At 57.2% G+C, this 57,671-nt stretch carries 50 protein-coding genes and 1 pseudogene (2 of these 51 cut by a window edge); 38 read left to right on the top strand and 13 right to left on the bottom strand.

All coding sequences use genetic code 11. The features are described from left to right. Nucleotides 1-145, bottom strand: the 5' end (the start) of a protein-coding gene (gene gshB, locus ACZZZU_RS13585; RefSeq protein WP_463550902.1) for a glutathione synthase. 809 nt of this gene lie to the left of the window's left edge; 145 of the gene's 954 nt are visible here — the first part of the coding sequence; its start codon is at nt 143-145; its stop codon lies beyond the left edge, outside the window. Between the two features lie 245 nt (nt 146-390). Here gshB and pilG point away from each other — a divergent pair, with 245 nt between their 5' ends. From pilG to ACZZZU_RS13540, 9 genes are all read left to right on the top strand, one after another. Next, nucleotides 391-798, top strand: coding sequence for a twitching motility response regulator PilG (pilG, locus tag ACZZZU_RS13580; protein ID WP_108094981.1), 408 nt, complete (start codon nt 391-393; stop codon nt 796-798). A gap of 46 nt (nt 799-844) precedes the next feature. Continuing rightward, complete coding sequence (pilH, locus tag ACZZZU_RS13575) at nt 845-1,210, top strand: twitching motility response regulator PilH (protein ID WP_108094980.1); 366 nt, start codon at nt 845-847, stop codon at nt 1,208-1,210. A 42-nt stretch (nt 1,211-1,252) separates the two neighbouring features. Continuing rightward, entirely contained in the window at nt 1,253-1,789 is a 537-nt protein-coding gene (locus ACZZZU_RS13570) for a chemotaxis protein CheW (RefSeq protein ID WP_122492097.1), read from the top strand. Nucleotides 1,790-1,874: 85 nt separating this feature from the next. After that, the gene (locus tag ACZZZU_RS13565) at nt 1,875-3,923 is read left to right on the top strand and encodes a methyl-accepting chemotaxis protein (RefSeq protein WP_122452945.1); all 2,049 of its coding nucleotides are present in this window, start codon (nt 1,875-1,877) and stop codon (nt 3,921-3,923) included. Between the two features lie 44 nt (nt 3,924-3,967). Next, nucleotides 3,968-4,876, top strand: a complete 909-nt coding sequence (locus ACZZZU_RS13560) for a CheR family methyltransferase (protein WP_463384174.1) — start codon at nt 3,968-3,970, stop codon at nt 4,874-4,876. 25 nt (nt 4,877-4,901) lie between these two features. Continuing rightward, nucleotides 4,902-12,644, top strand: coding sequence for an Hpt domain-containing protein (locus ACZZZU_RS13555; RefSeq protein WP_463552138.1), 7,743 nt, complete (start codon nt 4,902-4,904; stop codon nt 12,642-12,644). Continuing rightward, the gene (locus ACZZZU_RS13550; protein ID WP_463550901.1) at nt 12,641-13,660 is read left to right on the top strand and encodes a chemotaxis protein CheB; all 1,020 of its coding nucleotides are present in this window, start codon (nt 12,641-12,643) and stop codon (nt 13,658-13,660) included. The genes ACZZZU_RS13555 and ACZZZU_RS13550 overlap by 4 nt, the downstream gene beginning before the upstream one ends. 21 nt (nt 13,661-13,681) lie before the next feature. Continuing rightward, nucleotides 13,682-14,158 (top strand): chemotaxis protein CheW, encoded by a 477-nt coding sequence (locus ACZZZU_RS13545; RefSeq protein ID WP_122492093.1) that lies wholly within the window; start codon nt 13,682-13,684, stop codon nt 14,156-14,158. 153 nt (nt 14,159-14,311) lie between these two features. After that, nucleotides 14,312-14,842, top strand: a complete 531-nt coding sequence (locus ACZZZU_RS13540; RefSeq protein WP_122492092.1) for a ferritin-like domain-containing protein — start codon at nt 14,312-14,314, stop codon at nt 14,840-14,842. Between the two features lie 135 nt (nt 14,843-14,977). Here the strand turns inward: ACZZZU_RS13540 and ACZZZU_RS13535 are convergent, their stop codons facing one another. Beyond that, nucleotides 14,978-15,697, bottom strand: coding sequence for a 16S rRNA (uracil(1498)-N(3))-methyltransferase (locus ACZZZU_RS13535; RefSeq protein ID WP_463550900.1), 720 nt, complete (start codon nt 15,695-15,697; stop codon nt 14,978-14,980). A gap of 572 nt (nt 15,698-16,269) precedes the next feature. Here ACZZZU_RS13535 and ACZZZU_RS13530 point away from each other — a divergent pair. Further along, entirely contained in the window at nt 16,270-17,574 is a 1,305-nt protein-coding gene (locus ACZZZU_RS13530; protein ID WP_463550899.1) for an OprD family porin, read from the top strand. A gap of 93 nt (nt 17,575-17,667) precedes the next feature. Here ACZZZU_RS13530 and ACZZZU_RS13525 read toward each other — a convergent pair whose 3' ends face one another. Together ACZZZU_RS13525 and algB are read right to left on the bottom strand one after the other, a co-directional pair. Next, the gene (locus ACZZZU_RS13525; protein WP_463550898.1) at nt 17,668-19,452 is read right to left on the bottom strand and encodes a KinB sensor domain-containing domain; all 1,785 of its coding nucleotides are present in this window, start codon (nt 19,450-19,452) and stop codon (nt 17,668-17,670) included. Further along, nucleotides 19,449-20,795 carry a sigma-54-dependent response regulator transcription factor AlgB gene (gene algB, locus ACZZZU_RS13520; RefSeq protein ID WP_122492088.1) on the bottom strand — a complete coding sequence of 449 codons (1,347 nt, stop codon included), beginning with the start codon at nt 20,793-20,795 and terminating at the stop codon, nt 19,449-19,451. The genes ACZZZU_RS13525 and algB overlap by 4 nt, the downstream gene beginning before the upstream one ends. Before the next feature lie 232 nt (nt 20,796-21,027). Between algB and ACZZZU_RS13515 the strand changes: the two genes are divergently transcribed. Further along, on the top strand, nt 21,028-21,462 hold the full coding sequence (locus tag ACZZZU_RS13515; RefSeq protein ID WP_463384170.1) for a PA2169 family four-helix-bundle protein: 435 nt from the start codon (nt 21,028-21,030) through the stop codon (nt 21,460-21,462). A 254-nt stretch (nt 21,463-21,716) separates the two neighbouring features. Next, nucleotides 21,717-21,881 carry a DUF1328 family protein gene (locus ACZZZU_RS13510; protein ID WP_110615871.1) on the top strand — a complete coding sequence of 55 codons (165 nt, stop codon included), beginning with the start codon at nt 21,717-21,719 and terminating at the stop codon, nt 21,879-21,881. A gap of 77 nt (nt 21,882-21,958) precedes the next feature. Here the strand turns inward: ACZZZU_RS13510 and ACZZZU_RS13505 are convergent, their stop codons facing one another. Then, nucleotides 21,959-22,615, bottom strand: a complete 657-nt coding sequence (locus tag ACZZZU_RS13505; protein ID WP_463550897.1) for a DUF3313 domain-containing protein — start codon at nt 22,613-22,615, stop codon at nt 21,959-21,961. 157 nt (nt 22,616-22,772) lie between these two features. On the opposite strand from ACZZZU_RS13505, the gene ACZZZU_RS13500 reads away from it, so the two are divergent. Together ACZZZU_RS13500 and ACZZZU_RS13495 are read left to right on the top strand one after the other, a co-directional pair. Further along, nucleotides 22,773-24,005 (top strand): nucleoside recognition domain-containing protein, encoded by a 1,233-nt coding sequence (locus tag ACZZZU_RS13500; protein WP_463550896.1) that lies wholly within the window; start codon nt 22,773-22,775, stop codon nt 24,003-24,005. A gap of 81 nt (nt 24,006-24,086) precedes the next feature. Then, nucleotides 24,087-25,697: a HAMP domain-containing methyl-accepting chemotaxis protein gene (locus tag ACZZZU_RS13495; protein WP_122691094.1), complete on the top strand. Its 1,611-nt coding sequence runs from the start codon at nt 24,087-24,089 to the stop codon at nt 25,695-25,697. Here ACZZZU_RS13495 and ACZZZU_RS13490 read toward each other — a convergent pair whose 3' ends face one another. Together ACZZZU_RS13490 and ACZZZU_RS13485 are read right to left on the bottom strand one after the other, a co-directional pair. Next, entirely contained in the window at nt 25,698-25,991 is a 294-nt protein-coding gene (locus ACZZZU_RS13490) for a GIY-YIG nuclease family protein (protein ID WP_463550895.1), read from the bottom strand. Nucleotides 25,992-26,527: 536 nt separating this feature from the next. Further along, nucleotides 26,528-27,541, bottom strand: a complete 1,014-nt coding sequence (locus tag ACZZZU_RS13485; protein ID WP_463552137.1) for a DUF5924 family protein — start codon at nt 27,539-27,541, stop codon at nt 26,528-26,530. A 233-nt stretch (nt 27,542-27,774) separates the two neighbouring features. Between ACZZZU_RS13485 and ACZZZU_RS13480 the strand changes: the two genes are divergently transcribed. Beyond that, nucleotides 27,775-28,701 carry a bile acid:sodium symporter family protein gene (locus ACZZZU_RS13480; RefSeq protein ID WP_463550894.1) on the top strand — a complete coding sequence of 309 codons (927 nt, stop codon included), beginning with the start codon at nt 27,775-27,777 and terminating at the stop codon, nt 28,699-28,701. After that, complete coding sequence (locus ACZZZU_RS13475) at nt 28,689-29,639, top strand: SDR family oxidoreductase (RefSeq protein WP_463550893.1); 951 nt, start codon at nt 28,689-28,691, stop codon at nt 29,637-29,639. The genes ACZZZU_RS13480 and ACZZZU_RS13475 overlap by 13 nt, the downstream gene beginning before the upstream one ends. Before the next feature lie 17 nt (nt 29,640-29,656). Here the strand turns inward: ACZZZU_RS13475 and rpiA are convergent, their stop codons facing one another. Next, entirely contained in the window at nt 29,657-30,331 is a 675-nt protein-coding gene (gene rpiA / locus ACZZZU_RS13470) for a ribose-5-phosphate isomerase RpiA (RefSeq protein ID WP_122492081.1), read from the bottom strand. Between the two features lie 162 nt (nt 30,332-30,493). On the opposite strand from rpiA, the gene ilvA reads away from it, so the two are divergent. Together ilvA and ACZZZU_RS13460 are read left to right on the top strand one after the other, a co-directional pair. Then, nucleotides 30,494-32,008 (top strand): threonine ammonia-lyase, biosynthetic, encoded by a 1,515-nt coding sequence (gene ilvA, locus ACZZZU_RS13465; RefSeq protein ID WP_463550892.1) that lies wholly within the window; start codon nt 30,494-30,496, stop codon nt 32,006-32,008. A gap of 60 nt (nt 32,009-32,068) precedes the next feature. Then, on the top strand, nt 32,069-32,509 hold the full coding sequence (locus ACZZZU_RS13460) for a DUF2269 family protein (protein WP_463550891.1): 441 nt from the start codon (nt 32,069-32,071) through the stop codon (nt 32,507-32,509). A gap of 85 nt (nt 32,510-32,594) precedes the next feature. On the opposite strand, the gene ACZZZU_RS13455 is transcribed toward ACZZZU_RS13460, so the two are convergent. Further along, nucleotides 32,595-33,251 carry a histidinol-phosphatase gene (locus ACZZZU_RS13455; RefSeq protein WP_463550890.1) on the bottom strand — a complete coding sequence of 219 codons (657 nt, stop codon included), beginning with the start codon at nt 33,249-33,251 and terminating at the stop codon, nt 32,595-32,597. A 188-nt stretch (nt 33,252-33,439) separates the two neighbouring features. On the opposite strand from ACZZZU_RS13455, the gene ACZZZU_RS13450 reads away from it, so the two are divergent. Both ACZZZU_RS13450 and ptsP read left to right on the top strand, forming a co-directional pair. Beyond that, entirely contained in the window at nt 33,440-33,919 is a 480-nt protein-coding gene (locus ACZZZU_RS13450; protein ID WP_122492078.1) for an RNA pyrophosphohydrolase, read from the top strand. Between the two features lie 42 nt (nt 33,920-33,961). Further along, nucleotides 33,962-36,241 carry a phosphoenolpyruvate--protein phosphotransferase gene (gene ptsP / locus ACZZZU_RS13445; RefSeq protein ID WP_122492077.1) on the top strand — a complete coding sequence of 760 codons (2,280 nt, stop codon included), beginning with the start codon at nt 33,962-33,964 and terminating at the stop codon, nt 36,239-36,241. A gap of 32 nt (nt 36,242-36,273) precedes the next feature. Here ptsP and ACZZZU_RS13440 read toward each other — a convergent pair whose 3' ends face one another. Beyond that, nucleotides 36,274-37,020: an NRDE family protein gene (locus ACZZZU_RS13440; protein WP_463384160.1), complete on the bottom strand. Its 747-nt coding sequence runs from the start codon at nt 37,018-37,020 to the stop codon at nt 36,274-36,276. Nucleotides 37,021-37,216: 196 nt separating this feature from the next. On the opposite strand from ACZZZU_RS13440, the gene ACZZZU_RS13435 reads away from it, so the two are divergent. The 11 genes and pseudogenes from ACZZZU_RS13435 to ACZZZU_RS13385 all read left to right on the top strand — a co-directional run bounded on the left by ACZZZU_RS13435 (nt 37,217) and on the right by ACZZZU_RS13385 (nt 50,659). Beyond that, nucleotides 37,217-37,999 (top strand): sulfite exporter TauE/SafE family protein, encoded by a 783-nt coding sequence (locus ACZZZU_RS13435; RefSeq protein ID WP_463550889.1) that lies wholly within the window; start codon nt 37,217-37,219, stop codon nt 37,997-37,999. Nucleotides 38,000-38,008: 9 nt separating this feature from the next. Beyond that, entirely contained in the window at nt 38,009-38,818 is an 810-nt protein-coding gene (gene lgt / locus ACZZZU_RS13430; protein WP_122492074.1) for a prolipoprotein diacylglyceryl transferase, read from the top strand. Continuing rightward, a pseudogene (locus ACZZZU_RS13425) lies at nt 38,815-39,339 on the top strand (thymidylate synthase); the annotation flags it as partial. The gene lgt and the pseudogene ACZZZU_RS13425, both read left to right, overlap by 4 nt. Nucleotides 39,340-39,462: 123 nt before the next feature. Continuing rightward, nucleotides 39,463-40,695 carry a tyrosine-type recombinase/integrase gene (locus tag ACZZZU_RS13420; protein WP_463550888.1) on the top strand — a complete coding sequence of 411 codons (1,233 nt, stop codon included), beginning with the start codon at nt 39,463-39,465 and terminating at the stop codon, nt 40,693-40,695. Further along, nucleotides 40,692-43,022, top strand: coding sequence for a site-specific integrase (locus tag ACZZZU_RS13415; RefSeq protein WP_463550887.1), 2,331 nt, complete (start codon nt 40,692-40,694; stop codon nt 43,020-43,022). Before ACZZZU_RS13420 ends, ACZZZU_RS13415 begins: the two co-directional genes overlap by 4 nt. Continuing rightward, complete coding sequence (locus tag ACZZZU_RS13410; protein WP_463550886.1) at nt 43,019-45,076, top strand: tyrosine-type recombinase/integrase; 2,058 nt, start codon at nt 43,019-43,021, stop codon at nt 45,074-45,076. Before ACZZZU_RS13415 ends, ACZZZU_RS13410 begins: the two co-directional genes overlap by 4 nt. After that, the gene (locus tag ACZZZU_RS13405; protein ID WP_463550885.1) at nt 45,073-45,582 is read left to right on the top strand and encodes a hypothetical protein; all 510 of its coding nucleotides are present in this window, start codon (nt 45,073-45,075) and stop codon (nt 45,580-45,582) included. Before ACZZZU_RS13410 ends, ACZZZU_RS13405 begins: the two co-directional genes overlap by 4 nt. Further along, nucleotides 45,579-46,412: a thymidylate synthase gene (locus tag ACZZZU_RS13400; protein WP_463550884.1), complete on the top strand. Its 834-nt coding sequence runs from the start codon at nt 45,579-45,581 to the stop codon at nt 46,410-46,412. Before ACZZZU_RS13405 ends, ACZZZU_RS13400 begins: the two co-directional genes overlap by 4 nt. Before the next feature lie 335 nt (nt 46,413-46,747). Then, complete coding sequence (locus tag ACZZZU_RS13395; RefSeq protein WP_463550883.1) at nt 46,748-47,416, top strand: hypothetical protein; 669 nt, start codon at nt 46,748-46,750, stop codon at nt 47,414-47,416. 122 nt (nt 47,417-47,538) lie between these two features. Next, nucleotides 47,539-49,548 carry an AAA family ATPase gene (locus ACZZZU_RS13390; protein ID WP_463550882.1) on the top strand — a complete coding sequence of 670 codons (2,010 nt, stop codon included), beginning with the start codon at nt 47,539-47,541 and terminating at the stop codon, nt 49,546-49,548. A 67-nt stretch (nt 49,549-49,615) separates the two neighbouring features. Further along, nucleotides 49,616-50,659, top strand: coding sequence for a hypothetical protein (locus ACZZZU_RS13385; RefSeq protein WP_463550881.1), 1,044 nt, complete (start codon nt 49,616-49,618; stop codon nt 50,657-50,659). 28 nt (nt 50,660-50,687) lie between these two features. Here ACZZZU_RS13385 and ACZZZU_RS13380 read toward each other — a convergent pair whose 3' ends face one another. The 3 genes from ACZZZU_RS13380 to ACZZZU_RS13370 all read right to left on the bottom strand — a co-directional run bounded on the left by ACZZZU_RS13380 (nt 50,688) and on the right by ACZZZU_RS13370 (nt 53,551). Further along, on the bottom strand, nt 50,688-51,422 hold the full coding sequence (locus ACZZZU_RS13380) for a TIGR02391 family protein (protein WP_463550880.1): 735 nt from the start codon (nt 51,420-51,422) through the stop codon (nt 50,688-50,690). A 478-nt stretch (nt 51,423-51,900) separates the two neighbouring features. Next, entirely contained in the window at nt 51,901-52,929 is a 1,029-nt protein-coding gene (locus ACZZZU_RS13375) for a type II toxin-antitoxin system PemK/MazF family toxin (protein WP_463550879.1), read from the bottom strand. 160 nt (nt 52,930-53,089) lie between these two features. Further along, entirely contained in the window at nt 53,090-53,551 is a 462-nt protein-coding gene (locus ACZZZU_RS13370) for a resolvase (protein ID WP_463550878.1), read from the bottom strand. Nucleotides 53,552-53,778: 227 nt separating this feature from the next. On the opposite strand from ACZZZU_RS13370, the gene ACZZZU_RS13365 reads away from it, so the two are divergent. The 7 genes from ACZZZU_RS13365 to ACZZZU_RS13335 form a co-directional block, all read left to right on the top strand. Then, nucleotides 53,779-54,219, top strand: coding sequence for a hypothetical protein (locus ACZZZU_RS13365; RefSeq protein WP_463550877.1), 441 nt, complete (start codon nt 53,779-53,781; stop codon nt 54,217-54,219). Between the two features lie 391 nt (nt 54,220-54,610). Beyond that, complete coding sequence (locus ACZZZU_RS13360) at nt 54,611-54,964, top strand: hypothetical protein (RefSeq protein WP_463550876.1); 354 nt, start codon at nt 54,611-54,613, stop codon at nt 54,962-54,964. 9 nt (nt 54,965-54,973) lie between these two features. Beyond that, on the top strand, nt 54,974-55,384 hold the full coding sequence (locus tag ACZZZU_RS13355) for a DUF6957 family protein (RefSeq protein ID WP_463550875.1): 411 nt from the start codon (nt 54,974-54,976) through the stop codon (nt 55,382-55,384). 40 nt (nt 55,385-55,424) lie between these two features. Beyond that, nucleotides 55,425-56,156: a metallophosphoesterase gene (locus tag ACZZZU_RS13350; RefSeq protein WP_463550874.1), complete on the top strand. Its 732-nt coding sequence runs from the start codon at nt 55,425-55,427 to the stop codon at nt 56,154-56,156. 29 nt (nt 56,157-56,185) lie between these two features. After that, nucleotides 56,186-56,401 (top strand): AbrB/MazE/SpoVT family DNA-binding domain-containing protein, encoded by a 216-nt coding sequence (locus ACZZZU_RS13345; RefSeq protein ID WP_463550873.1) that lies wholly within the window; start codon nt 56,186-56,188, stop codon nt 56,399-56,401. 421 nt (nt 56,402-56,822) lie between these two features. Beyond that, on the top strand, nt 56,823-57,179 hold the full coding sequence (locus tag ACZZZU_RS13340) for a histone-like nucleoid-structuring protein, MvaT/MvaU family (RefSeq protein ID WP_463550872.1): 357 nt from the start codon (nt 56,823-56,825) through the stop codon (nt 57,177-57,179). 107 nt (nt 57,180-57,286) lie between these two features. After that, nucleotides 57,287-57,671, top strand: the 5' portion of a protein-coding gene (locus ACZZZU_RS13335; protein WP_463550871.1) for a hypothetical protein. Its footprint extends 236 nt past the window's final position; only the first 385 of its 621 coding nucleotides appear in the window; the start codon lies at nt 57,287-57,289; the stop codon falls past the right edge of the window.

Genomic DNA, 57,671 nt, shown 5'->3' with positions numbered 1-57,671 from the left:
CGGCCACCTGATACAGGTCGTGCTGTTCCATATAGAACAATGACCAACCACGGGCCTGAGCGGCCAGTAGCATGGCCAGCGAGCTGTCCTTCTTATAGGAGATGCTCGAAATTGGATCCATGACTATGCCGAGGCGAACGCTCATGGGGTGAATCCTCCGCGAAACGAATGCGACAGTTGAAATGTGTCGCGACTAGACTGTGTGGCGCCAGAGTGGCGATGGCGACCACTTCGGTCAAGGAAAAACCTTACGCTTCTGGGGCTTATAGATTGCTTCTAGAGAGTGTGCTAAAAAGGCCTACGATTGGGTCGCAGCCCGTAGCTGGTAGGCCTCAGGCGCACTGAAAACGTAGAAAAATAACGACTCATCGAGGCGATGGTAGGGCGAACATGGAACAGCATTCCGAAGGATTAAGGGTCATGGTCATCGACGATTCGAAAACGATTCGTCGCACCGCTGAGACCCTGCTGAAAAAAGTGGGTTGTGAGGTGATTACCGCCGTCGATGGTTTCGATGCGTTGGCCAAAATCGCTGACACACACCCCAATATCATTTTTGTCGACATCATGATGCCGCGGTTAGATGGCTATCAGACCTGCGCCCTGATCAAAAATAACAGTGCTTTCAAGTCCACCCCGGTAATCATGTTGTCCTCCAAGGACGGTCTGTTCGATAAGGCTAAAGGCCGAATCGTGGGTTCCGATCAGTACCTCACCAAGCCTTTCAGTAAGGAAGAGTTGCTCGGCGCCATCAAGGCACATGTCCCAGATTTCACCCCGGTGGAACAAGCATCTTGACGTTCGACCGCTAGGGCGGTGACGCAACCTTCCATAGGGAAACACCATGGCTCGAATTCTGATTGTTGATGACTCTCCCACCGAGATGTACAAGCTGACCGCCATGCTTGAAAAGCACGGTCACCAGGTACTCAAGGCGGAAAACGGTGCTGATGGCGTGGCGCTTGCCCGTCAGGAAAAGCCCGACGCCGTGTTGATGGATATCGTGATGCCGGGCCTCAATGGCTTCCAGGCCACCCGTCAACTGACCAAAGATGCTGATACCAATCACATTCCGGTAATTATCGTCACCACCAAAGACCAGGAAACCGATAAGGTCTGGGGCAAGCGCCAAGGCGCGCGTGACTACCTGACCAAACCGGTGGACGAAGACACGCTGCTGAAAACCTTGAATGCGGTGCTGGCGGGCTAACACCGCCACCACACCTATAAAAACTAGAAGGTTAAGGCCGACATGTCGGACGTGCAGACTCCCTTTCAACTTCTCCTCGAAATCGACCAGCGTTGTCGACTGCTGGCTGCCGGCTTGCCGTCGCAGCGGGCCGTGGTGCAGACCTGGAGTGGAATCGGCTTTCGCATGGGCGACCGCCTGTTCGTAGCACCGATGGGCGAAATCGGCGAAGTGCTTCACGAGCCACGGTTCACCTTGTTGCCCGGCGTTAAAAGTTGGGTGAAAGGCGTGGCCAACGTGCGTGGACGCCTGCTGCCGGTAATGGATATGTGTGGCTACTTCGGTACCGAGCTCTCTGCGCTGCGCAAGCAACGCCGGGTGCTGGTCGTAGACCACCAAGATGTTTTCGCTGGCCTGACCGTCGATGAAGTGTTTGGTATGCAGCACTTCCCGGTGGACAGCTTTACCGAGCAGTTGCCAGCGCTCGAAGCGGCTATTGAGCCCTTCATACATGGGGTTTTTCAACGCGAACAGCCATGGCTTGTGTTCAGCCCTCACGCGCTGGCACAGCATCCGGGCTTTCTCGACGTTGCGTATTGAATAAATCAGGTTGGGTCGGCGTTTGCCGGCCCTTTGGCGTTACACGGGAAAACGTAGTGCGGTGGGTCCAGGCGGGGGCCATACAATGAAAAAACTTAACGCAGGCAATCTATTGGCTGGAGTGCGTAGTAGCTCGTTGATCGCGGGACTGTTTATCGTCCTGATCGTGTCGATCGTGCTGCTCTTCGCCAACTTCGCCTACATCAACACCCAGTCGAACTACGACAAGGAATACATCAGCCACTCCGGTGAGCTGCGTGTGCTTTCCCAACGTATCGCGAAAAACGCCACGGAAGCTGCGGCCGGTAAGACAGAGGCGTTCGCCCTGTTGAAAGACGCGCGCAATGACTTCGAAAAGCGTTGGAGCTTCCTGGTTTCCGGTGACAACAACACCGGCCTGCCACCAGCGCCTGCCATCGTGAAGCCAGAGATGGACGCGGTGCAGCAAGACTGGGACAGCCTGCGTAAAAACGCCGACGCCATTCTCGCCAGCGAACAAACCGTACTGTCTCTGCACCAGGTTGCTGCCACCTTGGCCGAAACCATTCCGCAGCTGCAGGTCGAGTACGAAGAAGTGGTCGACATCCTGCTGGAAAGCGGCGCAACCGCTGCCCAGGTATCGGTTGCTCAGCGTCAGTCGCTGTTGGCCGAACGTATCCTCGGTTCGGTGAACAAGGTACTGGCCGGTGACGAAGACTCGGTACAAGCCGCCGACATGTTCGGTCGTGACGCCAGCCTGTTCGGTCGCGTACTCAAGGCGATGATCGAAGGCAACGCCGCCATGAAGATCACCAAGGTCAGCGACCAGGAAGCCCTGGAGCGTCTGTCCGAGATTTCCGAGCTGTTCGAGTTCGTATCCGGTTCGGTAGACGAAATTCTCGAAACCTCGCCCGAACTGTTCCAGGTTCGTGAATCGGCGAGCAGCATCTTTACCGTGTCGCAAACCCTGTTGGACAAGGCCTCGAAACTCGCCGGCGGCTTTGAAAACCTGGTGGGCGCGCGTTCCATGAACACCCTGGCCGGCTACGTGCTGGGTCTGCTGGCTATCGCCTCGATCGTATTGATCGGTCTGGTAATGGTTCAGAGCACCCGAAGCCGACTGGCTGAAACCGCCGAGAAAAACGAACGTAACCAGGCGGCGATTCTGCGACTGCTCGATGAAATTGCCGACCTCGCGGACGGTGACTTGACCGTAGCGGCGACCGTAACCGAAGACTTCACCGGCGCCATCGCGGACTCGATCAACTACTCGATCGACCAGCTGCGCGACCTCGTTGCCACGATCAACCTGACAGCTGTACAGGTGGCCGCCGCCGCCCAGGAAACCCAGGCAACGGCGATGCACCTGGCCGAAGCATCCGAGCACCAAGCGCAAGAAATTGCCGGTGCATCGGCGGCGATCAACGAAATGGCCGTGTCCATTGACCAGGTATCGGCGAACGCCTCGGAATCGTCCGCGGTAGCGGAACGGTCCGTAGCCATCGCCAACAAAGGCAACGAGGTGGTGCATAACACCATCACCGGCATGGATAACATCCGTGAGCAGATCCAGGACACCTCCAAACGTATTAAACGTCTGGGTGAATCGTCCCAGGAGATTGGTGACATCGTTAGCCTGATTAACGACATTGCCGACCAGACCAACATCCTCGCACTGAACGCCGCGATCCAGGCCTCCATGGCCGGTGACGCCGGTCGAGGCTTCGCCGTGGTAGCGGACGAGGTACAACGCCTCGCTGAACGTTCCTCTGCTGCAACCAAGCAGATCGAGGCGCTGGTTAAAACGATTCAGACCGACACCAACGAAGCGGTTATCTCCATGGAGCAAACCACTTCCGAAGTAGTACGCGGTGCGCGTCTGGCGCAAGACGCCGGTGTGGCACTGGAAGAGATTGAAAAGGTATCCAAGACCCTCGCGGCCTTGATCCAAAACATCTCCAACGCCGCCCGTCAGCAAGCGTCCTCTGCGGGCCACATCTCCAACACCATGAACGTGATTCAGGAGATCACCTCGCAGACGTCCTCGGGTACCACCGCTACTGCCAAGAGCATTGGTAACTTGGCCAAAATGGCCAGTGAGATGCGTCGTTCGGTTTCTGGTTTTACCCTGCCAGAAGCAGCGGACCAGGCCTGATCGAGGAAAGCGCGATGACCTGAAAAGGTCATCGTCACTGGGCCATGAGCGAGGGAGACGGCATGCAACCGAGCGGGGCGCCGGGTGGGGCGTCAAGTGGAACCTGGGTTCTCAAACCCCTGGTCGACATGACGCCTGCCGAATTCCACGACTGGCAAGCGCTGCTTGAAGAGCGCACCGGTGTGGTGATCAACGAACAGCGCCAGGCCTTTTTGCAGACCAACCTCAGCGCGCGCATGCGTGAGCTCGATGTGCCGGACTACGCCAGCTACTACCGGCAAGTCACGGCGGGTCCGCGTGGCGCCGTGGAGTGGTCAACCCTGCTGGACCGCCTGACCGTTCAAGAAACCCGTTTTTTCCGCCATCGTCCTTCGTTTGAAGTGCTTGAGCAATACCTGGCGTTGCGCCTGGCGCAGGCCCAGCCGGGGCAACAGCCCTGGGCGTTATGGAGCGTGGGTTGCTCCAGCGGAGAAGAACCGTACTCCATGGCCATAAGTGCCGCGGAAGTGCTGCGTGATAGCGAGCTGCCCGACCACTTTGGCGTAACGGGCACCGATATCAGCATGAACGCCTTGAGCAAGGCGCGTGACGGGGAATACGCCGCGCGTAAGTTCGAGCAGATGGATATAGACCTGTGCGAGCGCTACTTCGACGTGCAGGACGATGGTCGTTTGAAGGTAATACCGAGCCTGGCCGCACGCGTGTGTTGTGCAAGGCTCAACGTTCTGGAGTTGGCGAAAGCGCCGATGACCGGCATGGATGTCATTTTCTGTCAGAACTTGCTGATCTATTTTCGTCGCTGGCGTCGCCGCGAGATCCTCAACCGCCTGGCTGAACGCCTTGCGCCAGGTGGTCTGTTGGTAGTCGGCGTTGGCGAAGTGGTCGGTTGGCAGCACCCGGACCTGGAGCCGGTGGCCGACGAGCGAGTTCTGGCTTTTACCCGAAAGGGGTAACGAGCGGTTTATGAGTGGAGTTGCTATGGGTGATCGGCACGATTATGTCGCCCTGGAGTGGGTTAAAGGCGAGATCGCAGAAACCCTGAAACAGGCACGGCAGGCCCTTGAGGCGTTCGTTGAGAACCCCGAGGACTCGACGCGCATGCGGTTCTGCCTGACCTATGCGCACCAGGTTCACGGCACTCTGCAAATGGTGGAGTTCTACGGCGCAGCCTTGCTCGCCGAAGAGATGGAGCACCTCGCCCAGGCCCTGATGGAAAACCGCGTCAGCAATCAGGGTGAAGCCCTGGAAGTGCTGATGCAGGCCATTCTGCAACTGCCGGTTTACCTGGACCGCATCCAAACCGCTCGCCGCGACCTGCCGATGGTCGTGCTGCCGCTGCTGAACGATTTGCGCTCGGCGCGTGGCGAAAAGCTGCTGTCCGAAACCAGCCTGTTCTCCCCCGACATGACCGCGCGCCAACCGGCGCTCTCGGCAGATTCGCTGGCCCAACTGCGCACCGCCGACTTGCCGGTGTTGCTGCGCAAACTGCGCCAGATGCTGCAAATGGCGCTGATTGGCGTGATCCGCAATCAAGACCTGGGCACCAACCTCGGCTATATGGCCCGCGTGTTCGCCCGCCTCGAAGTGCTGTGCAAAGACGCCCCGCTGGGCCCGCTTTGGCAAATTGCCTCGGGCATCGTCGAAGGCTTGTCCAACGGCAGCGTGCTCAACGGCAGCTCCGTGCGCACCTTGCTGCGGCAGGTCGACAAAGAACTCAAGCGTCTGCTGGAGCAGGGTGCCGACGGCATCAACCAGCCGGCCCCGGACGAGCTGACCAAGAACCTGCTGTTCTACGTCGCCAAGTCCAGCCCGCAATCGCCGCGTATCCGCCAGCTCAAAGAACAGTACCGCCTCGACGAAGCGCTGCCTGACGACGACATCGTCGACGAAGAGCGCGCCCGCCTCGCAGGCCCCGACCGTGACGCCATGCGCTCGGTGGTCGCCGCCCTGTGCGAAGAGCTGGTGCGCGTCAAGGACAGCCTCGACCTGTTCGTGCGCAGCGACCGCAGCAAAGTCGCCGAGCTGGATAGCCAATTGGCGCCGCTCAAGCAAATCGCCGACACCCTGGCCGTGTTGGGTTTTGGCCAGCCGCGCAAAGTCATCCTCGATCAGATTGACGTGGTTCACGGCCTGTCCCTGGGGCAGCGTGAGCCTAGCGATGCGGTGCTGATGGATGTTGCCGGTGCGCTGCTGTACGTCGAAGCGACCCTGGCTGGCATGGTCGGCCCCGCCGAAGACGGCCGCCGCGAAGAAAGCCATCTGCCCACCACCGACGTTGGCCAGATTCACCAGCTGGTGATCAAGGAAGCGCGCAACGGCCTGGAACAGGCGAAAGACGCGATCATCGAATTCATCGCCTCGCAGTGGAACCACGAGCACTTGGCTCGCGTGCCAGAGCTGCTGACCCAGGCCCGTGGCGGCCTGGCCATGATTCCGCTGGAGCGTGCCGCCGCGTTGCTGCAGGCGTGCAACCGTTATATCCAGGAGCAACTGCTGGCGCGCAAAGCCGTGCCGAACTGGCAGAGCCTCGACACCCTGGCCGACGCCATCACCAGCGTCGAGTACTACCTCGAACGCTTAAGCGAAGACCACGCCGCCCAAGGCGATCTGATTCTCGACGTCGCCGAGGAAAGCCTGGAAGCCCTGGGCTATCCGCTTAAAGAAAAGCCGTCGATCCTTGATCGCGTTGAGCCGGAGCCGGAAACATTCGCGCCCCTGGCCGACCCGATGCACGACATCGACGTGCTGGAGCAAGCGCCTGAGTTTGCCGAAGAAGCCGAGCCGGCTCCCGCGCCGTTTGAGGCTGAACCGTCGTCGTTTGAATCGGACTTTGGCGTTATCGAAGAAAGCTTCAGCCTCGAAGACCTGCCGGTTGTCGAGACGGCGAGTGCACCCGCCAGCGGCGACGCCGGCGGAATCGAATTCTCTCTGGAAGATCTGCAAGCGCCGGAGCCGACTGCACAGTTGGCCGACGACGAGCTGAGCCTGGACTTCAGTGAACTGCAAAGTAGCGAACTCGAAAGCACTGATCTGGAAATCGCCGAGCCGGACCTGCTGCCGCTCGAAGACAGCTGGACCCTCGAAGACCTTCCCGCCGCGCCGGGCGAAGTGGTTGAGCTGAGTTCGTTTGAAGCGCTGCCAACGCTGGACCTCAACGACGAACCGCTGACCCTTGGCGAAGTGTCGACCGAATGGAACAGCGACAGCCTTGAGCACCGCGACCTCGAACTCGATGCCCCCGAGGCGCCGGTGTTCTCGTTGGAAGATGGCGGTCTGGAAGAGTTGAGCCTGGACGCGCTGGACGACAATCCGGCCGACTGGAACGAAGCCGAACTGGCTGAACTGGACTTGCCCGAAGTCGAGCTGCCGGTTGCCGAGCCGCAAGCGCCTGTCGCTGCGGCACCGACTGAGAAGCCGATGTCGATGGCCGACGTCATGGCCACCCCGGTGCAGGCGATCAACCCGCCTGCGCAAGACGTACCGCCGAGCCTGCTGCCGCCGCCCGAAGGCGAAGAGCCGATTGATGAAGACTTGCTTGAAGTCTTTATCGAAGAAGTCGGCGAGGTGCTGGAAACCATCGCCGAATACCTGCCGCAGTGGCGTGCTGACACCGACAACAAAACCGCGCTCACCGAAGTGCGCCGCGCCTTCCATACCCTTAAGGGCAGTGGTCGCATGGTGCGTGCGCTGATTATCGGCGAGCTGGGCTGGTCCATCGAAAACCTGCTTAACCGCGTGCTCGACCGCAGCATTCAGCCCGACGAAGACGTGCAGCAAGTGATTGCCGACGTAGTTGCGCTGATGCCCGCGCTGGTCGATGAGTTTGCCGCCAAGGCCCAGCGCCAGCGCGACGACGTCGATGCGCTGGCCGCCACCGCCCACGCCTTGGCCCGGGGGCAGCGCCGCCCAAAACCTGAAGCCCCGGCGCCCGTGCAGGCAGCCGACGCCGTGGGCGAAACGGCGGCTGTCACCTCGCCAGAAATCGAAGCGCTGGACCCGCAGCTGATCGAGATTTTCCGTAATGAAGCGGAAACCCACCTCGACACGTTGGTGGGCTTCCTCGCCGATTGCGCCCAGCAGTTGCCGCAGGAAATCACCGATAACCTGCAACGCGCCTTGCACACCCTCAAGGGCAGCGCGCACATGGCTGGCATTCTGCCGATTGCAGAAATTGCCACGCCGCTGGAAAAGCTGGCCAAAGAATTCAAAACCAACCTGATCCCCATGGACCTGGCCGAAGCGGAATTACTGCACACCGCCGAACAGCTGTTCCGTCAGGGTCTGGAACAGCTCGAAACCCATCCGCTGGCGCCAATCGAAGGGGCTCCCGAGTTCCTCGAACGCGTCGCCAAGCTGCATCAGGAACGCCTGGAAACCGCTCAGGCGGCCCGTGAAGACCTGCAAGGCAGCGACAAGCGCGACCCGCAACTGATCGGCATTTTCCTATCCGAAGGCATGGACATTCTGCTGGACGCCGAGGACCTGCTGCGCAAATGGCGCGAGCACCCGTCCGAGCGTCAGGAACTGAGTGCGCTGCTCGATGAGCTGACCACCCTTGGCCGTGGCGCCGAGATGGCCGAACTGCCGCAAATCGATGAGCTGTGTGAGGCCCTGCTGGACCTCTACGGTGCCGTCGAAGAAGGCAGCCTGGCGGTGAGCGAGCGCTTCTTTAGTGAAGCGGAAAGCGCCCACGAGGCGCTGATCAGCATGATGGATCAGGTGGCTGCCGGCCTGCAGGTAAGCGCCGAGCCGCAACGCGTCGAAGCCTTGCGTCAGTTGCTGGGCGAGGCACTCGACCCCCAGACCCTGGCACTGTTGAGCCCCGGCGGTGAAGCGGGGCTGAATATCGTCGAGTTGGACGAAGCCACCGCCGACCTGCAAATGGCCGAGTGGAGCAACGACACCGGCAACGACGAACCACCGGTGCAGGAATACGACCTGTCAGCGTTCGACGCCTTGCCGAACGTGGAAGAGGTGGCCGACGAGCCGCTGCCGTCCGACGATTTGATGCCGGCCGTTGAAGAGCTGGCTGCCATCGAGCCCGCGCCTGAGCCCTTGGCGCCAGCGCCCGTGGTTGAAGCTGAAGCCGATCCGCTCGACGCTGAGATGGTGGAAATCTTCCTCGAAGAGGCGGTGGACATCCTCGAAAGCTCCGGCCAGGCCTTGGACCGTTGGCTCGGTGAGCCAGACAACAATTTGGCCCTGTCTTCCCTGCTGCGCGACTTGCACACCCTGAAAGGTGGCGCGCGTATGGCGGCCATTCGCCCAATCGGCGACCTGGCCCACGAGCTGGAAACCCTGTACGAAGGCTTGGTCGACCGCCGTTATAGCTATTCGCCTGCGCTAGCCGGCCTGCTGCAACGCAGCCACGACAAACTCGCTGTGCTGCTGGATCAATTGCAGGCTAACCAGCCGCTGCACGACCCGGCGGACTTGGTTCAGGACATCCGCAACTTTCGCCAGGGCGGCGCGCAGAGCCTCTCCGCCGCAGCGGTAATGCTCGATGACCTCGAACTCGCTGAACCGGTTGAACTGACCGACGTCGACGCGGCCCTGGTTGAAGACGTGCCGAGCCCGGAAGCGCAATTGATTGCCGCCGAAGACGAGCTGGAAGAGCTGCCGCTGGTGGAACCGGTGGACGCTGAGCTTGAACCGGACGCTATCGACTTCGACGACGTGACAGCCACCGCCGAACTGAGCGCTGAAGAACTGCGCGACGTGCTGCCTGAGCTTGAGCTAGACGCGCCGGAGTTGGCGAACGACGAGCCCCGCGTTGAAGACCTCGCCCCGGTTGCCGACGTTGCTGAGCTGCCTGAGCCTGAGCCTGAGCCCGAGCCGCAGCCTGTCGTTTATGAAGCCCCGGCCCCGACCGCCTTCGACGACGAGCGCGATCCGGAGCTGGTGGAAATCTTCCTTGAAGAAGGCTTCGACATCATCGACAGCTCCAGCGCCGCCTTGCAGCGTTGGAAAGATGACCTCGATAACAGCCTTGAGCTGGAATCGTTGCAGCGTGATCTGCACACCCTCAAGGGTGGTGCGCGCATGGCCGAGATTCGCGAAATTGGCGACTTGGCCCACGAACTGGAATTCCTTTACGAAGGCTTGGGCGATGGCCGTTTGCGCGCCAGCCCAGGGTTGTTCGTGCTGCTGCAAAGCTGCCACGACCGTCTGGCCGAGATGCTCGAAGCCGTGCGCGACAAGCGTCACGTGCCCAAGGGCGACGACCTGATCGAGACCATCAAACGCTTTCGCGCCAACCCCGACGAACAACTGAGCATGCCTTCCAGCGTGCACCTGGTTGCCGCCGTCGAGGAGCCCGTCGCGGACGATGCCGAAGACGACGACATCCTCGATATCTTCCTCGAAGAGGCCGACGACCTGCTGGAAAGCATGGAAAGCGCTATTGGCCGTTGGGAAGAAAAGCGTGACGACAGCGATGCCATCGACGACATGCTGCGCATTCTGCACACCCTTAAAGGCGGTGCGCGCCTGGCCGGTCAGAAAGCCCTTGGCGACCTGACCCACAACCTGGAACAACACCTGACCGAGGCGCAGCAACAAGGCGCGCCTTGGCCAGAGAGTCTGTTCCTCGATGTGCAATCGGGCTTCGAAGCGCTGCAAGGCGAACTCGATCAACTGCGTCAGCGCGTCAACGACAGCATGGCGGCCGACCTGGCCCAAGCCAGCCACGAACCGGCCGAGCCACCAGCGCCCGCACCGAGCACGTTGCCGGCCGTGCATACGCTGGCCAATCCGATTGTGGCTGCCAGCGAGTTCTCGTCGGCGCCGGTTGCTTCCAAGGTGCTGCCGTTTGTACGCCGCGCCCAAGAGGCCGCGCTGGATGCCGCCGCTCGGCGCGCCCCGCAAGAACTGGTGAAAGTCCCGGCCGAGTTGCTGGAAGGCCTGGTGAACCTGGCCGGTGAGACTTCGATTTTCCGGGGTCGCGTCGAGCAGCAGGTCAGTGACTTCGGTTTCACCCTCGGCGAGATGGAAGCGACCATTGACCGGGTGCGCGACCAGTTGCGCCGCCTCGACATCGAAACCCAGTCACAAATCATCAGCCGCTTCCAGGCCGAAGCCGAGCGCGTGGGCTACGAAGATTTCGACCCGCTGGAAATGGACCGTCACTCGCAGTTGCAGCAGCTCTCGCGCGCACTGTTCGAGTCGGCCTCCGACTTGCTGGAACTGAAAGAAACCCTGGCCGCGCGTAACCGCGATGCCGAAACCCTGTTGCTGCAACAGGCGCGCGTTAACACCGAACTGCAAGAAGGCCTGATGCGCACGCGCATGGTGCCGTTCGACCGCTTGGTGCCACGTCTGCGCCGTATCGTTCGCCAGGTGGCGAGCGAGCTGGGCAAACAGGTCGACTTTATTGTCGGTAACGCCGACGGCGAGATGGACCGTACTGTTCTCGAACGTATCGTTGCGCCGCTGGAACACATGCTGCGTAACGCCGTCGACCACGGTATTGAACCGAGCGATGTGCGCCGCGCGGCGGGCAAAAGCGAGCAGGGCACCATTCGCCTGAGCCTCGGCCGCGAGGGTGGCGACATTGTGCTGACCCTGGCCGACGACGGTGGCGGCATCAAGCTCGACGCCGTGCGCCGTAAAGCGCTTGAGCGCGGCATGATGGACAGCGCCTCGGACCTGACCGATTACGAAATTCTGCAGTTCATTCTGGAAGCCGGTTTCTCCACCGCCGAGAAGGTCACACAAATCTCCGGCCGTGGCGTGGGCATGGACGTGGTGCACTCCGAGGTGAAACAACTCGGCGGCTCCATGAGCATCGACTCAGTACCGGGCGAGGGCACCACCTTCCGCATCCGTCTGCCGTTCACCGTGTCGGTAAACCGCGCGTTGATGGTACTCTCCGGTGAAGACCTGTACGCCATTCCGTTGAACACCATCGAAGGTATCGTGCGGGTGTCGCCGTACGAGCTGGAAGCCTATTACGCACCGGACGCGCCGCGTTTCGAATACGCCGGCCAAGCGTATGAGCTGCGTTACCTAGGCGACCTGTTGAACAACGGCCAGCAACCGAAACTGGTGGGCCAAAGCCTGCCGCTGCCGGTGATTCTGGTGCGCTCCAGCGACCACGCCGTAGCCGTGCAAGTGGACTCACTGGCCGGTTCGCGCGAGATCGTGGTGAAGAGCCTCGGCCCGCAGTTCGCCGGTGTGCATGGCATTTCCGGTGCGACCATCCTCGGGGACGGTCGCGTGGTGGTGATTCTTGACCTGCTGGCGACCATTCGGGTGCGTCACGCGCACCTGCTCAACCAGCTGCAAACCCGCACCGTTAGCCGTACCGCCCTGCCCGCCGAGGTGGAAGTGGAACGTCCGACGCTGGTTATGGTGGTCGACGACTCGGTTACCGTGCGTAAGGTCACCAGCCGCCTGCTGGAGCGTAACGGCATGAACGTACTCACCGCCAAAGACGGTGTGGACGCCATCTCGCTGCTGCAAGAGCACAAGCCGGACATCATGCTGCTGGACATCGAAATGCCGCGCATGGACGGTTTCGAAGTGGCCAACCTGGTGCGCCACGACCAGAACCTGCAAGACCTGCCGATCATCATGATCACCTCGCGTACCGGTGATAAACACCGTGAGCGGGCGATGAACATTGGTGTTAACGATTACCTCGGCAAGCCTTACCAAGAGTCGTTGCTGCTGGAAACCATCGCCAAGCTGGTCGCCGAACACCCGGTTAAACGCACATGAGCGAGAAAAACAGCGCACGCATCGCCGTGCTCGCCGACACCTCGTTGCAGCGCCATGTGCTGCAACAGGCGCTGACGGGCAGCGGCTATAACGTGGTGCTCAACACCGACCCCGCGCGGCTCGATGCCGAGGCGCTGGCCGCTTGCGAAGCGGACTTGTGGTTGGTGGACTTGGCGCAGTCCGAAGACTCGCCGCTGATCGACACCCTGCTGGAACATGCCGACGTGCCGGTGCTGTTTGGCGAAGGCCATGCGCCGGAACGCCATTCGGAAAACTACCCACGCTGGGAGCGCCGTCTGGTCGGCAAACTCAAGCGGTTGGTAGGCGACCCCACGCAAGCGGTTGGCCCTAGCCTGCAAGCCTTGTTTGACGAAGCGCAGCGCCCCGCGCGGTTGGATTTACCCACAGCGCTGGCCAACACGCCGCTGGCCGCCGGTGCGCCTGCGCGTCAGGTGTGGCTTTTGGCCGCTTCATTGGGCGGTCCGGCGGCGGTCAAAGCCTTTCTCGATGCGCTGCCGGGCGGCTTGCCGATTGGCTTTATCTACGCCCAGCACATCGACGCCAGTTTCGAAGCCACCTTGCCGCAAGCCGTCGGCCGTCACAGCCAATGGCACGTCAATGCAGCGCGCCAAGGCGACGCCGTGCGCTGTGGTGAAGTGGTGGTGGCGCCCATTCAATACGAACTGGGCTTTGCCGAAGACGGCGCCATGAAGATTGCCGACCGAGGCTGGCCGGAACCGTACAGCCCGTCCATTGACCAGATGATGCTCAACCTCGCCCAGCATTTCGGCGCCATGAGCGGCGTGATCGCCTTCAGCGGCATGGGCAGCGACGGCAGTGCCGCCGCCGCGTATGTGCGTCGCCAAGGCGGCGCCATCTGGACCCAACGCGCCGACAGTTGCGTGTGCGCGAGCATGCCCGACAGCCTGCGCGAAGGCGGCTACAGCGCCTACAGTGGCGACCCGCGCGAACTGGCGGAAACGCTGGTCAACCATTTAGCGTCGCAGTGCGCCTGATAGCGCCGACAGGATTTCCCCATGAGCCAAGCCGTCACCCCAACCACCGCCTCAACCGCCACCAGCATCACCGGGTTGCTAGTGCCCCTGGCCGACCGCACCTTGCTGCTGCCGAACGTGGCGGTGGCCGAGCTGATTCCCTATCGCGCGCCGCAAGTAACGCCCGGCATGCCGGCCTGGTTCCTCGGGCAAATGGCGTGGCGTGACTTGAGTTTGCCGTTGCTGTCGTTTGAAGCGGCGTCTGACGGCCAACCCCAGATTCGCCCCGGCGCACGCGTGGCGGTAATCAACGCCCTGGGCGGGCGCCCCAACGTGAAGTTTCTCGCCCTGCTGGTGCAAGGTATTCCGCGCTCGCTGAAAGTAGGCACCGAGCTGGCGCGGGCCGACGTGCCGCTGGCGCCGTTGGAACTGGACGCCGTGAGCTTCGGTGAAGCCGTGGCGAAGATTCCCGACCTGCTGGCCCTGGAGCAGATGCTTGCCGATGCCGGCTTGATCTGATGCCCGCTCGTTGGGCTTCGCACGGCGAAGCCCAACGCTAGCCCCTCACAAAACTTCAAACTTTTCCCCGCCTCGCCACTCACACCTCAGTACACCGAGACGCCGGCCGTTAGAGCCTGCGCTACCGACCGTTCTGCTGATGGAGAGTGAAAAATGACTGTTGTTCTGATGACCGACGTGGCCACGCTGCGTCAACGCGCGCGCCAGCACATTGAAGAAGGCGCGATTACCGAGGGCTACTCGGCCAACCGCGAAGAAGTGATCAAGCTGCTCAACACCGCGCTGGCCACCGAGCTGGTGTGCTACCTGCGCTACAAACGCCACTACTTCATGGCCACCGGCCTGAAAGCCAGCGCCGCTGCCGCCGAGTTCCTCGAGCACGCCCAACAAGAGCTGGCGCATTCGGACCAACTGGCCGAGCGCATCATGCAGCTGGGCGGCGAGCCGGACTTCAATCCAGCAAGCCTGACCGAGCGCTCCCACGCCGAATACGTGGAAGGCGCGACGCTGAAAGAGATGATTACCGAAGACCTGGTGGCCGAACGTATCGCCATCGACAGCTACCGGGAAATCATCAACTACCTGGGCAACGACGACCCGACTTCGCGCCGCCTGTTTGAAGAGATTCTGGCGCAGGAAGAAGAGCATGCGGATGATCTGGCGGATCTGTTGAAGGATTCTTGAGGATAGGCGTTGTGCCTTGCCCTCACCCCTAGCCCCTCTCCCCAAGGGAGAGGGGAACTGAGCGGCGACTCGGTTAACTCCCCTCGCCCGCTTGCGGGAGAGGGGCTGGGGGAGAGGGCCGGGGCAAACGCAGAACTAAAAATCCCCCCACAACTGCTGCGCCACGCTCAACGCCACCACCGGCGCCGTCTCCGTGCGTAACACCCTCGGCCCTAACCGCGCCGCCTGAAACCCCCGGCCCTGCGCCTGGGCCACTTCGGCGTCCGACAAACCGCCCTCCGGCCCAATCAGAAACGCCAGCGACTGCGGTTTGTCATGGCTGGTCAGTGGCTCGGCCACGGGGTGCAGCACGAGTTTCAAGTCGGCCTGGGCCTGCTCAAGCCACTGCGCTAAAACAACCGGCGGATGAATCACCGGCAACACCGAACGCCCACACTGCTCGCACGCACTGATCGCCACTTGCCGCCAGTGCTCCAGGCGTTTGTCTTCCCGCTCGCCTTTCAGGCGCACCTCGCAGCGTTCGCTAACGATGGGCGTGATCTCGTTGGCGCCCAATTCCGTGGCTTTCTGAATCGCCCAGTCCATGCGCTCGCCGCGAGACAGCCCCTGGCCCAGATGAATATGCAGCGGCGATGGCGCTTGTCCCGGCAGCGCTTCGCGCAGTTCCACGCGCACGTTCTTTTTGCCTACTTCAATCAGCTCGCCAAGAAACTCCTGGCCGCTGCCGTCAAACAGCTGCACCGCATCGCCAACGGCATGACGCAGCACGCGGCCGATGTAGTGCGCCTGGGTTTCTGGCAGGTCGTGCTGGCCGATAGAGAGGGGGGCATCAATAAAGAATCGGGAGAGGCGCATGGCGAAAACGGCAGTCGGCGATAGGGGCGGCAAGCATAGCCCAGAGCGTGTTTGAAATTCTCGTTCGCGCACGCGGTGCGCGCTTCAAATAGCCGGGAAAAGTTCATCGATGCCCCGGTAATACTTCGGATAACGCTAACTAATGTAAGTGTTTTGAAGTCTGCGAAAGTTGATTAACTGAATGTCGGAAGCGTGCACACGATTTAATAGGAAAACACTTGTTTATCAGCTGTATAGATCGCTTTCGGTGCGCTAACAAAGTGCCGTTTTATGACTTGTCCGACCCGACAAATTACACCTCAGTCGTCAACTTTCCGCGCCACGCGCGTTGGCGTAATAGCACGTCAATGTGTCGTGAATTGAACAGGGCGTAACGCGCGAACATGGGGCAATGAATGGGGCTTTTGTTAGGCCCATGGGTAACTCGGCCAGCGGCGCGGATTGCATCTCCCACCGCAAAGACTGAGCGAGCGGGCGGTGCATCAGGTGGCCGCCACGCTCAACCCATTTGAATGACGCCCGGGCGCTGGTGCGGGTGCATGCCGACACATTCACTTCATGGGGACGACACGATGAAACTGAAACACACCGGATTGGCACTGGCGGCGGCGAGCGCCAGCGTTTTCACCTTGTCCGCAGCGCAAGCCGGGCAGGCCGATTCCAAAGGCTTTGTGGAAGACAGCTCGCTCGACCTGATTTCGCGCAACCTCTACTGGAACATGGACCGCCACGACCGCGGCACCGGCGATAACCGCGAATGGGGCCAAGGCTTCCAATTGGATTACGTGTCTGGCTTCACCCAGGGCACTGTGGGTTTTGGCGTCGACATGAGCGCCTACGCGGGCATCAAGCTCGACAGCGGCGGTGGACGCGCCGGCTCGAAAATGTTCCCGCAGGACTCCGACGGCAATTCCGAAGACGACTTCTCGTCCCTGGGCGGCGCGGTGAAAGTTCGCCTCTCCAATACCACGCTGAAATACGGCGACCTGCGCCCGTACAACCCGGTTATCGCCATGGCCGACGCGCGCCTGGTCCCGGCCACTGCAACCGGCTTTCAACTGAACAGTGCCGAAGTCAAAGGCCTGAAAGTCGACGCCGGTCACTTCACCTCGTCCAAAGACAACAACCAGTCCGGCAGCCACGACGGTTTCTATGCGGGCTATGCCGGCAAGGAAGGCGGCGACGTCACCTTTCTCGGCGCCACCTACAGCGTCACCGACACCCTAAGCGTCACCGGCTACGGCTCCGAATATGAAGACCTGTGGAAGCAGTACTACGGCAACGCCAACTACGTGATGGCGCTGAGTGACGACCAGTCGCTGAGCTTCGACTTCAACATTTACCGCACCCTCGACGAGGGCAAATCGCTGGCGGGCACCATCGACACTACCGCCTGGTCGTTCGCCACCGGCTACACCTTTGGCGCGCACACCGTGACGCTGGCCTTCCAGAAAAACCACGGCGACCAGCCGTTCGATTACTTGGTACTGGGCGGCGGCGTTTTCCAGGACTCCATCTACCTGGCCAACTCCATGCAACTGGTCGACTTCAACGGCCCGCGCGAAGAGTCCTGGCGTTTGGGTTACAACCTGAACATGGCCACCTACGGCGTGCCGGGCCTGACCTTCTACGCCGGCTATACCCGTGGCGACAACGTGGACGGCAGCCACATGGATGCCAGCAGTCCTTACAACTACTACGCCGACAACGAGAAACATTGGGAGCGGGATCTGTCGGTTAAATACGTGGTGCAAGATGGGCCGGCGAAGGACTTGTCCTTCCGCGTGCGGCAAGCCACGCACCGTATTTCCGGGACCTCGGATGTGGATTCCGATCAGGTTCGTCTGATCATCGAGTATCCGTTGAGCATTTTGTAAGGGCTGAAACGCATCGAGGCTGAAGCCTCTCCTACAGGTTTTCGTTTTCTGTAGGAGAGGCTTCAGCCTCGATTTTTTTACGGCGAACAGCTGCTAAATCGGCAACGCCATATAGAACTGCGAACCCTTACCGGGCCGCGAATACACGCTGATTCGCCCGCCATGCAACTGCACGATTTCCTTGCACAAGGCCAAGCCCAACCCGGCGCCGCCTTTGCGTTTGCCGATCTGCACAAACGGCTCGAAAATGCGCGCTTGCTGGCTGAAGTCGATGCCTTCGCCGAAGTCCTGCACGCTGATGATCAGGCGTTCGCCATGGCGCCGCGCTTGCACCTGAATTTCGCTGCCGCTGATGCTGTGCCGTAGGGCGTTAGCAATGAGGTTATCGAGCACGCGCTCGATCTGCTGGCGATCGATATTCACCTGCGTAAGCGGCTCCAGCACTTCCACCACGATATTGATATCGCGCTCGCTGGCTTTGGCGGCGAAGCGTTGTTGCGTTTGGCCGATCAGCTCGTGCAGGTCGCACGGGGCGCGTTCCAGCTTTTGAAGGCCGTTCTGGTAGCGCGAGAAGTTCAGCAGGTCGGTGATGAGCTGCACCAGCCGCGCCATCTCTTCGTCGACGGTGCGAATCAGGTCTGCTTCGCGTGATTCCTCGCCAAACTTCAACCGCTCCTGCAACAGGCTGAAGGCCATGTGCATGCCCGTCACGGGCGTGCGCAGCTCATGGGAGGCGCGCAGCACAAACTCCATGCGGATGCGCTCGAAGGCGCGCTGTTCGGTAACGTCGCGCAGCACCATCACGGCGCCCACCGTGCGACCGTCGATGTGATGCACCGGGGTCAGCGCCCACGCCAGCAGGCGTTTTTCACCGGCGGTTTCAATCAGCAAATCTTCCGGCACCTGCTCAAGCTGTTTGCCGCTAAGCACCAGGCTTACGGCTTCATCCAGTTCCGGGCGATTGATCACCGCGCCAAAACTTTTGCCCAGCAGGTCGTGCTCCCAGAACAACTGGCGGATGGCAACCGGGTTGGCGTGCTCGATGTTGCCGTTGACGTCGATGATCACCAGGCCGTCGTCGATGCTGTCGAGCACCGCTTGCAGACGTTTCTGACTGGCGAGCAAGGCCTCGACGTTGGTTTCCTTGAGCTGGCGCAGGGCATCGGCCATCAGCCCGAAACGGCGGCTGAGCAGGGCCATTTCGCTGACCGAAGACACCGGTAACGCCACGTCGAAATCGCCCTGGCTGATTTTGTCGGCGGCAGTGGCGAGCGCTTCGATGGGGCCGCCAAAACGGCGGGCAATGCTTTGTGCCGTCAGCAGCCCGATCAGCAGCACGGCACCGCCCAACAGGCTCAGGAGCAGGGCGATCAGCCTGGCCCGATCGCGTGCCTGGGCTTCGGCCATGGTCACGTTGTTAATGGCGACCTGCTGCACTTCGAGCATTTGCTTGCGCACGTCGTTGAAGGCCTGGCTGACGGTGTCGTCGTCGTTGACACCACCATTGGCCGGGTCGGCCGCGTCGAGAGTCACCTGAAACTCGCTGTAGGCTTTCTCGATGCGCTCAAACCCTTCACGGTCGTGGCGGTTTTCCAGGTCCAGGCTTTCTTCCAGCAGATTGCGAAATTGCGCCTGAGAAGCGCGCAGTGCCGTCATGTCCGGTTTAACGCTGAGCATGATGGTCAGCTGGTCGCCAAAGCTGGTGCGCAGGCGTTGGCTGAGGTCGATGGTGGCGAAGCTGTTCTGGATCAGGCCTTCCTGGGTTTGGGCCATGCGCAACACGCTGACCACCCCCAGCAGCAAGCCCAACAGCGCGACGGTGATCAACGCTGAGAAGCTCAGGAAGAACCGCGTTCGCAGGGTCATGGCTGGCTTCATAGGTTGTACTGTTTGCGTTTGCGATAGAGCGTCGAGGCGTCGATGCCCAGGGTTTTGGCGGCTTGGTCAAGGGTGTCGCTGGTGGCCAACACGGCGGCGATGTGGGCTTTTTCCAGGTCTTCCAGGCTCAGGTCGGCGCCGACCCGTGGGGCATTGCTGCTGGTGGGCGCAACCAGGCCGAGGTGGCTGACATCCACCAACTCTTGCGGGCAGATGATGCTTGCCCGCTCGATGACGTTGCGCAGCTCGCGAATGTTGCCCGGCCATTGATAGTCGAGCAGGGCGTTGCGCGCTTCTTCGGTAAAGGCGCGGGCAGGGCGCGCGTAGTCTTTCACAAAGCGGGCGAGGAACCGCTCGGCCAGCATCAGCACGTCGTCGGCGCGCTCGCGCAGCGGCGGCAGCTTGAGGGTGATGACGTTCAGGCGATAGAGCAGGTCTTCACGGAACTTGCCCTCACGCACCATAGCGTCGAGGTCGAGGTTGGTGGCCGCAACGATGCGCACGTCGGCGCGACGGGTCACCGGGTCGCCGACCCGTTCGTATTCTTTGTCCTGAATAAAGCGCAGCAACTTGGGTTGCAGGCTCAGGGGGAAGTCGCCGATTTCGTCCAGGAACAGGGTGCCGCCATCGGCCTGGCTGACGCGGCCGAGGGTGCTTTCGCTGGCGCCGGTAAAGGCGCCACGGCTGTGACCGAACAGCTCGCTTTCCATCAGCTCGGCAGTGAGCGAGGGGCAGTTGATGGTGACCGAGCCTTTCTTCGAGCGTTGGCTCCAGCCGTGAATGGCGCGGGCCAATTCACCTTTACCGGTACCGGATTCGCCAAGGATCAGAATGTTGGCGTCGGTGCCAGCCACCTGCCGGGCGGTTTCCAGCACGGCCATCATTGCCGGGCTGTGGGAGTCGAGGTCGTCGCCTGGCTTGCGCGCTTGGCCTTCCAACTGTTCAAGGCGCGCGGCCAGGGAACGGATTTCCAACTGCTTGGCGGCGACCATGCGCAGTTGGTCCGGGCTGCACGGCTTGACGAGGTAGTCGCTGGCGCCGGCTTGCATGGCGTCCACGGCGGTGTCGATGGCCGAGTGCGCGGTGACGATGATCACGCGCATCCACGGCGCTTGCAGGCGCATCTGCGCCAGCACTTCCAGGCCGTTGTCCTCACCCAGGCGCAGGTCCAGCAGGCACAGGTCGAACACCTGGCGTTGCAGCAGGGTGTCAGCCTGCATGGCGCTGGTCGCGGTGGCTACGGTGTAGCCCTCGTCTTCCAGGCAATAGCGGAACGTACGAAGAATTGCCGACTCATCATCGACCAATAAAATGCGGCCATTTTTCGGGCTGGGAGCTTCCATGTGTGTTCTCAGATCGGTTGCAGTGAGCGTTAGTCACGGAAAGTACGGGCAAGTTCGTGCAACTTGCACGGTGGATTTAAACCCATCCTGCAAGCTGCATGGCGGAGCGTCTCGCTTAGACCGGTTAACCTGTTGTTTTTAAACGAAATAAAAAGTTTTAAAAAGCTGGCACAGCGCTTGCGATATCCCTTGCAACAGGCCAAGAACGGCCCTAGACCGAGAGGAAATCATCATGAGCAGTCGCACCAGCCAACTGAACGAACTGATCGAAATCACCCGTGACGGTCAGCGGTTTTACGAGCACGCCCGCACCGAGGTCAAAGACCCGCAGCTGCAGGCCCTGTTCCGCGACATGTCGCAAGCCAAAATCCAGGTGATTCAGGCGCTGGCCGTGAAAGTAGCCGCCAACCACGAGACCCCCGCTCAGGGCGGCACCGTGATGGGCAAGCTGCGTCAGGTTTACGCCGACACCAAAGCCAGCATGTCCAAAGATGAAGGCGCCGCTTATGTCGCCGAACTGGAAGACACCGAAGACCGCATCCTGCATGCCTTCGAAGACGCCATGGAAGATGCTGACCCGGATCTGCGCGCCGCCCTGGCCGTAGAAATGCCGAAAGTGCGCGCGTGCCACGACCGTATGCGTGAACTGAAGCATTCGCTGAAGTAAGCCGGCTTCGGTGAGCGTTGGGCTTCGCTGCGCTCAACCCAACCTACGACCTTTCTTGATTCGTAGAGTGGGCTGAGCGAGGCGAAGCCCAACCGCCCGCCACCGCAGGTTTTGTTTTAACCAGGCTGTACCGAATTTTTTAACGCAATACGAAACAAGGAACCTGAACCAAGCCAGAAGGCCGTGGTTCCAACCCAGTAAGGGTTCCTGACAAACAGGGTTTCGAACCCGAACCAAACGTAAGGAGAGACATCATGTTGAGTTGGGCCATTACCTTTCTGATCATCGCCATCGTCGCAGCAGTGTTGGGCTTTGGTGGTATTGCGGGCACCGCAACCGGCATCGCGAAAATTCTCTTTGTCGTGTTCCTGGTGATGTTCGTTGTTTCGCTGATCTTCGGCCGTCGCGGTCGAGTCTGACGCCATCAGCGCCACACCAAAACGCCCTCGTTAGAGGGCGTTTTTTTATGCCTGCGTTTTAGCGCGCAGCCCTGCGTTCAAGGCTTGAAGTTGCGTGCATCTTTGGCCCATACGTCCAGCACCGGGGCGAGGTCTTTCACCGTCAGTTGCGTGGTGTCGTTTTCCAGCCGCAGCCCGGTGCCCTTACGGACCACTTCGGCGACCGGCTTGCCCGTCGCGCCATCCAGCGCCTGCATTTCTACAAAGATGGTGGTGTCTTCATCGCGCGTGCCCGCTGCCGCCGTAGCCGCCGCGACAGCCAGCGCGATCGGGATGACTTCATAGAACTGCAAACCCTTGGCCGAGGTGTCGACGGCGGTAATGGCTGAACGCAGCACCAAGGTGTCGGCGTCGGCTTGGTTGACGATGCGCAAACGGCCTGCCAGTTCGCGTTTCATGGCCTGTTGCAGGTAGGTGGAAATGTCATTCAGTGCTTTCTGACTGACCTGCTCATTGGGCTTGGGCGCCGGGTAGAACTGCGGCTTTTCCACCAGCACGGAGCTGTAGTGGTTGAGGTCCAGGCCCGGCTTGGTCCAGCGCAGCACGGGCGCGCCACTGGCCGAAGTCGCCGGTTTGAGAATGGAATAGTCCGACAAAAAACCCGAGTACTGCTCAGGCTGAGTGGTAGAGCTGGAGCAACCCGCCATGAGCAAAGCGCTGCTCAGGGCAAAACTGGCGATCAATCGTTTAGTCATCCTTGAAACTCCTAAGCGAAACGTGAACCGGTGCGCACCGGCGGGCACTGCTGGCGAAGTGAGCCTAGCTGAGAAAAATGACCGTGCTGGTGCGGGTGTCGGTGGCAATGCAGCAAAGGGCGCCGCTATCATCTGCGGCACATCAAGAGGACGAACCATGCTCAACGGCTTGTGGCTGAGCTTTTTCATTGTTGCCGCCATTGCGGCGTTATCGCAGTGGTTGGTGGGCGGCAACGCCGGCGTGTTTGCGGCCATGGTCGAAGGCCTGTTCGCCATGGCCAAACTCTCGGTCGAGGTGATGGTGTTGCTGTTCGGCACCCTTACGCTGTGGCTCGGCTTTTTGCGCATCGCCGAGAAGGCCGGCATCGTCGATTGGCTGGCCCGCATGCTGGGCCCATTGTTCCGCCGCCTGATGCCCGAAGTGCCGCCAGGCCATCCGGCCTTGGGGCTGATCACCATGAACTTTGCCGCCAACGCCCTGGGCCTGGACAACGCCGCCACACCCATTGGCCTTAAAGCCATGCGCGCCCTGCAGGAACTCAACCCCAGCAGCACCACCGCGAGCAATGCGCAGATTCTGTTTCTGGTCCTCAACGCCTCGTCGCTGACCCTGTTGCCCGTGACCATCTTTATGTACCGCGCCCAGCAGGGCGCGCCGGACCCGACCCTGGTATTTCTGCCGATTCTGCTTGCCACCAGCGCCTCGACGCTGGTCGGTTTGCTCTCGGTGGCGGTGATGCAGCGCCTGCGCCTCTGGGACCCTGTAGTGCTCGCGTACCTGATTCCGGGCGCCTTGTTGCTCGGCGGCTTTATGGCGCTGTTGGCCGGGTTGTCGGCCACGGCGCTGGCCGGCTTGTCGTCGTTGCTGGGCAATCTGACCCTGTTCGGTTTGATTCTGCTGTTCGTGCTGGTCGGCGCGCTGCGCAAAGTGCCGGTGTACGAAACCTTCGTCGAAGGCGCCAAAGAAGGCTTCGACGTAGCCAAAAGCTTGCTGCCGTATCTGGTCGCCATGCTCTGCGCCGTCGGCGTATTGCGCGCCTCGGGGGCGTTGGATTTCGGCCTGGACGGCATTCGTTGGCTGGTCGAACAGCTGGGTTGGGACAACCGTTTTGTCGACGCCTTGCCCACGGCGCTGGTGAAACCGTTCTCCGGCAGCGCGGCGCGCGCGATGCTGATTGAAACCATGCAAAGCCAAGGCGTCGACAGCTTCCCCGCGTTGGTGGCGGCGACGATTCAAGGCAGTACGGAAACCACCTTCTACGTGCTGGCCGTGTATTTCGGCGCCGTCGGCATTCAGCGCGCGCGGCACGCCGTGGGCTGTGCGCTGCTGGCGGAATTTGCCGGCGTGGTGGCGGCCATTTCGGTGTGCTACTGGTTTTTCGGCGGCTAACGGGCCGCACGACGAGACGCCATGCAGGCGACGGCACGCTGACTAAACTCAGCCCATCGCCAACGCGCTTTGGGGTGGGTTATGTCTCTACGTTCGGTCAGTGTGGGTCTGCGTAACTTCATCGGCTTTGGCGTGTTGACGCTGTGCTTGTTGGTCACAGGTGGCGTCGCGCTCACCGAGTTGTCGAGCCTGCGTACCGATTTGATGGAAGTGAAAGACGTCTGGATGGGCGGTCTGGACTTGATGGCCAAGATCAAATCCGACCGCCAACTGATGCGCCTGGATGAAAACGAAATCGTCGCTCAGCCCAACGAGTTGACGTCGCTCGGCGCGGAAATCCGCACCATCACCGACCGCGTGCACGGCTACGACAAAGAGTACGAAGGCACGATCATTCTCGATGAAGACCGGCGCCTGTTCGGCGACTACGAAACCAAAAGCGACGCGTACGAAAACGCCCTCGACGCCGTGCTGGCAGGCATGGCCAGTGGCGGTGTGACGCCAGCGGTGGCAGCTCAATCTGAGCAAGCCTTCGATGCTTTGATTGCCTCGCTTGACGCACTGATCGCCCTCAACAACCGGGGCGCCGCCGAAGCGGGGTCGCGTGCCGAAGCCAGTGCCAACAACGCCACCGTGACCTTCAGCCTGATTCTGCTGGCCAGCGTTATTTTCACCGTGATTGCCGCCGTGCTGCTCAGCCGCAGCATCACCCGGCCGCTGGCGGTTCTGGCGGCGTCGGCCGAGCGCATTGCCGCCGGTGACCTCAGCCAGCCGGTGCCGGCTGAAGGCGCCGATGAGGTGACCCAGGTGCAGCGCTCGCTTGGCGGCATGCAAGGCACGCTGCGCGAAACCCTGCTGAACATCCAGAACTCCGCCACCCAACTCGCCTCGGCGGCCGAGCAGCTGCATGCGGTAACCGACGATTCTTCGCGCGGCATTACCCGGCAAAACGACGAAATTCAGATGGCCGCCACGGCGGTGACCGAGATGTCTGCCGCCGTCGACGAAGTGGCGCGCAACGCCAACCACACTTCCGACACGTCACGCGAAGCCCAGGAAACCGCCCAGGCCGGGCGCGAGCAGGTAAGCAGTACGCGAAACACCATCGAGCAACTGACAGACCGCTTGAACATCACCTCGACCACCATCGCCACGCTCGCCGACGAGGCCATCGCCATCGGCCGTGTGCTGGAAGTGATCCGCACCATTGCCGAACAAACCAACCTGCTGGCCTTGAACGCTGCCATTGAGGCGGCGCGCGCCGGTGATCAGGGCCGTGGGTTTGCGGTGGTGGCAGACGAAGTGCGCGCGCTGGCCCAGCGCACCCAAACCAGTACGCAGGAAATTGAGCGGATGATCAGCGCCATCCAAACCGCCAGCCAGCAGTCGGTGAGTGCGATGGAACAAAGCAGCGAATACGCCAGCCGCAGCCAGATCATGGCCAGCCAGGCCGATAGCGCGTTGCAACTGATCGCCGAGCGCGTCAACCAGATCAACGACATGAACCTGGTGATCGCCAGCGCGGCTGAGGAGCAAGCGAGCGTGGCGCGGGAAGTGGACCGCAACCTGGTCGCCATCCGCGACATCGCCGAACAGAACGCCACGGGTGCGCATGAGACGTCGGTGGCGAGTGATCAACTGGCTAAGTTGGCGAGTGATTTGAACGGGATGGTGCAGCGGTTTCGGTTGTAGCTAAGGGAGGAGGGTGGGCCAGAGGTCGGACCAGGTTGGGTTGGTGGATTCGATGAGGTTGATCTTCCACTCGCGTCGCCATTTTTTGAGCTGCTTTTCGCGGGCTATGGCAGTAAGCATGTGCTCGTGGACTTCGTAATACACGAGGCGGTGAACGTTGTAGGTTTTGCTGAAGCCGGGCATGGCTTCGGCTCGATGCTGCCAGATGCGTTGGACTGGGTTTGAAGTGACACCGATGTAAAGCGTGCCGTTTTTCTGGCTGGCGAGTATGTAGACCGTGGGAATCCTTTCCATGAGGTTTGTTCGTGTTTGAGGGGGCGCTTAGGTTTGTCGCTCGGCGCTGAAGGGGGAATCGGCCGGGTCCCTTTGTCCGACGGAAGATTCTGGATCCCGAATCGTCGGACCGCCGCGTTCGCGAGGATGACGGTGAAGGGGCAAACACCTCCGTCATCCTCGCGAACGCGGGGATCCAGTCTTTGGAAGGAGGGTGCGGCGTCCGGCTCGCGGTAGTTTGCGAAGGGCATGAGCGCAAGGCTTCTTTAACCCTCCGTCATCCTCGCGAACGCGGGGATCCAGGCTTTGGAAGGAGGGTGCGGCGTCCGGCTCGCGGTAGTTTGCGAAGGGCATGAGCGCAAGGCTTCTTTAACCCTCCGTCATCCTCGCGAACGCGGGGATCCAGTCTTTGGAAGGAAGGTGCGGCGTCCGGCTCGCGGTAGTTTGCGAAGGGCATGAACGCAAGGCTTCTTTAACCCACCGTCATCCTCGCGAACGCGGGGATCCAGGCTATTGAACCGAAGTGCCATCGCAAGAAAAAAGTGGCAACCCAACCCCTAAGGCGTCACCTCAAACCGCAACACCCCGATCACCTGCCCATCCTCAGTCAACACCCGCACCTCCCAATCCCCTTCCACTTCCTGCGGAAAGTTCTGTTTGTGCGTCCACGACCGATACCCCTTCGCCCGCCCGCCGCTGATGTCCAGGGCGATGCGGTCCATCTCTTCGCCGTTGTGGCGCCATACGTGGTAGATGCGTTCAGCCAAACCACGCGGCGCATTGATGGCGGTGTAGGCGTACAGACCTTTGGTGCGCAGATCATTGGCGGTCATGGTGCTCAGGCTTTCCCCCGGCGCGCGGTTGAAGTCGTCCAGTTCGGTGGTCACGGCCACTTCGGTCAGCCAAAGCGTGGCCGGCGGCACCCATGAGCGCAGCAACCAACCCGCACCGCCCAGCGCCAGGGTCAGGCCGATGAGCGCCAAACCACGCCACCAGCGTTGAATAGGAAAGGTCACCAGCAAACTGGGAAAAGACAGCGCCACCGCAATGCCCAGCGCCAGCTTGTAACTCTGCGCGGTGGTCAGGTGCAGGATGATGGGCAGCGCCGTCAGCAGCGCGGCGAACAGGGTCAGGGTGTGCATGGCCAGGTATAGCCAGCGGCGCGGGGCCAGCCATTTGTTGTAGATGGGGTCGATGATGCTCACCAGGCCGGCACAGGCCAGCAACCCGGTGAACATCAATTGCCCGCTGTTCCAGGTGGTGGTGATGATGAAAAACGGCAGCACGAAGAACAGGCTTTCCTGGTGGATCATCTGCGTCAGGTAACGCACCAGAGGTTGCGGCAGTTCGCGGCCAAAGAGCCTGGCGAACACGCGGGTCACGACGCTTTCCAGGGTCAGCCATAGCCAGCTGATTAGCAGCATTACCGCAATGGGCGTGGCCAGCCGCGCTTGGCGGTCGACAAGCATGAAGCTCAAGGCGCCCGAGATAAAACCGAATGCCGCCACCACGCCGGGGTAGCGTTGCAGCAGCGCAATAACGGCGAGTGCGCGGTTTTTCCAGGTGTTTATCACGGCGGCAGACCGGCAGGTTGAAAAGCAGGAGCGCAGAATACGGGCGGACACAGCGGGGGTCCATGGTGGCGCTTTAAGTAGGAGTGCGGCGCGCTGATTACGTTGCGCTTGTTTGCGTGGCGGCGGCGCTGGCGCAATTGGCCACCGCCGCTGGCCGCCGTTGCCACTGTTGCCCGCCCGTTTGCGCCCGTACAGTGCGGCGGGCTAAAACAAAAATAAAGGGCCCGTTTATGAATTACGACGCGAGTTCTCAACTCATCCTCGGCCTGGTGCTGGCGGCGCTGATTTTCGGCGTGTCGCTGGAACTTCGCGTGGCGCAATTTCGCGCCATCGTGCGGCACCCGCAACCGGTGCTCGCCGGCATGTTGGGTCAATGCCTGCTGCTGCCCTGGCTCACGCTGCTGGTGACCTTGCTGGTCGACTTGCACCCTGGGCTGGAACTCGGCCTGCTGTTAGTGGCCTGCTGCCCCGGCGGCAATCTCTCCAATGTGATGACCCACCTGGCGCGCGGCAACACGGCCCTGTCGATGAGCATGACGGCGCTGTCCAGCCTGCTGGCGCTGGTGCTGTTGCCGCTCAATTTCGCGCTGACCAGCGCCTGCAACCCCGAAGCGTCCGCCTACCTGGCTGAGCGCTTGAGCAGCCTGCACGTCGATCACCTGAGCATCATCCTCAACCTGCTGTGGCTGCTCGGTCTGCCGCTGGCGCTGGGCATGTTGGTGGGCAACCTGTGGCCCCACGTGGCCGAGCGCATCATGCCGTGGTTCAAGCGCTTCGCCTTGCTCGCCTTCGCGTTTTTCGTGGTTGGCGCGTTGGCAAGCAATTGGAAAATGTTCACCGCCTCGCTCGGCTTGGTGCTGGTGTTGGTGGTGGTACACAACGCCAGCGCCATCGTGCTCGGTTGGTTGATGGCGAAGTTGGCGCGCCAGCGCGGCGCCAATTTGCGGGCCATGGTTATCGAGATTTCCATGCACAACTCCGGGCTTGCCTTGGGGCTGATCTTTTCCCAGTTTGGTGGCGAGGCCAACATGGCCCTCGTCGCAGCGCTGTGGGGCACCTGGCATCTGGTCAGCGGGTTGCTGCTGGTGCTGTTCTGGCGCAATCGCCCGCTGGCGGTGGCCGGCGCTGACAAGGAGACGCTGACATGCGCGTCCTGATTACCGGCGCGGCAGGTTTTATCGGCCAGCAACTGCTTAACGACCTGGCGGCGCAGCATCCCAAATGGACGTTGATCGCCGCCGACATCCGCTCACAAACCACGCAGGGTTTGAAAATGAATGTCGAGCCGGTGTTGCTCGATATCAGCCAGCCGAACCAGGTGCGCGAATGCGTGGCGGCGTGGAAGCCCGAGGCGATTGTTCATTTGGCGTCGGTGGTCACGCCGCCGCGCGGCATGAGCGACGCGCAGCTGCATGCGATTGATGTCGGCGGCACCCGCTCGATTGTTGAAGCGGCAGTGGCCAGCAGCGTGAAGCAGCTGATCGTCACCAGCTCCGGCGCGGCGTATGGCTATTTCCCGGAAAACGCCGAGTGGATCGACGAAAACGATCCGCTGCGCGGCCACCCGCATTTCGCTTACGCCAAGCACAAGCAGGAAGTGGAGGTGTTGCTGGCCAACGCCCGCCGCCATCATCCGCAGCTGCACCAGCTGGTGCTGCGGCCAGGCACGATTTTGGGTAAGCGGGTGAACAACCAGATCACCGACATGTTCAGCAAGCGCGCCGTGCTCGGTATTAAAGGCAGTGACAGCCGCTTTGTTTTTATCTGGGATCAGGACGTGGTCAGCATCATTCGCAAAGGCCTGGAAACCCATGCGCAAGGCATTTTTAACCTGGCCGGCGACGGCGCCCTGAGCCTGCGCGAGATTGCCGCGCTGCTGGGCAAGCCGTATCGGCCGTTGCCGGCCGGCCTGATCCGCAACGCCTTGCGCATTCTTAAACCGTTGGGGCTGAGCCAGTACGGCCCGGAGCAACTCGACTTTCTGCGCTACCGGCCGGTGCTGAGTAACCGCCGTTTGAAAGAAGAGTTCGGCTATCAACCGCGCTACAGCAGCCGCGAAGCCTTTATGGCGTTTTTGGCTGCACGCAACGGCTAAGGCTTCGCGGCGCTTGCTTAGGCGCGCTTCAGCGTCTTGACGCCTTCGGCGGTGCCCAGCAACAACAGATCGGCACCGCGCGCGGCGAACAAGCCGTTGGTGACCACGCCGACGATGGCGTTTATCTGGGTTTCCAGCTCCGCCGGGTTGGTGATCTGCATGTTCATCACATCCAGAATGATGTTGCCGTTGTCGGTAATCACGCCCTCGCGGTACACCGGGTCGCCGCCCAGTTTCACTAATTCGCGGGCGACATGGCTGCGGGCCATGGGAATGACCTCTACCGGCAAGGGGAAATTGCCCAGCACCGGCACCAGCTTGCTGCCGTCGGCAATGCAGATAAATGTTTGCGCCACGGCGGCGACGATTTTCTCGCGGGTCAGGGCAGCGCCACCGCCTTTGATCAGGTTCAGGTGCTCGTCGCTTTCGTCGGCGCCGTCGATGTAGAACTCCAGGTCGCTCACGCTGTTGAGTTCATACACCGCGATGCCATGGCCTTTGAGGCGCGCGGCGGTGGCTTCGGAGCTGGCGACGGCGCCATCGAAAGCGCCTTTGTGCTTGGCCAGCGCGTCGATAAAACAGTTAGCCGTCGAGCCGGTGCCGACGCCGACGATGCTCTTGTCATTGAGCTTCGGAAGAATGAAGTCAACGGCCGCCTGGGCCACGGCTTGCTTGAGTTGATCCTGAGTCATCGCGGGTTCTGCGCCTGAAGGTAAACGGGGAGGCGCGGATTATAGCCTTGGCGCCGGGTCGGGTGGCGCCAACATAGACGCCCAACAACAAGCCCCCGGTGGCCGCAGGCCAGAGCGCTGGAGTAGACTGGCCGACCCGCCCTGTAAGCCAAAGATGCCGCCATGCTTGAACAGTACGTGAAGAAAATCCTGACCTCGCGCGTCTATGACGTCGCGGTGGAAACCCCGTTGCAGCCCGCGCGCCAGTTGTCGGATCGCCTGGGCAATCAGATTCTGCTCAAGCGCGAAGATTTGCAGCCGGTTTACTCGTTCAAAATTCGCGGCGCGTACAACAAGCTGGCGCAGCTCAGCGCCGAAGAACTCGCCCGCGGCGTGGTTACCGCTTCGGCCGGCAACCATGCGCAAGGCCTGGCATTGGCCGCCAAACACCTGGGCGTTAAAGCCACCATCGTGATGCCGCGCACCACGCCCGAGCTGAAGGTTAACGGCGTGCGCAGTCGCGGCGGCCGCGTGGTGCTGCATGGTGACGCCTTCCCCGAGGCGCTGGCCCATTCGCTCAAGTTGGTCGAGGAAAAAGGCTACGTCTATATCCACCCGTACGACGATGAGTACGTCATCGCCGGCCAGGGTACGGTGGCAATGGAAATTCTTCGCCAGCAGCCCGGCGCGATCGAGGCCATTTTTATCCCGGTCGGCGGCGGCGGGCTGATTGCTGGGATGGCCGCCTACGTGAAGTACCTGCGTCCGGAGATCAAGATCATCGGCGTCGAGCCAGACGACTCCAACTGCCTGCAAGCCGCCTTGGCGGCGGGCGAGCGGGTGGTGCTGAGCCAGGTGGGCCTGTTCGCCGACGGCGTGGCGGTGGCGCAGATCGGCAAGCTGAACTTCGACATCTGCCGCGAGCACGTCGACGAGGTCATCACCGTCAGCACCGATGAAATCTGCGCGGCGATCAAAGACATCTACGACGACACCCGCTCGATCACCGAGCCGTCTGGCGCCTTGGCCGTGGCGGGCATCAAGAAGTACGTCGAGCGTGAAGGCGTGACTGGCAAGGTACTGGTGGGCATCGACTCTGGCGCCAACGTGAACTTCGACCGCCTGCGCCATGTGGCCGAGCGCGCCGAACTGGGCGAGGGCCGCGAGGCGATCATTGCCGTGACCATTCCGGAAAAGCCCGGCAGCTTCAAAGCGTTCTGCGAAGCCATCGGCAAGCGCCAGATCACCGAATTCAACTACCGCTACCACACCGACAAAGAAGCGCACATTTTCGTCGGCGTGCAGACGCACCCGGATACCGATCCGCGTTCGGCGCTGGTGGAAGGGCTGCGCGCCCAGGGCTTTCCGGTGCTCGACCTGACCGACAACGAACTGGCCAAGCTGCACATTCGCCACGCCGTGGGCGGCCATGCGGCGGCGGTGCCGGACGAAAGCGTGTTCCGTTTCGAATTCCCGGAACGGCCGGGTGCGCTGTTCAACTTTCTCACCAAGCTGGGCGGGCGCTGGAATATCACCATGTTCCACTACCGCAACCACGGCGCCGCCGATGGCCGCGTGCTGGCAGCGCTGCAAGTGCCGGAAGACGAGCGTCATCTGCTGCCGGCCGCGTTGGAGGAAATCGGCTATCCGTACTGGGATGAAAGCGCCAATCCGGCCTACAAGCTGTTTCTTGGTTAATTAATGATCAGATGCGCAGCCGCCATTGGGCGGCATGGGCACGCCTGACAGGGACGCGACATGGAACATTATCTGCTCTTCAAAATTCTCCACGCCGCCGTGGCCGTGCTGCTGCCGCTGGGCGTGATCGCCCATATCTTTATGCTCTGGAAAGCCCAGCGTCGCGGCGACTTGGCCGTGCTGCAACGCAAAGTGCGCCGCACCCGCGTGATGAGCCTGCCGGTGTTCGCCGTGCTGGCCGCCACGCTGCCGGTGAGTGGCTTTTACCTGGTGCACATCGCCGGCTGGCCGCTGAGCCAGTTGTGGCTGCTGGTCAGTTCGGTGCTGTTTATCGTGCTGTTTATTGTCGGCCTGTTGCTGTCGGGCCGCCTGGCCGCGTGGGAAGTGCTGGGCCCGGTGGCCGCGCCGCAACGGTTGCAGCGCTTTGCGCTGGTGTACGGGGTGTTGATTCTGGTGTTGCTGGTGGCGATTCTTGGCCTGATGGGCGCCAAGCCGGCGTAAGAAAAAGCAAAAACTCGAGGCTAAAGCCTCTCCCACAAGGGGCGCGGTCCTTGTAGGAGAGGCTTTAGCCTCGATGCCGTTGAGATCAGCCGCGCAGGCTAATCACCGGCCAACCCCGGCGCTCAGCTTCGGCGCGCAGCGTGGGGTCCGGGTCAACGGCGAACGGGTTGGCGACTTTCTCCAGCAGCGGCAAATCGTTCATCGAGTCGCTGTAGAAGTAGCTGTCGTCCAGGTTCAGGCCGGTTTCTTCCAGCCAGCGGTTCAGTCGCGTCACTTTCCCTTCTTTAAAGCACGGCACGTCGGTGGTGCGCCCGCTGTAGCGGCCGTTGGCCATCTCGCATTCGGTGGCCAGCAGCGTGTCGACGCCTAAGCGCGCGGCAATCGGGCCGGTGACGAAACGGTTGGTGGCGGTGATGATCACCAGCTTGTCGCCCGCCGCGCGGTGCTTCTCCAGCAACGCCAAAGCGGGCGCGAGGATGATCGGCTCAACGCAATCGCGCATGAACTCGCGGTGCCATTGATCCAATTGGGCCATGTCGGTGCGGCCGAGAATTTCCAGGCTGAAGTTCAGGTAGTCGGTGATGTTCAGCTTGCCGGCCAGGTAATCCTGATAAAACTCGTCGTTGCGCGCTTTGTAAGTAGCTCCGTCGAGGAAGCCGCGCTCGCACAGGTAATCGCCCCAGGCGTGATCGCTGTCGCCAGCCAGAAGGGTGTTATCGAGGTCGAACAGGGCCAGGCGCATACGTAATCTCGCTTTACAGATATCAAAAAGTTGACGGCTCAAGGGACGGTGAAACCGAGCGTAGTCGTTTTCCCAAGGGCGGAACAATACGGGGTTTGAAGGCACCTGCCCATAAGGTTGGAAGGCGCGTTGCTGGCATCACGACCTTTGTGAAAGAATGCAAAAACATGCGTTTACGAGGTTGTGCCGTGATCGATTCTGATGGTTTTCGCCCGAATGTCGGCATCATTCTTACCAATGATGTTGGGCAAGTGCTCTGGGCTCGTCGTATCAATCAGGACGCCTGGCAGTTTCCGCAAGGCGGCATCAATGACAACGAGTCCCCCGAAGAAGCGCTGTATCGCGAATTGAACGAAGAAGTCGGGTTGGAGCAGGAAGATGTGCAGATTCTTGCCTGCACCCGCGGTTGGTTGCGGTATCGTCTGCCGCAGCGCTTGGTCCGTACTCACAGTCAGCCGTTGTGCATCGGGCAAAAGCAGAAGTGGTTTCTGCTGCGCCTGAAATCCGCCGAAGAGCGGGTGCGCATGGACCTGACTAACAAACCTGAATTCGATGGCTGGAAGTGGGTAAGTTATTGGTACCCGCTGGGCCAGGTTGTGACATTCAAGCGTGAGGTGTACCGCCGCGCATTGAAGGAATTGGCGCCGCGCCTTCTCGCGCGAGATTGACGATGCAAGCTATAAGACCGACCTAGGAGTTCACCTCGAGCCATGCTCAACACGCTGCGCAAGATCGTCCAGGAAGTGAACAGCGCCAAAGACCTCAAGTCGGCGTTGACGATCATTGTGCAGCGGGTAAAAGACGCCATGGGCAGCCAGGTGTGCTCCGTTTACCTGCTCGACCCCGAAACCAATCGCTTCGTGCTGATGGCCACCGAGGGCTTGAACAAGCGCTCCATTGGCAAAGTCAGCATGTCGCCCAGCGAAGGTCTGGTCGGCCTGGTGGGCACGCGCGAAGAACCGCTGAACCTCGAAAACGCCGCCGACCATCCTCGCTACCGCTACTTCGCCGAAACCGGTGAAGAGCGCTACGCCTCCTTTCTCGGCGCGCCGATCATTCACCACCGGCGGGTGATGGGCGTTTTGGTTATTCAGCAAAAAGAGCGTCGCCAGTTCGACGAGGGCGAAGAAGCCTTCCTGGTGACCATGAGCGCCCAGCTCGCCGGCGTTATCGCCCACGCTGAGGCCACCGGTTCCATCCGGGGTCTGGGCCGTCAGGGCAAAGGCATTCAAGAGGCAAAATTCACTGGCGTGCCGGGCTCGCCGGGCGCTGCCGTGGGTACGGCGGTGGTGGTATTGCCGCCTGCTGACCTTGAGGTGGTGCCCGACAAAACCGTTTCCGATATCGCCGCCGAACTGCTGCTGTTCAATCAGGCCCTGGAGCGCGTGCGCGCCGACATGCGTGCGCTGTCTGCCAAGCTCGCCACGCAACTGCGGCCGGAAGAGCGCGCGCTGTTCGACGTGTACCTGATGATGCTCGACGACGCGGCCCTCGGCGGCGAAGTAACCACCGTGATCAAAACCGGTCAGTGGGCGCAGGGCGCGTTGCGCCAAGTGGTGGGCGAGCACGTCAACCGCTTCGGTTTGATGGACGACGCCTACCTGCGCGAGCGCGCCTCCGACGTCAAAGACCTCGGCCGCCGCCTGCTCAGCTACCTGCAACAAGCGCGTCAGCAGAACCTGGTTTACCCCGACAACACCATTCTGGTCAGCGAAGAGCTGACCCCGGCCATGCTCGGCGAAGTGCCGGAAGGCAAGCTGGTGGGCCTGGTCTCGGTACTCGGTTCGGGTAACTCCCACGTTGCGATTTTTGCCCGCGCCATGGGTATTCCCACGGTGATGGGTGCGGTCGATCTGCCGTATTCGAAAATCGACGGCATTCAGCTGATCGTCGACGGCTACCACGGTGAAGTGTTCACCAACCCCAGCGACGTGCTGCGCAAGCAATACGTTGAAGTGGTGGAAGAAGAACGCCAGCTCACCCAGGGTTTGGCGGCGCTGCGCGAATTGCCGTGCGAGACCCTCGACGGCCACCGCATGCCGCTGTGGGTGAACACCGGTCTGCTGGCCGACGTGGTGCGCGCCCAGGAGCGCGGCGCTGAAGGCGTTGGCCTGTACCGTACCGAAGTGCCCTTCATCATGAAAGAGCGCTTCCCCAGCGAAAAAGAACAGCTGGCCATCTACCGCGAGCAGTTGGCCGCTTTCCATCCGCTGCCGGTGACCATGCGCAGCCTGGACATCGGCGGCGACAAGGCGCTGTCGTACTTTCCGATCAAAGAAGACAACCCGTTCCTGGGCTGGCGCGGCATTCGCGTCACCCTCGACCACCCGGAAATTTTCCTGGTGCAGACCCGCGCCATGCTCAAGGCGAGCGAAGGCCTGGATAACCTGCGCATTCTGCTGCCGATGATTTCCGGCACCCACGAACTGGAAGAAGCGCTGCACCTTATCCACAGGGCGTGGGGCGAGGTGCGCGACGAAGGCACCGACGTACCGCTGCCGCCAGTCGGCGTGATGATTGAAGTGCCGGCCGCCGTTTACCAAGTGCGCGAGTTGGCGCGGCAGGTGGATTTCCTCTCCGTGGGCTCCAACGACCTGACCCAATATCTGCTCGCCGTCGACCGCAACAACCCGCGGGTCGCCGATCTCTACGATTTCCTCCATCCCGCCGTATTGCAGGCGCTGAAGCTGGTCGTCGACGGCGCTCACGCCGAAGGCAAGCCTGTGAGCATTTGTGGCGAGATGGCCGGCGACCCGTCGTCCGCCGTGTTGCTGATGGCCATGGGTTTTGACGGCCTGTCGATGAACGCCACCAACCTGCCGAAGGTGAAATGGCTGCTGCGTCAGATCAGCCTGGGTAAGGCCAAAGAGCTGCTGGCGCAGATCATGACCATCGACAATCCACAGGTTATCCACAGCACCTTGCACCTGGCGCTGCGCAATCTTGGCTTGAGCCGCGTGCTTAACCCGGCGTCGGTCATTCAGTCTTAAAGCCTCTCCCGGCGAAAACCGGGAGAGCGTCTTCAGTCTTCCAGCCGCACCTCACCCAAATGCCCGCCGTAGGGCCCAAAGCTGCGCTCGATCAGCACGCGTTTGCCGTCTGCTTGCGTGATCAGGACCGTGCAGGCGCGTGTGCCGTAGGTGCGGCTGGCGATAAACACGGTCGACAGCAATTGCTCGGTGGCCAGGCCAATCCCGGTGTCGGGCAGTGCCGTGTCGGGTGGGCGTTGCGAGTCGGTGAGAATGGAAAACAGCGCCTCGGGCTCAGGCGCATCGAGTAGCTCGTTCAGCGCGGCTTTGGCTCTATCGAGCTTCGGCCACGGCGTGTCCAGGCTGTCGTTTGACAGGCCGTACACACCCGGCGGCAGCAAGCGCGGTTGGCCTTCGCGGGAGTTGAAAAACCACACGCCGTCGCGGTCGCCCAGCAGCAGATTGAAGCCCGAATAATTGCCCGCGCGTTCCGCCAGGTCGTCCAGATACGCAGCCGGCGGCAGGTCGCTGCGTAAGAACTCCGCGACCAATTCGCCGCGTGAACGGCCGAGCGGGGGCTGGCGGGGGTCGCGAATATTGGTCAGCGCGGCAAAGCGACCGGCACTGCCGATGCCCAGCCAACTGCCGCCCGCTTCCAAGTCGCGTCCGGCGAGTACGTGTGGTGCATCTTCCCAGGGGGCTAGCGGCAGGGCAGGTCGGTCATAGAATTCATCACGGTTGGCAGCCAGCACCAACGGCTGGTCGTGGCCAGGGCGCCACGCGAAAACAATCAGGCACATCACCCATTCCTTAATCGGCAGACAACTGGCGCAGTGGCTCTGCGTACAGGTACTCCCGTGCCGGGAGGCTAGCTCACTTTACCCAAGCCGGTAGGACGCTTCCATTGCGGGCCGGTGAAAAATCTACAGCCCGGCGGCATCTCTGGAGAGCCAAGGTGGCTTCCGTTACCATGCCGCATTGTTTTCGGGGGTGCCGATGGAATTCCTGCTCTATTTGCTGCTGGGTGCCGGGGCCGGTGTGCTGGCCGGGCTGTTCGGCGTGGGCGGCGGCATCATCATTGTTCCCGTGCTGGTTTTCAGTTTCACCGCGCAAGGCTTCGACCCGGCCATCCTCACGCAGATGGCAGTTGGCACCTCCTTGGCCACCATCATTTTCACCTCCATCAACGCCGTTCGTGAGCACCACCGCAAAGGCGCGGTGAACTGGACGATCGTGCGCTGGATGGGCCTGGGCATTGTCGTCGGCGCCGGCCTTGGCGCCCTGACGGCCAAATCGATTCACGGCGAATACCTGCAAAAAATCATCGGTGTGTTTGCCATCGCCGTGGCCATTCAAATGGCCTTCTCGTTGAAGCCCAAAGCTACGCGTGGCGTGCCCGGCAAAACCGGCCTCGGTGCAGCGGGTGCGTTGATCGGCTGGGCGTCGGCGATTTTTGGCGTCGGCGGCGGCTCCATGACCGTGCCGTTCCTGAGCTGGCGCAGCGTGCCGATGCAGCAGGCGGTGGCCACTTCGTCGGCGTGCGGCTTTCCCATCGCCCTGGCCAGCGCGCTGAGTTTTATCCTATTGGGCTGGCATGACCCACGGTTGCCAAGTTGGAGCCTGGGCTTCGTCTACTTGCCGGCTTTGTTGGGCATCGCCCTGACCAGTATGTTTTTCGCCCGTTACGGCGTGCGCCTGGCCCATCGGCTGTCGCCGGTGTTGCTCAAGCGCCTGTTCGCCCTGCTGCTTGTCAGCGTGGGTTTGAGTTTCTTGATTTAAGGAGTCCACATGCTGGCTTACCCGAATATCGACCCGGTGGCCCTGGCCATCGGCCCGCTGAAAATCCACTGGTACGGTTTGATGTACCTGGTGGGCATCGGCGGTGCCTGGTGGCTGGCTTCGCGCCGGCTGGAGCGTTTCGACGCCACCTGGACCAAAGAAAAACTCTCCGACCTGGTGTTCTGGGCGTCGATGGGCGTAATCGTCGGTGGGCGTTTGGGTTACGTGCTGTTCTACGATCTGCCGGCCTACATCGCCAACCCGCTGCTGATTCTGGAAGTGTGGCGCGGCGGCATGTCGTTCCATGGCGGCTTTATCGGCGTGATGCTGGCGATGCTCTGGTTTGGCCGCCGCAACGGCAAAAGCTTCTTCGAGCTGATGGACTTTATCGCGCCGCTGGTGCCGATCGGCCTGGGTGCCGGGCGTATCGGCAACTTCATCAACGCCGAACTCTGGGGCAAGGCCACCGACGTGCCGTGGGCCATGATTTTCCCCACCGACCCGGCGCAACTGCCGCGTCACCCCTCGCAGCTGTATCAGTTCGCCCTTGAAGGCGTGGCGCTGTTCGCCATTCTCTGGTTCTACTCGCGCAAGCCACGGCCAACCATGGCTATCTCCGGCATGTTCGCGCTGTTCTACGGCATCTTCCGTTTTATCGTTGAGTTCGTCCGCGTGCCGGACGCGCAGTTGGGCTACCTCGCCTGGGGCTGGCTGACCATGGGCCAGGTGCTGTGCGTGCCGATGATCGTCGCTGGCCTGGCCCTGGTCGTCTGGGCCCACCGCCGCGCGCCCGTGGTTGCCAAAGGAGTCGTGCAATGAAGCAATACCTCGACATGATGCGCCTGGTGCGCGAGACCGGGACCTTCAAGGCCGACCGCACCGGCACCGGCACGTACAGCCTGTTTGCCCACCAGATGCGCTTCAACCTGGCCGATGGTTTTCCGCTGGTGACCACCAAGAAGTGCCACCTGAAATCCATCATTCACGAGCTGCTGTGGTTCCTTCAGGGCGACACCAACATCAAGTACCTGAAAGACAACGGCGTGCGAATCTGGGACGAATGGGCCGACGAAAACGGCGACCTCGGCCCGGTGTACGGCTACCAATGGCGCAACTGGCCGGCGCCCAATGGTGAGTCGGTGGACCAGATCAGCAAGCTGATCGAGATGATCAAAAAGAACCCGGATTCGCGCCGCCTGATGGTTTCGGCCTGGAACCCGGCGTTGGTCGACCAGATGGCGTTGCCGCCGTGCCACGCGCTGTTCCAGTTCTATGTCGCCGACGGCAAGCTCAGCTGCCAGCTGTACCAGCGCTCGGCGGATATCTTCCTTTTATACCCCCAGTCAGAATCTGCACATTACGCAGCAGCAGCGTAGAAATCCCTCCTTGCGAAGCGGTTTTATTGTGCTTTAGTGAAATTGCACATTCTGAAACCGCGCTAAGCCGCGAAGTGAGTGATCCAGGTGACTGTTGTCACGGCAAAGCTGGTCAAATTGAATCTCCGAGATTCGCTGCTGAATGAAGACGGCGCAATCGTTGACAGTGTTGTGTCACTCACTGGCGCAGGTGTTTTCGATGATGACGAGCGACTAATGCCTCTAGCATCCTCATACCTTTCTCATGGATTGAGAATGGGCAGGATGGCAGAGCACTCGGCAACTACCTATGGCAGGAATATTGAGTACCTCACAACTCATCTGAGGAGCCTGCCAGGCTTTAGAAATGAAAGTCGAGATGACTCATTAATCAGCGTCAGTCGTCCCGTTGTTGAAAGCTACTTAAGAAAGCTGCAGCAGGACGAGTTATCCAGCAAGACAATCAGGAACAGAGACGCGACCTACAATGCGTTTTTTAATGATTACCTCTGCGCTCCGATTGACGATTGTCCCCCCCTCCGCACTCTGCCTAGCCCTTATGCTAATGGACTTATCTCTCCCGCACCAAAGAGTCGACTGGTTATTGCGTGTAAATTAGCCGAGCTGAAGGAGTTGATACTTGCAACTAGTAGCGAGCGTGAGCGCTGTGTTCTGCAATTTATATTTGACGCCGGTGTAAGACGATCTGAGTTGCCGCGAGTGACATTGGCCGAAATCGATGAGGCGCTCCACTTCGGCTCCACAAATTTCATTTCAATAAAAAATAAAGAGTCCGTGCAAGCAAGCTACTGCCCATTACTAGTACATGGTAGTAAGGGTCGTGGCGGAGAGTTTAAAGAGCGATATACCCTTATTAGCAAGGAAACTCTGTATCGGATAAAGCGCTATCACGCATCACCCTTATATAAGTTATATGCACGAAAATACAAAAACGCTGCATCGACTCCGGCTTTCTTCAATGCAGAGGGGCAGCCGTTTAAGCCGAATTCTATTAGCAAATTGCTTGAAAGAGTTTCTGCCAGGGCATTGAAGCTGCTTAAGATAAGAAAGCCGATATCGCCGCACAAACTTCGTCATGGCAACGCCCATATTATGATTAACAGCTCTGACCTAGGGAGGGATCTTCTGGAGCGAATGGTGATCGTTCAGAAATCTCTTGGGCATGCCAATTTTTCAACGACGGAAATGTATTCACATGTAACGCAAGATGTATATCGGCTTTTGTGCGATGACAGTATGGAGCAAAGAACGAAAGCGGGGGAAATGGAAGAGCTCTGTCTTCAAACTAGGTTGAAAATGAAACCTGGTGAGAAAAAATGAGTGCAAAACGTAGTAGTGCGGAGATAGATGCAAGCCTTCAGCGTTGGGCAAATAAAGTAACGGCATGCAGAAATAGCCTATTGCAAGTCAGATTTGGAGCTAAAGGGCATCTGAGCTTCTCACCTTATTATCTGCAACAAGAAACTGGTATACGCTCTATATGTTGGAGAGGTAGAGAGCATATTTACGATTGGGTTGTGGATGCTCTGAAAAAAGAGAAAATTGTTATTGATGGCCATACTGCCGGAGCTTGTGAATGGCGGAGAAAACTTCTTTTCTGGTTTGAAAGCAAAACTCTGGAAGAGAAAAGGTTAATCAGACTATTTGGTAATTCTATAAGAATCAATGGTTATTTGAATAGAGTGTCTGGGTTTGAAGGTATAGCTAAAGCTAGATCTGCCTTCAGCTTAGTGAAGCAAACTTTTTCGGAGATAGAGGCGAAGCTTAGTGACTTGGGTGTTGTTAGTGGTGACTATAAAAAGGTAAAAGATCGCAAAAAGCGGATAGATAGCAATAACGAAGTCGGACTGGCGGCACGTTACGAAAGTCTTAAATCAAAAGTTATAGTCGGCGTGAACGATGTAATAGTTCCTGAACAGCCATTTTTGCATTTACTTCACCTTTTCTCTGCATCATCGATGCTAACGAAACCAAGTGGCCATAACAATTATACAAATGCCTATAAGTACTTGATCGAGCACCTAGAAACTATAGGGTTTACTGGATTCGAGCCATTAGAAGAAATACTCAAGCCTTACACGTTACTTAGATTTAGGGAGTTTCTGAAAGATAAGATCGTAGAGGGTGAAATCTCTACAGCCTACGGCACTGGCATGATGAGCTCCAGCCGAATTGTAATGAGGAGATTTATTGGCCTCGAAGGTAGTCCTATCTCTACATTTATTGACGCCGCTGGGTTCGATGTAATTAGGGAAAGTGAAACATACAGGCCGTACCCCCCAAAACAAAGAAGTGACATAGCTCAAGCGATCCTTAGGGAGATTGACGAGACTAATTCTCTTGCTGACCAATATGTTCCTACCGGTCTAGGACAAAACCCTGTAGATGACTGTGGTGGCATCATCTTTAAGAGGGTTAATGAGTTAAATGCAAGGTGGCATTTCGAAAATAAATTAAACTGTCAGCCGTGCTTTAATCGGGCAGATAGGAATTACTCATGTCATGAGCGTTTATTTCTTCTTATTTTAAAGCGCTTGGGGTTGCCACCTAAAACAGCATACACCAGGTGGGGTGTACCGTGCGGGGTTAGCTCTAGAATGCTTGCTCCTTACGTGGCGAGATTAGCACAGATAACCGGAATGAACTCCGAATCACTTATCGGCTTAGAAATTGAAGACTTTGTTGAAAAACACCCAGTAAGCAACAGGCCTTGCTTGACATATTGGAAAGAGCGATCGTCTGGAGATAAGATCTATCATTTAGATCTCTTTCACGCTGATATATCTTGGTTGACCGGTTCGCAAGCTAAAGAGGTACGTAAAATATTTGAGAGCGTTATCAAACTCACTCGTCGCATCAGAGAGCGTGCTCCAGAGTCTATAAGAAGGAAGTTGTTCATTTTTGAGGCGAAGACTCAAAAAGCAGGGGAAATATCTTCGCTTGAGATATCAGGCTGTTCCGGATTAGTTAGGATATATAGATCGTTTGTGGCTGACCATGGCCTGACAGATGAAAACGGCGCACCATTGATTCTTTCGTCTTCAAGGTTCAGACCTAGCTTCATTGCCGAATTGGTTGAGCGTGGGGTCTCAATAAGAGAAATTCAAGCCATGCTTGGGCATAAGAAAATTAAAACAACCTTGGCTTACTTGGACAAAATGCAATTCGGTAAATTCGCACGGGATAACCTGAGCGTTGCACTTGAGAAAATACACAAACAAACGATTGCTCAAAAAGAAGAGGTGATTAAAAGAACGAGTGAGCCAGGTGATAGATTAATTTTTAGATCTAGCTTGGTGTCTTGTAGAGATGCAATGAACCCTCCTGACTTTATAAGAGAGTCTGCTGGCTACAGACCTGGTCGCCCTTGTAACCTTCTAAACAAATGTCTCGGATGCGGCAATAACATAGTTACCGCCTCCAATTTGCCTGAGCTATTTGCGATGCAGAGACATTACCTCAATATTATTCGCGTAACTCGAGTTTTAGACACTCCGTATGGTGACGTCGTTCGAGAAAACCTTGATATTCTGGACTCGATACTCAATCCTGAGCGCTCAGACTTTGGTATAGAAGAGCTGAAATGGGCTGAAGCGTTGAGTCATAACATCGAGCTTAGTCCCATGATTGAAAGTGTGTCGGAATGATAGAGCATTTATACGCACTTCTGACAGAGTTGCCAAAGTGGCGGAAGATACTAATAGATTTAATGTCTTCTGATCTCACATATGAAAAAAATTTATCCGCTGAATTAGTGTCCATTTATAATGGTTTGCTCGACATGCCAGTTAGTAAGCTTTCGAAATTCAGCATGATGGTCTGGGACTTCAATTCTGATGTTCCGAATGCTGCCAGGAATATGCAAGGCTCTCCACTTCGCATGGATTTCTCTCGCTACAATGGATTCAATAACGCGATTATTTTTGAAGTCAAACTGGCTTTCCTCTGCAATCTGCTCTTCACTAAAAACCTAGGCGTCGGTAGCAAATCAAAAAAACCTTTAAGTCCTGCTTCGGTTATAACTACTTTTTCTAGTGGCCTTCATTTTATAAACACAATGTGTGGTATTGCCAGGGAGACATTTGGAGATGAATATTTTACTGACAGTAATCTCGGGTTGCGCTCTTTTACTGCCCCTGACTATAGAGAAGCAGCGTTAGTACATACACATGTCTTCGGCCAAGGATTGAAAACATGTTTCAGAGTCCTTCGCTCGCCTTATTTAGAGGATATATTCGGTGGTTTTCTGCCGTATATCGAATTAGATTCGTTGTTATGGAACTGCGCTTCGAATCGGGGGGCGAACGAAAGGAGCAAGGTTTTATCGAATCATATTTTTGAGAAGGCATCAAAAGATTCTTCATATATGATCGTGGATTTTCTTAACGCTTTAGGCCATAAGATTGAAGACTCCCACGCGCTTTCCAGGTGTATTTCTGAAGAGTATTTTATTTCTGAACTTGTCGCACACACCCCAGGCAACTTCGATATATACGTAGCTATTCGCCTTGGGAAAGCAGGCTATAGCCCTAGCGATATAATACCCAATCTAATGGGTTCCGCAGATCGTTTTTGGTCTGATAGAAATTTTGGAGAGTTCAAATCAGAAACATTGCTTCGCGACATGTCATCAGCTGTAAATGATAATTATAGGGACTATTTGAATGTAATAGATTGCGCTTGCTGTTTCATCATTGGCTTATATACAGGAATGCGACCTTCAGAATTGGCAGACCTCCTTGTGCACTCTTGTTTGCAGCCTGACGGGACTCATGAGCTCATTGTGTCCAATCTGGCTAAGCACCATGAGGGACTGTCTAAGTTGTTTGATGATAAATGGATTGCTATTCCAATAGTTAGAGATGCAATTCATGCGCTGCAGTATATATTTCGTTACACCCAGAACCCTTATGCTTTCTCGAGCGGTATGACCTTGCCGAAGGGTGGACGCGCTAATTCTTCACCCTCAAACGGCATGTGTTACAAGCTCAAGAACCTAGTTGATAATATTTTTGATGAGAACGAACTTAGTGAAACTGAGCTGTACCCTTATGTGCTGAGGCATACACTCGCGTTCCAAATGTATCGTGCCGAAATTGGTCTTCCGTTTATTTCTTATCAGCTTAAGCATTTTACTGACCTAATTGAGCCTATCGAGCGATTTAACTCGTTTAGCATCACGACTCTTGGTTATGGTGACATTGGTGACATTCTGTCTGCCGGAGGAAGCAAAATTAATGGTTCGGAAACGCTAAGACATAAGGCCGGACGCGAGTATGTGGAAAACTATTGTGACCCAGACGGGAATTTTGCTGGGGCTAACGCAAGCAGCCATCGAGATCGTATGGTGCGATTCTTTGAGGGCTACATGGCGGCTGGTTACACCAAGGATCAAATCTTCGATCAGATGGCCAAACAAGGGGTTGCACTAATAAACGTTGGTCGTGGCTTTTGTTATGGGGGTATGAGTGACGACAGTGATCCTTCATTACCTTGCATTGGTGGATTGAAGTGCAATCCGAATAATTGCTCCAATGCAGTTGTCACCAAGGCAAACGCTCCCCAATGGAAAGAGGTTTATTATTCGAACCAGCAAGCTCTTAATAGTTCTTCAACTGATAGTAATCGTGAGAATATCATTCTCGCCATGAATGAAGCCGAAGGCGTTCTTATTTATCTTGGTGAGAAAATCAATAAATGAATCGCCAAAGTTATGATACTCAGAATGATTCTGACTTCAATGAGAATACTGAGCTTATTTTAGGTGCGATCCAAACCATTGCTGGTAACGCAAATCTTAAGCCTACACTTGCCGAGCTCCAGCGTTTAACCGGGCTTCATCGTAATACTTTAAGCAACCGCTCTTGGCCTTTAGATCGCTTGCGAGAAATAAAGAGCAATCGGGTACGCAAAGAAGCGTCTCTCAAAGAGCTATCCGTTCGTCAGAAAGATCCAGTTAAGGTTTTATCTGAGCGGCTCGAGAAAAGTCGTTTAGAAGTATTGTATTGGTTCAACCAAAGTAAGGATCATGAAGGTTCACTTTTCAGCCTCGACCGACGGCACAAGGACTTGTTGCTTTCTAGAGACTATTACATGGCAGAGGCCAGAGAACTCAAGCGAAAGCTCAACGAAATTGAGGCTGAAAATGTTAAGCTTAGAGATGCTTTGCAAATAGTTAGCACCACCAAAGTCGAGGTTTCTCAGTGAAGGCATATCAGGATTTGCTTGCAGATGTCCTCCAGGGCGGAGCTCAGAAAGGTGACCGCACAGGTACAGGCACTATCAGCGTTTTTGGCCGTCAGTTCCGCCACAACCTCGAGGATGGCTTTCCTTTGCTGACCACCAAGAAGGTTCACTACAAGGGGGTAGTGAACGAGCTTCTGTGGTTCTTGAAGGGCGATACCAGCACCAAGTGGCTCAAAGAGAACGGGGTTAGCATTTGGGATGAGTGGGCGACCGAGGATGGTGATCTGGGCCCTATCTACGGTAAGCAGTGGACAGAGTGGCCGACGAAAGATGGGAAGACCATCAACCAGATCGATTACGTCGTAAACACCCTGAAAACCAACCCAAACAGCCGTCGTATCCTTTTCCACGGCTGGAACGTTGAGTACCTGCCTGACGAGAAGGTCAGTGCTCAGGAGAACGTAAAAAACGGCAAGATGGCGCTCCCCCCTTGCCACCTGCTGTATCAGTTCTACGTGGCCAACAACAAGCTGTCGGCTCACCTGCTGATTCGTTCGTCAGACCTGTTCCTGGGCTGGCCGTACAACTGCGCTTCGCTCGCAACGCTTACCCATATGCTGGCTCAGCAGTGCGATTTGGGGCTGGGCGAAATCGTCATCACGATGAGCGATGCACATATCTACTCCAATCACCTGGAGCAGGTGAAGACGCTTCTTTCGCGTGAGCCTAAAGCGTTGCCGAAGCTAGTAATCAAGCGTAAGCCGGCGAGCATTTATGACTACACGTGGGAAGACTTCGAGCTTGTAGGTTACGACCCACACCCGCACATCGCGGCGCCAGTAGCAATCTGAAATATTTGTGGCGATTGAATAGACCTGCATCTGCCTCCACCTCTGGCAGGTGACAGGTCTTTTTAATGCCGCATCAATAAGCCCCGTCTCAGTTAGCGGTGAGCGCTACCTCACCCTTAAGTTTTTCTATGCCTCTTCATCGGGGCTGTGAGCTTTGGTTCGTATAGGAGAGGTGTTTGGCTATACCAATTCCATGGACGCTTGGGGGAGTGGTTGCTGGGTGGTGTTTGCGGAGCGTCCACAAGCTGTTGTTCCACCGCACTTATCTGGAGTCTCACAGACGATGGCTGAAAAACCATGGTCTAGGGGCCTTTTGGCAGCCACTAGGTGAGCACTTGGAATATTCGATTCACATAGCCATTTCTACTGATCCAGCTCCCCAAGTATCCAAAGTGGCATTTCGTGCATGCACAGAAGAAATCGAGCGATTCGAGGCTGTGTTCGAAGCACATGGGATGGGGGCGAGATTTCAGCAGACCATCAATATTCATGACCTCAACAGTACCCCAATTGTTTTTTCCCTGACCAATCTCCCTTTGTGTGAGCTTGTCCAGACAAGCGATCACAGTTTCCGTTACTCGCTTGATAGCTATAGATTCCGCATGTTGGAGATCACGCAAAAGGATGGCCGTCTGAGCCGTTTGCCTGATCAGATAACGCACACCCTCACACAAACATGGGCGCAAAACTCCGAATGGAAGCGGCTCTGGGATGAGTGGTGGAATCTGGACGCCATTTCCTTCGCTCAGCAAGAGATTCAAATCTACTGGCGATGGTTCGGGTACTGCTCAAAATCTGGTCGTTTTCCACCGGCAGTTTCGAACCCACTGCTAAGAGCTGTCATGAGTCCATTCCGTAGAGTTATCGGGTGGGCGATGGGGCTTCGTTGGCTATCAATTGCTCAATTCTGGTTAGCAATTTGGTCTGGTTTGTTCGTCCTCGATGCAGATGATCGCCTTGTATGGCGCTGGAGCACTCAGTCACCAGTGGAGCAACAAATTTAGGTGTGCTGATTCAACTTCTCCCTTCACGGGGGCATAGCGCCACATACCGCTCTTCTCTTTGCACCTGGCATTAGGCTATCGTTCAGCCATACCTCCACTCATGTGTTGCAAAGGGATTGACCATGCGTTTGAGAAAGGTGCGAGTTCAGAACTATCGCAGCATCATTGATACCGGCGAATTTGAGGTAGAGCGGCTCAAGACGATACTGGTGGGCCCAAACGAGGCTGGTAAAACTGCCATTCTTCAAGCTATTCAGCAGATTAATGCAGCCAGTGGCGTGAAGGGTTTCAACCCTCTCCGTGATTATCCCAGATCACTTTATACACAGCTCAGCCGAGGTGATGTTGAGCCGGGCGACGTGGTTGTTGTTACCGCGACTTTCGAACTAGATAAAGCCGACCTTGATCACGCTCCCGAACAAATCAAAGGGAGTGCATTGTTTTATAAATTTACTAGGTATCTTGATAACAAGTATACACATAGTTTAATCGGTGCAGTCGCGCCAAACCACAACGATATTAAGATGGATCTTATTAGATTAGTTGCCCATCTTGATAGAGACGTTGTTAAAGGTGAGCCGAAAATTCATGCAGATAGCTTGGCAGAGCTTACTGCGTCATGGACTCAATATCGAAATCTTTGGGCCGTATCTGCAGGGCTTCGCAAATGGTTAGATGAGGTACTTCCATATGTTGACGAAGACAATGAAAAGGAAATAAAACGCTGGGAAAGCATTAATGAAAAGCTAAACCTCTCAGTTGCGATTAGCGCTTTCGTATCATATTTATACAGCAAACGTCCTGTATTTGTGCTTTATAGCAATTATTTCCGTGTCAAGCCGATCATTCATCTTGGAAATCTAGCTAAACGAACAGAGTCAGGCAGCTTAGATGACGAAGCCTATGACTACGGTAATAATTGTCTTCTTAAGTTACTAGGCTTCACGGCCCGCGAGCTATCGGATCTGGGTAGAGTTTCTGACCCTAGCTATACTACTAGCGATCTGGAGGAATTTCGCGACAAATTAGATCAACGAGCTTATGAGCTCAATGCAGCCAGCGTTGAACTCACTCAGCAAATTGTTAAAGTTTGGAACCCGGACGACAACAGAGCCGAAGCGAGCAGGCTTAAACTATCTGCAGACGGTCAGTATCTGAAAGTGGTAGTTGAGGACAACATTGGGGTGGAAGTAGAGCTAGACCAGCGCTCGGAGGGGTTCCAGTGGCTGGTCTCGTTCTTCATCGTTTTCTTTGCAGAAGCTAAAGGAAAACATAAAAACACCATCCTGCTTTTAGACGAGCCTGGTGTCAGTCTTCATGCTCTCAAGCAGCGAGAGTTCAGGAAAACTATCTCGATGCTGGCGGATGAAAACCAAACCCTATATTCGACCCACTCCCCGTTCTTGGTTGGCCCCGATGAATTGGACATGGTCAGGGTGGTGGAGCTCACTGATAGAACCGTTGGCACCAAAGTACACACGACGGTGACATCGAGTGACCCTGCAGCGCTCCTTCCGCTGCAAGAGGCGCTGGGCTACGACCTGGCTCAAAGCCTGTTTGCCAATCAGCGCAATCTGATACTCGAGGGGCTTACGGACTATTGGTATCTCGAAGCTATTTCCAACCTCCTTAAGGAAGGTGGTATTGCTTCACTGAATGACAAGATCGCACTTGTCCCTGCGAACACCGCCGGCAAAGTGGTTTACTTCGCGACAATCTTGACCTCCCACAATCTCAAAGTCGCTGCGTTACTCGACTCTGATAATGCGGGCGACCAGGCGGCTCAACAGGAAATTCTGGTACACCGTCTCAGTAACAAAAGGATCCTCCGCACCTCGGATTTTGCAGTACCAAAGCTTGCACGGGCTGAGATCGAGGATCTGTTGAGGCCTACTCTTGTCGAGATCGCTAAGTCTGACCTGGGGTGGGATATCACCTCGGCTGTCGTCGGCAGCACCGACAAACCCATAGTCGACGTATTCCAGCGGCAAGTGGGCAAGGGGTTCTCGAAGTACAAGCTGGCTAAAGCCTTTTTGCAGTGGTCGCGGGATCACTCGGCGGCGGATCTGTCTGCAGATGAGGTTGAAGGTTGCACCAAGCTCATCAATGCCATTAACAACGCACTTAAGTAACCTGACATTGCTGGCTCATTTGTCCACCGAATGAGCCAGTTCCTTTCGCGGTTCTGGGAGGCTAGCAGTGGAGCGGTTTTGCATTGACGAGAGCGGCTATACGGGCTTCGATCTGCTGAATGCGGAGCAGCAGTTTCAAGGGGCTTCGGCGATATGCATCACCGAAGAAGAGGCGTATGACGTCATCAAGCGATTCTTCCCCAAGCTTCAGGCAACCGAACTTAAGTATCGAGCTTTAGCTAGGCGCCCTGGAAATCTGGAGCGGCTGCTAAATATGCAGCGTTACCTGCTCGAGAACTTCAAATGTGTGACCTACATTGCTCATAAGCGCTTCCTGCTGACCCTGATGTTTATCGATTACGCGGTTGAGCCTTATTACTACGCCCGCGGAGTCGATTTTTACCAAAACGGACAGAACTATGGGCTGGCATCGCTGCTCTTCTATGGTGGTGAAGGCTTGTTCGGTTCTGGGTATCCGAACGTTTTAGCGGCCTTTCAGAGGGCGGTTAAGGAGAAGAGCCCCGCAGCGATTGAGAAGCTTTTGAAGTCTGCCGCCTCTCTGCCGCGCGAGCAGCTTCCCGAAGCGTTGGTACCCCTCCACGCTAGATGTCCGCATTGCATTGATGCGATCCTAACTGAAGGGGTTTCTACTGATGCTGCATTGATTGTTCTTGAGTCGCTTATATCGCGAATGGAGGTAATGGCGGCTGGGCCATATCGTGTTGAGCATGATCATTCGAAAAATTTGGATCAGTACCACGACTTACTTAAGCAGTTTATCAACCATCAAGACTCGGTTGAGTTTCGTCAATCGGAGATCGCTTCCATCCGTTTTCCCCTTAAGCTCACTGCAGTAGATCAAGTGGACTCCAAAGGCTCCCTGGGTGTGCAGCTTGCGGATGTCCTCATTGGGGGAGCAACTGATGCATCCAACTCCCTCATCGGTATGAGAGAAAAAAGCGGTTATACCGAGGGAGTCTTTTCGGCTTATAAAGATGACCAGATCATCCATATGCTTCCCTCTCTGGATTTTGAAGCGCAAAGGCGCTTTAGAGCCGGATCACAAGCAAGCGAAGTGATTGATTACTACAGCAAGAATTTCCGTTTGTAAAAGTTCAGCATCTCAACCGTATCAGACGCTACGAGGCAGTTATTTTGCGTAGGGAGTCGAGCTTTCTATGCATGAGGGACACCATCGAGAAGATGTCTAGAGCATCTTGCTCGGACATGGGCCAAGTGGTTTTTGTCGCATGAGCGAGAGGGTTGCGCACTGCACCGAACAGGCCGATGAGTAGATTTGCAAATCCCCTCTGTTCGCTTTTTTCTGACTCGGTGCTCAGCGGCCCGAGTGCTAGCAAGGGGGTTTGCCCAAGGAATGCTTTGGTGACCAGGTCAGCCCCATCGAGCCCCAGGCCTGTCAGGTTTCGGATTCGCTCCGCTACTCCTTTTGTCGCTTCAAAAACTGCATGGAAGTAGTTTTCGTCCAGTAGTTCCGAGCGGCAGTATTTTAAGACCTCTTCGTGAACGGAGCGATTTTCTAAGGCAGCTTTTAGCTTGCCTGCTCTTGCCCGTGCTACGTCCAGCGTCGATGCCCGATCAGTCCGGCCAACCTTCCCGTCATCTCGCACATAAAAGCCTTCGAAGGCGAGAACTACATTCAATTCATCCCGACGCCAGGTGAATGAAGCGCGATCTCGCGCGTAGCTCACCGGGCTCATTGCTGCATTGATAAAGAGAATGAGGTGGTTGCCAACTCCATAGTGAGTCTGGACGGTTGCGAGAGCGTTAAATAGTCGCTTCCACTTCGTGTTTCCGGAGTCTACGTCTTCTACGCGGATATCCTGAAGTAGCCTACCAATTTGGGTGCCGCTCAAGCCACGCTCGGTATCTGCCAGTATTCGCGATACTGCCTCAACGTGCTGAGAGCTAAATGGTGCGATTCGTTCTCCCAAGTCCAACCTCCGCTCAGATCAAGCTTAGGTAGCGAAAACTACCCTTGGCGAAGCCAACTATTCACGAAATGTTGGTGCTCAGCCATCGTTTCCTGCGAGGGGCTAGGCAGTGATCTAAAGGCTTTGTCGCTCTGATATTCGGCTACTCAATGGAGCTATCTAGAGCTAGATGGGGATGGGGTACACTAAAAGACAGGCAACAAAAAACCGCCATATAGGCGGTCTCTTGAGTTTTCTTCTGCAGTAAGTGCCCGAAGGCCGTCGCGAGGTTCCGGCACTGCTCCAGAATCCCCACCAGTGCTGTGAATAGTAGCCAAACAACTCTGGTTTGTCAATAGCATTTGCTACGTACAGGACGTAGCAAATGCTGTATTTAGAATGTTCTGACGGCCAGTATATCTTATGCCTGTTCTGCCGCCATCATTTCGTAGAGGCCCTTGAGATCAGCTACCTGTTGGCCTAGCGCCCCTTCATTGCCCATTTTCTTGCTCCAGTCCTTAGCGACCTCTTCCACAAGGCGTAGCTCCGCCACTTCTTTTCTAGAGGCCTCCAGCTCTGCTCGGGTTTCTTCTAGCTCTGTCTGGATATTGCCTAGGGAAGCTAAGCGCTGTTGTGCGTCTTGTAGTCTGGTCTTGGTTTGCTGATAGTCCGTAATGCCTACGCTGTGGGCTAAGCATGTCTTCATATCAGCTTGGTCTTGTGCTGATAGGCGTAGTACATAGCCAACGTTACGACCTGAGCGGGTATGGCCGGGTCTCTTGAAAACACTTAGCGGAGGGAGAATCCTGCTGGCTGAGAGGGATTCAATCATTCCCGTAAGAACCCAGCTGTCGCTGCCGCTCGTTCCCCATTGCGATAATTGCGCCATCGTAGCATTAGACAGCTTAAAGCATGTCCTATCAGCCGGTAGGCCTTGTGACGTAACAGGGGCGACCTGTACCTTCCCACGTTTGGCGCTGATAACGACGGCTAGCCGCCGCTTGTGCATTTCGCCTTTCTGGATGGTGTCACAGTACCGCTTGTTGGGTCTTATCTGGCCATCTTCACGTGCGACGTTCTGGATGAATCCGTAATCGACGTCCACAAGAGTGCCGAAACGGATAAGGCTTTCTAAACGTTGGCCAGTTTTGGCGAGGGTCTGTCTGAGATACTCCTCAGGCGCCACGCTACTGAAAAGCTTACTTAACACCACAGTGTAAATGGCAGGGATTTCGCCTTGTGCGGAGGTTAAAGACGCCCCTTCAAGATGCCACCGGTAATTCGGATTGTTCGTAAATTTCTTGGTGCAGAAAACGTGGTGCGTTGAAACACCGGGTACTAGCGCTTCTGAAATTGAATCGAACCTTTCAATTCCCAGAGGTGAGAGCAAGGGCAGGCCAGATGCAATGTCTTTCGTCTGCTCAAAATACTGAATGACAATCGTGTCCATAACTTCCTTGTTGAGGATGCTGCTACCTGAGCGGGCCAATATGCCATAGGTATGGTCGAATCGCAGCAAAGTGGGGCGGGGATCGGGGTGAAAGCCTTGGTCTTCGCTACAAGACGGCAACTACTCCGTTACTGATTTTCGGTGCCTGACACTCAACGTGCTAGGCGTCCCAATAGCTGTAGACGGTACTTTTAGAAAGCCCGAGCTTTTCTATGGTCTCTGCTTTTGTGTAGCCAGCAGCCTTGTGTTCCTTTACCTCCTTGCGGTTTTTCTCGTTCCTTGGCTTTCCTCGAGACCTTTTTACAAGCTCTTCCCCATGGAACTGCTTTTTGAGTAGCTCGCTTCCTCCATTTGCGCGAAAGGAAACCAGCTGCAGACGAGCTTTCTCAAGGGTCAACTCCGGTGGCTCGCCTCTTTCAGACCCCAAGGTCAGGGTCAGCAGAGCTATGGGGTCAAAGTCCAGCGCCTCTGCCAGCTCCACGAACCCTTCGAGCGAAATGGTCTGTTCCCCACGTTCTAGACGGCTGATAGCGGTTTTGGTGCGTGCAGCAGAAAGGTGGCCGTACTCCAAGCCTCGGATTGCACGGACGACCCTAAGCACTGCGGCGAGGTCAGTTTTCAACGGTGAGTCCCGCTCAAAACTGAGGATAAGGCCATGCAAGGAGGGTTCAAATAAACACAGCTTCCTGCTATTATCAGAACCTCTCTGCCAGGCGATTGCTGCCTGGGCCTTTCCTGGCGCGGCCTGGAGAGGGGAGGGACATGGCCAGACCGATGTCTGAATTAGCTCATTATTGTCATTATCGAAGGCGGCGTGTGTGGGCGAGAGGTATTTTTTAAGGGTTTTGGATGTTCACAACGCAGACCTATCAAGAAATCGATTTGGGGGATTTCCTAGGAAGGGAGGAAAAGCACTGGTTTATGGTCGAGCACGACCTGAATGTCCCTTGGTTTCACGTTGCACTTGACGCTTCCGGAATCCACAGCCCCCAGACATTTTTGGTTGCGAATAGCAAAGTCCTAGAGGCCTTGGTCGATACGCTGGAACAGCATTCGGCTTGCTACCAGGTGCAGCTAGTCATCCCAGCAACTGCTCCAGGTTGTTCACGATGGAGTATGAGGCAACTGACACGACTTGAGCGGGCCAGGGATCTCAATGGGAGCAACGCAGAGATTTACACCTTCGAACATGGTGAAACCCTAGTCTTTTCGGAGAGTGCTGGATGGGATGCTAGCGAAGTTAAGCATCTAGAGGTTTTCTTCGAGCAAAAATTAGGCCTCGCATCATGACCTCAACGGTTGTTGTTCGTCCTCTCGATCCTTATGAAGAGATTAAGCTTAGAGAGGCGTGCCGCCATCCTTATAGTTCATACATCAATGGAATTCTGGTGGATGCACATATTTCTGCGTGTTCCGGAATTGGATATTTATACGGTAATCATAGGTTGGCTCACGCAGGCTACGTTCTGACATCCGATGTCCAGTCTGTGACCAATGATGGTGGTATCTGGGTGCTCACCACAAAGAACTCAAAATATGCGATTGCGACTTTCGAAAGGGAGGGAGGTAGGCAGTCACTTGAGAATTATTTGAAAGTTACGCGGAACGGCTTTTTACCTACGCCGTTAGGGCGCCACTAAATGGAGTAATGGTCTTGGAAGGTATCAGGTGGAATCTCAATATGCGTGATTCCCCAGAGCAAGGCAGCGAGCGCGAGAAATACTACCGGCGATTATTCATTGAGGCATCTTCTGGGAAACTAATTGAGTTTGGTTCGCTCGTTCGGGGGCTGCGCACGGATATCGCAATGCTTAATCAAGAGGATTTTTCGCGAATGTGCAAGGTTCCTCTGCAGAGTTTGCAACTCCTTGAGAGTGGGGTTCTTGATCCAGAGGTGGATTTCTTAAATGCAATTCTGGTGATTTTCGGATTTCAGGTTGGAATTACGAAATACAGTGGCCACGTACCGCCGAGAGTGAAGTCTCGTCGAGATAGGGCTTTTGCATATGAGCATCACGCTTGGCATCACGATTAATAGGACGATATGGAAACGGCACCGCAGAGACTCATAGATACCATCCAGTTCATGGAGGGCGAAGGGGAAGTTGCTCTAGGCACTTCGCTAAGTATTGAAGCCGCTAAAGCAGAGGTTCTCCGGAGGTTTCCTGGAAAGCCTTATTGCTTGGTAAGGCGATGGATTGTGGCTGATGTCCTTCAGAGTGACGAGGCGCGTTCAGATGTTGAGGCTACCGGCCGCAAGTCCAGGATGGTGTACGCCCATGAAGTAATTGAAGACCAAGCTGGCCGGTTCCAACCCGGTTGGTGGGCTCGGAGTACCTGGGAGCTTAGCTACGACCAGAGGGGTTTCTTTGAAACACGCAGCACGGTTTATGTGTTGATGGGCGACGGTTATCTGAAGGTCGTGCCGCTGGAGGTAATACATGGGATTTTTTAACCCTGCTACAGGCTGGTTGCGCGAAGAGAGGGCACATTGAGTGCGTATACACATCCTGTCTGACCTACATATCGAATTTGCCCCATACGAGCCGGCTCAGGTTAAGGCTGACGTAGTGGTTCTGGCGGGCGATATCGGGCTGCGCGAGCGCGGAGTGAAGTGGGCAGAAACTGCATTCAATTGCCCAGTGCTTTACGTGCCAGGTAACCACGAATTCTACGGGGGGCACCTTGAGCGCACGCTTCAAAAAATGCGCGACGCTTGCGGAACGCACGTGAAAGTTTTGGACTTCGACGAGGTGATTTTAGGCGGCGTGAGGTTCCTAGGCGTGACAGGGTGGACAGACTATTGCGCCAACGGAAACCCGGAGCTGGACATGATCACCGCCCGAGCTTCTATGAATGACTTCAGAACCATTCGAACTGAAAACTATCGTCGTATCCAACCTCAAGACCTTAGGCAGATATCAAATCGAGCTAGGGTGTGGCTTGAAGAGCGATTAGCAGTTCCTTTCGATGGGAAAACGGTCGTTATTACGCACCACGCGCCTTCGCTCTGGTCATTGATATCAGTTTGGTCGAATCAGAGCTTGGATTCGTCCTACGCCAACAACTGGGATCACCTGTTATTCCAAGACGTCGATCTATGGATCCACGGGCATTCCCATCACGCCGTTGACTACCTGTTAGGAACCGCAAGGGTTGTATCGAATACTCGTGGTTATCCAGGGGAGGAATGCGGTTTCAACTCGGCTCTTGTCCTAAATATCTAGCGTATGAAGCAGGTCGGAAATCGCTGTTAATGAGTCATCTCTGCAGGCGAACCCTGGCTTGTCACGATGCTGACGACGGTAGCGGCGATGTGATGGTCGTACTGACTCAAGAGGATATGGAAGCCTTGGGGTTGGTCACAGGTGACGAGCTTTCAATCGAGTTTGTAGATGGGGCGGTGATCTTCACTCTGCTCCGTACTCCGAGCGATTTGTCGCAATCAACTGAGGATATCAACGATGAGTGATACGACTCTTGTATGTGATGTCTGCGACCGCAGCTTCGATCCTGCGTCTGTAGGAGCTCCTTCAGGTGTTCTCGGCTCTCACCCGTCATATCCGGTCGCTATCTACAGGCTCGTGTTGTGCAGCAGTTGCTTTGGTGGATGTCTCTCGACGCTTCGAAGCGACCGAGAGATACAGTTCTTGTTCGAAGGAGATGAGCTCGATTTGAGCAATTTTGGGAAGGTGAATTCGGTGTCTAGGTAAACACGGTGCATTCGATGAATTCGTCTCTCATGACTAGGCCAGATAATCCTGGATTAGAACACTAGGCTTGCTCGCTATGTGGAATCAAAACCATATGCCCTCATGGTAGCCAGGCTGGTTAATTCTATCTTAATCAGCCATCCTTGCTCCTTTCCAATACCTATAACGGAGCGGTTACGCATGTCCAAAATTTCCGAGTTTAAAGCCCTTGAAGCCCAAATCGCCGCTCAAATGAAACAGCTGGAAGTTTTGAAGAACGATGCTGGTCTGAAGAAAGAGATCGAGTTTGAAACCAAACTGCGTGATCTGATGGCAGAGTACGGCGTTAGCCTGAGCGGCATCGTTGCTTTGCTCGACCCGCAGGCTAAAGTGAAGTCGGCTGCCAGCGCCCCTGTACAGCGCAAAGCTCGCGCTACCAAGACCTACAAGAACCCAAATACCGGCGAAGTCGTTGAGACCAAAGGTGGTAACCACAAGGTTCTGAAGGCATGGAAAGAGAGGCACGGCGCGGCTGTTGTAGAAGGCTGGCTTGCTTAATAGCTACCTCAGTTGAGTTACCTCAAAAAAAGGCCCTTCCGGGCCTTTTTTATTGGGCTCGCTTCCGGCAGAGTCGGACATCATCTATTTAAGGAGCCTCAATAGCCATGGCATGGCAAACCATCGATGATCTCGTTTCCGAACAGATTAAGCAGGGGTTGGTTCCTTCGAACCATCAATTGCTTGGATTCACTATCGTTGGGCCTGACGGGAAATTTGTTCAAGAAATACCCTCCACCCCAGAGACTCAAGTGACTTGGGTTGTTGATTTGCTTACCGCTCAACTGTTACCAGATTACGAACAAGCAAAACTTGTCGCAAAGGTTCTGCGAGGGCCTTTCAGGCCTGCGGTTGTTACCGGTGTTGAAGGAGAGCGACAGCATTTCTTCCTGCATATGGATGCCGATCCAGACTACACCCGGCCCAAGCGTTGGCTGCCGCTTTATCCTGTTCAGTTAAAAGAATTGATTGAGGAGGGAGAGATCCCTCCTG

It is taken from the genome of Pseudomonas sp. AC136 (assembly GCF_979258585.1).
This window is presented reverse-complemented; position numbering and strand designations above follow the sequence as displayed.

Excerpts from the sequence above, each read along its gene's own strand:
- pilG (WP_108094981.1), top strand. The coding sequence starts at position 391 with ATGGAACAGCATTCCGAAGGATTAAGGGTCATGGTCATCGACGATTCG.
- pilH (WP_108094980.1), top strand. The coding sequence starts at position 845 with ATGGCTCGAATTCTGATTGTTGATGACTCTCCCACCGAGATGTACAAG.
- ACZZZU_RS13570 (WP_122492097.1), top strand. The coding sequence starts at position 1,253 with ATGTCGGACGTGCAGACTCCCTTTCAACTTCTCCTCGAAATCGACCAG.
- ACZZZU_RS13565 (WP_122452945.1), top strand. The coding sequence starts at position 1,875 with ATGAAAAAACTTAACGCAGGCAATCTATTGGCTGGAGTGCGTAGTAGC.
- ACZZZU_RS13560 (WP_463384174.1), top strand. The coding sequence starts at position 3,968 with ATGAGCGAGGGAGACGGCATGCAACCGAGCGGGGCGCCGGGTGGGGCG.
- ACZZZU_RS13555 (WP_463552138.1), top strand. The coding sequence starts at position 4,902 with ATGGGTGATCGGCACGATTATGTCGCCCTGGAGTGGGTTAAAGGCGAG.
- ACZZZU_RS13550 (WP_463550901.1), top strand. The coding sequence starts at position 12,641 with ATGAGCGAGAAAAACAGCGCACGCATCGCCGTGCTCGCCGACACCTCG.
- ACZZZU_RS13545 (WP_122492093.1), top strand. The coding sequence starts at position 13,682 with ATGAGCCAAGCCGTCACCCCAACCACCGCCTCAACCGCCACCAGCATC.
- ACZZZU_RS13540 (WP_122492092.1), top strand. The coding sequence starts at position 14,312 with ATGACTGTTGTTCTGATGACCGACGTGGCCACGCTGCGTCAACGCGCG.
- ACZZZU_RS13535 (WP_463550900.1), bottom strand. The coding sequence starts at position 15,697 with ATGCGCCTCTCCCGATTCTTTATTGATGCCCCCCTCTCTATCGGCCAG.
- ACZZZU_RS13530 (WP_463550899.1), top strand. The coding sequence starts at position 16,270 with ATGAAACTGAAACACACCGGATTGGCACTGGCGGCGGCGAGCGCCAGC.
- ACZZZU_RS13525 (WP_463550898.1), bottom strand. The coding sequence starts at position 19,452 with ATGAAGCCAGCCATGACCCTGCGAACGCGGTTCTTCCTGAGCTTCTCA.
- algB (WP_122492088.1), bottom strand. The coding sequence starts at position 20,795 with ATGGAAGCTCCCAGCCCGAAAAATGGCCGCATTTTATTGGTCGATGAT.
- ACZZZU_RS13515 (WP_463384170.1), top strand. The coding sequence starts at position 21,028 with ATGAGCAGTCGCACCAGCCAACTGAACGAACTGATCGAAATCACCCGT.
- ACZZZU_RS13510 (WP_110615871.1), top strand. The coding sequence starts at position 21,717 with ATGTTGAGTTGGGCCATTACCTTTCTGATCATCGCCATCGTCGCAGCA.
- ACZZZU_RS13505 (WP_463550897.1), bottom strand. The coding sequence starts at position 22,615 with ATGACTAAACGATTGATCGCCAGTTTTGCCCTGAGCAGCGCTTTGCTC.
- ACZZZU_RS13500 (WP_463550896.1), top strand. The coding sequence starts at position 22,773 with ATGCTCAACGGCTTGTGGCTGAGCTTTTTCATTGTTGCCGCCATTGCG.
- ACZZZU_RS13495 (WP_122691094.1), top strand. The coding sequence starts at position 24,087 with ATGTCTCTACGTTCGGTCAGTGTGGGTCTGCGTAACTTCATCGGCTTT.
- ACZZZU_RS13490 (WP_463550895.1), bottom strand. The coding sequence starts at position 25,991 with ATGGAAAGGATTCCCACGGTCTACATACTCGCCAGCCAGAAAAACGGC.
- ACZZZU_RS13480 (WP_463550894.1), top strand. The coding sequence starts at position 27,775 with ATGAATTACGACGCGAGTTCTCAACTCATCCTCGGCCTGGTGCTGGCG.
- ACZZZU_RS13475 (WP_463550893.1), top strand. The coding sequence starts at position 28,689 with ATGCGCGTCCTGATTACCGGCGCGGCAGGTTTTATCGGCCAGCAACTG.
- rpiA (WP_122492081.1), bottom strand. The coding sequence starts at position 30,331 with ATGACTCAGGATCAACTCAAGCAAGCCGTGGCCCAGGCGGCCGTTGAC.
- ilvA (WP_463550892.1), top strand. The coding sequence starts at position 30,494 with ATGCTTGAACAGTACGTGAAGAAAATCCTGACCTCGCGCGTCTATGAC.
- ACZZZU_RS13460 (WP_463550891.1), top strand. The coding sequence starts at position 32,069 with ATGGAACATTATCTGCTCTTCAAAATTCTCCACGCCGCCGTGGCCGTG.
- ACZZZU_RS13455 (WP_463550890.1), bottom strand. The coding sequence starts at position 33,251 with ATGCGCCTGGCCCTGTTCGACCTCGATAACACCCTTCTGGCTGGCGAC.
- ptsP (WP_122492077.1), top strand. The coding sequence starts at position 33,962 with ATGCTCAACACGCTGCGCAAGATCGTCCAGGAAGTGAACAGCGCCAAA.
- ACZZZU_RS13440 (WP_463384160.1), bottom strand. The coding sequence starts at position 37,020 with ATGTGCCTGATTGTTTTCGCGTGGCGCCCTGGCCACGACCAGCCGTTG.
- ACZZZU_RS13435 (WP_463550889.1), top strand. The coding sequence starts at position 37,217 with ATGGAATTCCTGCTCTATTTGCTGCTGGGTGCCGGGGCCGGTGTGCTG.
- lgt (WP_122492074.1), top strand. The coding sequence starts at position 38,009 with ATGCTGGCTTACCCGAATATCGACCCGGTGGCCCTGGCCATCGGCCCG.
- ACZZZU_RS13415 (WP_463550887.1), top strand. The coding sequence starts at position 40,692 with ATGAGTGCAAAACGTAGTAGTGCGGAGATAGATGCAAGCCTTCAGCGT.
- ACZZZU_RS13410 (WP_463550886.1), top strand. The coding sequence starts at position 43,019 with ATGATAGAGCATTTATACGCACTTCTGACAGAGTTGCCAAAGTGGCGG.
- ACZZZU_RS13405 (WP_463550885.1), top strand. The coding sequence starts at position 45,073 with ATGAATCGCCAAAGTTATGATACTCAGAATGATTCTGACTTCAATGAG.
- ACZZZU_RS13390 (WP_463550882.1), top strand. The coding sequence starts at position 47,539 with ATGCGTTTGAGAAAGGTGCGAGTTCAGAACTATCGCAGCATCATTGAT.
- ACZZZU_RS13375 (WP_463550879.1), bottom strand. The coding sequence starts at position 52,929 with ATGGACACGATTGTCATTCAGTATTTTGAGCAGACGAAAGACATTGCA.
- ACZZZU_RS13365 (WP_463550877.1), top strand. The coding sequence starts at position 53,779 with ATGTTCACAACGCAGACCTATCAAGAAATCGATTTGGGGGATTTCCTA.
- ACZZZU_RS13360 (WP_463550876.1), top strand. The coding sequence starts at position 54,611 with ATGCGTGATTCCCCAGAGCAAGGCAGCGAGCGCGAGAAATACTACCGG.
- ACZZZU_RS13355 (WP_463550875.1), top strand. The coding sequence starts at position 54,974 with ATGGAAACGGCACCGCAGAGACTCATAGATACCATCCAGTTCATGGAG.
- ACZZZU_RS13345 (WP_463550873.1), top strand. The coding sequence starts at position 56,186 with ATGAGTCATCTCTGCAGGCGAACCCTGGCTTGTCACGATGCTGACGAC.
- ACZZZU_RS13340 (WP_463550872.1), top strand. The coding sequence starts at position 56,823 with ATGTCCAAAATTTCCGAGTTTAAAGCCCTTGAAGCCCAAATCGCCGCT.